Here is a 56,689-nt window from a genome sequence, read left to right as displayed (position 1 = left end):
TGCGCTGCTGCTTGACCTGGAGTTGGTCCCGCGGCACCAGAGTCGGGTTGACGTGCTCGAGCACGGCCTCCCGGGTGATCACTACTCGGGCCACGTCCTGCCGCGACGGTACCTCGTACATCACCGAGAGGAGGACCTCCTCCAAGATGGCACGCAGGCCTCGGGCGCCGGTGCCCCGGAGGATGGCCTGGTCGGCGATCGCCTCCAAGGCGTCGTCGGAGAACTCCAGCTCGACGTTGTCCAGCTCGAACAGCCGCCGGTACTGCTTCACGAGGGCGTTCCGCGGCTCGGTCAGGATCTGGATCAGCGCTTCCCGGTCGAGGTTGTGCACCGACGTGATCACGGGGAGCCGGCCGACGAACTCCGGGATCATGCCGAACTTCAGCAGGTCCTCAGGCATGACGTCGGAGAAGATGTCCGAGGTGTCGAGCTCTTCCTTGGAGTGGATGATGGCGTTGAAGCCGATCCCCTTCTTGCCGATCCTCGACTCGATGATCTTCTCGAGGCCCGCGAACGCGCCACCACAGATGAACAGCACGTTGGTGGTGTCGATCTGGATGAACTCCTGGTGCGGGTGCTTGCGGCCGCCCTGCGGGGGCACACTCGCCGTCGTCCCCTCGAGGATCTTCAACAGTGCCTGCTGCACACCCTCGCCGGAGACATCCCGGGTGATCGACGGGTTCTCGCTCTTGCGGGCGATCTTGTCGACCTCGTCGATGTAGATGATCCCGGTCTCGGCCTTCTTGACGTCGTAGTCGGCGGCCTGGATCAGCTTGAGCAGGATGTTCTCGACGTCCTCGCCGACGTATCCCGCCTCGGTGAGGGCCGTGGCGTCGGCGATCGCGAACGGAACGTTCAGCATCTTCGCCAGCGTCTGTGCCAGGAGGGTCTTGCCGGAGCCGGTGGGGCCGAGCAGGAGGATGTTGGACTTGGCCAACTCCAGACCGTCGTCGCGGCCGCGCTCACCGGACTGTACGCGCTTGTAGTGGTTGTACACCGCCACCGAGAGCGCCTTCTTCGCCTGGTCCTGACCGATGACGTAGGCGTCGAGGAACTCGTAGATCTCCCGGGGCTTGGGGAGGTTGTCCCACTTGAGCTCGGAGGACTCGGAGAGCTCCTCTTCGATGATCTCGTTGCAGAGATCGATGCACTCATCGCAGATGTAGACGCCTGGTCCGGCGATGAGCTTCTTGACCTGCTTCTGGCTCTTGCCACAGAACGAGCACTTCAGCAGGTCTCCCCCGTCGCCGATGCGTGCCACCCCAGATACTCCTTTGCGTGGGACCGCCCTGCCGCCGCGGTCGCTACCGTCCGCGCCTCGACTCGTGCTCCGGCGCGAAAACGTCTGCCCGCTCAGGTTTCGACGTTACCGTCTTCTGAGCCCTCAGTGAGCCCCCTAGCGGTGAGTCGCACCGGAAGGTGCCGAATTGGGCACCATCCGGTGCGTCAACCTTCTCAGGAAGCGATCGCCGCCGCGCGCTTCTTCCGCGACGGGATGATGTCGTCCACCAGCCCGTACGCCTTCGCCTCAGCGGCGCTGAGAATCTTGTCGCGCTCGATGTCCTTGCGCACCTCCTCGGGCGCCTTGCCCGAGTGCTTGGCCACGATCTCCTCGAGCAGGGATCGCATACGCAGGATCTCACGAGCCTGGATCTCGATGTCGCTTCCCTGGCCGCCGCCCTCGGTGGAGGGCTGGTGGATCAGGACGCGAGCGTTCGGCAGCGCGAACCGCTTGCCCGGGGTTCCGCCGGCCAGCAGGACCGCGGCGGCGGACGCCGCCTGGCCCAGGCAGACCGTCTGGATCTCCGGACGGACGAACTGCATCGTGTCGTAGATCGCCGTCATGGCGGTGAACGACCCGCCGGGCGAGTTGATGTAGATGTTGATGTCGCGATCGGGGTCGAGCGACTCCAGCGTCAGGAGCTGGGCCATGACGTCGTTCGCGGAGGCGTCGTCGATCTGCACGCCGAGGAAGATGATGCGGTCCTCGAACAGCTTGTTGTACGGGTTCATCTCCTTCACGCCGTACGAGGTGCGCTCGACGAACGAAGGGAGAACGTAGCGGCCGTTGATGTCTCCCGGCCTGATCAGCTCACTCACTTGGGAAGCTCCACTCATGAGACGGCGCCCTCAGAGGGCACCTGCCGGGCGCTGCGCACGACGTGATCGATGAAGCCGTAGTCCTTGGCCTCTTCGGCCGTGAACCAGCGGTCGCGGTCAGAGTCGCGCTCGATCTGGTCGAGCGGCTGGCCCGTGTGGAACGCGATCCGCTCCGCAAGGGTCTTCTTCACGTAGAGCATCTGCTCGGCCTGGATCGCGATGTCAGCCGCGGTACCCCCGATGCCGCCCGACGGCTGGTGCATCATGATCCGAGCGTTCGGCAGCGCGTAGCGCTTGCCCGGAGCACCGGCGCAGAGCAGGAACTGCCCCATCGACGCGGCCAGGCCCATAGCGACCGTGCACACGTCGTTCGGTACGTACTCCATCATGTCGTAAATCGCCATGCCGGACGTCACCGAGCCGCCCGGGGAGTTGATGTAGAGCCAGATGTCCCGGTTGGGGTCATCGGCGGCCAGAAGGAGCAACTCGGCACAGAGGCGGTTGGCCACCTCGTCGGAAACCTGGGTACCGAGGACCACGATGCGCTCTCGCAGCAGCCGCTGGTAGAGCTGGTCCTCAAGGCGGAACGAGCCGTCCTCACGGCCACGCGCCTCGAAGCCGGAGGTGGCGTGCGGGAAGAAGGTCGGCGGGCTGGTCACAGCGTCACCTTCCGATGCGTCGTAATCGATTGGCTTTGCTTGTGACCTTAACGCGCGCCGCAGACAGGTCATGCCTCCTCGTCCGGCTGTTCGCTGACGGCGCATGCTCACCGCGTGGATCACCGCCCGGCCGCCCCGCCCGGGACAGCCCCGGGATCGGGCGGAACCGGGGCATCGGGGACGACCGTCCCGAGGTTCGTACGGCAAAGCCGCGGCCTGCCGTACCCCGAGGAATTTGCGCGGATTTTGACCCGGCAAGGGAAAACCCCCGGGGCACCGAGGTGCGCCGGGGGTCGTGACCCGTTCGTGGATCGGACGTCCTGCGGAGGCCGGTGATCAGGCCTCCGCCGGCTCCTCCTGCTCCGCGGCCTGGTTCTTGGCCTGGTCCGCGTCGAGCTCGGCGTAGATGGCCTTGAGGTCGATCTCGTTGCCCTCGCCGTCGGTCACCTTGGCGGCGTCCCCGACCACGGTCTTGGCCTTGTCCCTGACGATCTCCATCATGGCCAGCGTGAGCTGGTCGTTGTCGGCCAGGTGCTGGGCCAGCGTGTTCGGGGCGACGCCCATCTGCATGGCGCGGCGGACGACGAAGTCGGTGAGCTCCTGCTCGTTGACGTTGATGTCCTCGGCCTTCACGATCTTGTCGAGGACGAACCCGGTCTTCAGCGCCCTCGCGGACGTCTCCTCGAACTCCGCGAACTGGTCGTCCTCGGTGGTCTGGTAGAGCCGGAAGTACGCCTCGCGGCTGAGCCCGCTGTCGGCGATCTGGTGCTCGAGGTTGTGCTTGCGAGCGTCGATCTCCGCCTTGAGCGCGCTGTCGGGCAGCGGGATGTCGATCTGGCCGAGCAGATTCTCGAGGGCCTTGTCGCGGGCCTGCATGACCTGCTCGATGAGCTTGTTGCGGCGCGCCTGCTCGCTGATGCTGGCCTTCAGCTCGTCCAGGGTGTCGAACTCGCTGGCCAGCTGGGCGAACTCGTCGTCGAGCTCGGGCAGGACCTTCTCCTTGACCGACTTGACGTTGATGATCACGTCGGCCTCCTCGCCGGCGTTCTCACCGCCGACCAGGGTGGTGCGGAAGGTCTTCTCGTCGTCGGCGGCCATGCCCTCGAGGGCGTCGTCGAGGCCCTGGAGCACCGAGCCGGCGCCCACCTCGTAGGACACGTCGGCGGCCTGCTGCTCGTCGAGGTTCCGGCCGTCGATCTCGGCGCGCAGGTCCATCACGACGTAGTCGCCGCTGCCTGCGGGCCGCTCGACGCCCGTCAGCGTGGCGAAGCGCTGGCGCAGCGCGTCGATCTGCGTGTCGATGTCCTCGTCGGTCACCTCGACGGCGTCGACGACGACCTCCAGGCCGTCGTAGTCAGGCACGTCGAAGTTCGGGCGGACGTCGACCTCGGCCGTGAACTCGACCTGCTCGCCGTCCTCGATCTTGGTGACTTCGATCTCGGGCTGCGCCACGGGAAAGACGTCGCTCTCGTCGACGGCCTGGCCGTACAGCTTGGGCAGGGCGTCGTTCAGGGTCTCCTCGAGAACCACCGCGCGGCCGAAGCGCTGCTCGATGATCCGGGCCGGCACCTTGCCGGGGCGGAAGCCGGGGACGCGGACCTGCTGCGCGACCTTCTTGTATGCAGCCTGCAGGCTCGGCTCGAGCTCCTTGAACGGCACCTCGACGGTGAGCCTGACCCGAGTAGGGCTGAGCTCCTCGACAGCGGTCTTCACGGGGTGGTCTCCTTGATCCAGCATCTGGTGATCGCGGGCGCGTCGTGCACGGCAACCGCGGCACTTAACGCGCGCCGCGCCCACGTGAGCGGCACAGGAAGCACCGTCGCCATCGCGCACGCCTTGGGCATGCTGCAGTGTGGCGGCTGTCCAGCGCCAAGGGCAGTCTAGAACAGACAGATGCCCTGGAGCGACTGATCAGAGATCCGTCATGATCTGCTCGAGCAGGTCCACCGTCTCCACGGGGGTCGTGCTGACCGCGCACAGCCGCTCCATGACCTCGCTGTAGCGATCCACCTCATCGCGTTTGTCGAGATAGAGGGCGCTCGCGAGCTGCTCCACGTAGACGATGTCGGGGAGTTCCGGGTCGCCGAATCTCAGGATGCTGAAGGCGCCGCCCTCCGCGGCGTGTCCTCCGTAGCTGAACGGCATGACCTGGATCGTGATGTTGGGCTGGTTCATCAGGTCGATGAGGTGCTGGATCTGACCGCGCATGACCTCGACGCCGCCGATCGGCCGGCGCAGGGCCGCCTCGTCGATCACCGCCCAGAACCTCGGGCTGCTGTCCCCGTCGAGGACGCGCTGGCGCTCAAGCCGCAGGTCGACCCGCCGGGAGATCTCCTCGGGCGCGGCGCCCACGGCACCCGCCGTGATGACCGCCCGGGCGTACTCCTTGGTCTGCAGCAGGCCCGGGACGAACTGGACCTCATAGGTGCGGATGCGCTGGGCCGCCTCCTCCAGGCCGACGTAGGCCTGGAACCAGGAGGGCAGCAGGTCGCTGAACCGGTACCACCAGCCGGGCTCGTTGGCCTTCTCCACGAGGTCCATGACGACCGTCCGAGTCTCCTCGTCCTCGACTCCGTAGAGGCTGAGCAGGTCGGACACGTCGCGCCCCTTGAAGCCGACCCGGCCGAGCTCCATCCGGCTGATCTTGGATTCGGAACAGCGGATCGTCTGACCCGCCTCGTCTCGGGTGATGCCCTTGTTCTCGCGGAGCCGGCGAAGTTGCGATCCCAGGAGGATGCGGAGCGCCGTCGGGCCCGATCCAGGCTGGATCTGCATCACGGCGCCTCCCTCTCGACTCGGCCCTCTGCGTCCAAAGGGAAGTCCCGCACGACACCCCCAGCCCACACAGTGTCACCACTTCTGGCCATGATGACAAGGTCTGATCTCCGTGTCCTATTTACTCGCCAGTACGCCTGCACGCACTTGCACGCGCCAGCTGCACGTGCATTTGGGTCTTGCAGCGAGGCTCGTCAGTGATCCATGATGACTTGGTGCATATTGGGCCAAACATGCACCATCCTCGGAACTGACCAGCGGGAGGTACGGGCAGCATGCCGGATAAGCCCGAATCCGCCGGACAGTTGACCCGCGAAGTGGGCTTCGGTCGATTCATCCAGTCCGCAGCGGACTCCGAGACCACAACCTGCTTACTCCGGCCCCAGGCCGACTCCGTGAAGACCGCCCGGGACGTCACCAGGTCGACACTCGCGCAGTGGGGCTTCGCGGAGTTGAGCGACGACGCGGCCCTGGTCGTCTCCGAGCTCGTGACCAACGCGGTTCGTTACTCTCTGTATCCGGCGCTCAGGCCGGACGAGCACCCGATAACCCTGATACTGGTGCACATCTCCCCCCACGTACTGCTCGCGGTGTCGGACCCGAGCGACGAGGTCCCCTGCCCCAAGGAGCCCGACTTCATCTCGGAGAACGGCCGCGGGCTCTACATCGTCGAGACCTACAGCCAGGCGTGGGGCTGGGACGCGCTCGACCACGGCGGCAAGGCCGTCTGGGCTCTCTTCCGCGCCACCGGCTGATCCTCCCTTTCCCGCGCGTACGCGACGACTCCTCTTACTTGATGAAGTATCTTTACATCAAGATATAAAGAGGGGTGTCCGGGTGCTGCACCACGTTCAGTTGGCCTGTCCCGCCGGAAGCGAACCCGCCCTCAGGGCCTTCTACGGAGGCGTCCTCGGTCTGGCCGAGATTCCCAAGCCTCCTGTGCTCGCCGCGCGTGGCGGTTGCTGGTTCCGCGGCCACGGCATCGAGCTCCATCTGGGCGTCGAAGCCGACTTCCGTCCCGCCCGGAAGGCGCATCCCGGTCTCCTGGTCCGCGACATCGACCGCTGGGCCGGGCGGCTGCGCGATGCCGGGTACGCCGTCGTCTTCGACGACGACTTTCCGGGAATGCGCCGTTTCTACAGCGCGGACCCTCACGGCAACCGTCTGGAGTTCCTCGAACCGCTCGACTGACGGTCGCCTGCTCATCGAGCTGGGATGACGCCCGGCCGCCCTTTCGCGGCCGTCCGGGCCGGCGCCGGGCGGCGCTCACGCAGAGTGCGACAGCGATCCTCACACCGTGGTCGCCCTTTACCTCGTTGGCCTCGACATGGGCCGATCGGGAAGCCTCGGCATGTTCCATGGCGTGCACGCGACACCGTCGTGATCAGCGGCTGATGACTCGCGGGGTAAACAGAAGTGAAGTCGATGTTCCGACCATCGGAGGGTCGTGGTCATGTCTAGTCCCTGGGGCGTCAAGCACCAGTTGGCCGATGCGATCAACGCTCACGACGTGAATCGGGCGCTCGAGTACTTCAGCCCGGACGCCGTCGTCGTCTCGCCGTCGGGCGTGGCTGAGGGGCGTGAGCAGATCGCCTGGCTGTACGAGCAGCTGTTCAAGGGGTTCCCGGACTTCACCCTGACGACGTGGAACGAGGTATCCGACACCGACGCTCCCATGGTCGCGGAGTGGGTGGCCACCGGCACCCATACGGGACCCTTCCTGCTGCCGGACGGGAGCGAACTGGAAGGAACCGGTCGCCGCATCACCATCCGCGGAGCCTGCGCCTCGTTCGTCGAGAACGGCAGGATCACCACACACCGGGAATACTTCGATCAGCTGGAGATGTACACCCAGCTCGGCTTGGGCCTGGCCCGCGTCGAACAGGCGCCGTCGTCGTACCGGGAAGAGTTGGCGCCGCACACCGTCTCCTGACCTTCCGTCCCCCGCCCGCCGGTTGTTGCGTTTTGCGCGCTCTTGACTTGACTTTTCCTACTATGCGCGACATGAGAAGTCGTCTGGGTCAGTTTCTGCGCGCTCGACGCCAACTCACGACCATCGATCAGGTGGGGCTCGCGTACACGGGTGATCGCCGTAAGACGCCCGGCCTCCGCCGCGAGGAGGTGGCGATGCTGGCCGGTGTCAGTTGCGACTACTACACGCGACTCGAGCAGGGCCGGGAGCTCAGTCCGTCGGACCAGGTGCTGGACGCCCTCGCACGGGCTCTTCAACTTAATCCCGAGGCCGCCCACCACCTTCACGCTCTCGCACACTCGACATGCGATCGCCGGCGTCCCGAGAGTACGGACCGGGTTCATCCGGACGTGTTGCGACTCCTCGACAGCTGGAGCGACAAACCGGCGCTCGTGGTCAATCAACTGCTGGACGTGCTGGCCCAGAACTCGTTGATCGGCGCCTTCCACGACGGCCTGGCGCACGCCGACAACATCATGCGCCTGACCTTTCTGGAGCCCAGGATTCGCGAGTTGTGGGTGAACTGGGAGGAGCAGGCCAGATCCAGGGTGGCTCATCTGCGCTCCGAGACGGGGAAGGACCCGGGCTCGGCCCTCGTCGAACTGGTCGAGGAGCTCTCACGCGAAAGCGAGGACTTTCGTCGCATATGGGCTAAATGCGAAGTATGGACTGATACTGGCTACCCCATATACGTGCACCACTCGGGGGTCGGCGACCTGACCATTCGCTATCAGTCGTTCACCGTCGAGAGCGCTCCGAGCCAGAGACTCGTCGTCTTCCAGACCGAGCCGGGCAGCCCGTCCGAGCAGGCCCTCTCGCGGCTGAGAGCGATCCATGCACGGCCCGACCGGGCGGCTCATGGGAGCACGCCGAAGAAACATGACGAAGTACGGACGATCCGCAACTTCCGGTGAACATCACGAAGGCCAGGCTTCCCGTACGGGATGGCCTGGCCTTTCACGCTGAGAGCGGACGACGGGAATCGAACCCGCGTAGCCAGTTTGGAAGACTTCGGGCCGCACTCGCGTGACCTGCTGATGCGCAGGTCAGTAGGCCTATGACACTGACCCCGAGTCAGGACACGACTTCGGCGTCCTGCGGCAGGCCGAAAGTTCTGCGCGCCTCCGCATAGATTTCCTTTTCCAGGTCCGACCCGGCGCCCTCAAGCCCTATTGCCCGGGGCGCGCCTTCCGGCGAGAACAAAGCGCGCGTCGAAGACTCGTACCCGGCACCGTCTGTCGGCTCGTCGACGTGCTGCACGATGAAGCGTCCGTTCACCGACTGCATCGTCAAGAGCAGCGGTCCGCCATAGCCGGTACCGACGACGAGCGTGTGTCCCGAGCGGGCCAGTTCTTCGCACCAGGCAATGAGTCCGACCAGAAGCTGAGGATCTTTCCGGCGAACCTCTATGAGGTCCTCGTGGCAGAACATCCGGGGATGCAAGGCCGGCTTTTCATTGACCAGATAGCCGTATTCGCTGCGAGCGGGGTCTGTCTCCAGAAAGTGGTCAGCCGCGTCCATGAGTGCCGTACGCGTCGAAGAGTCGACCGAGATGACCTGTTCTTGGGCTGTGCCCGCCAAATCCGATCCGGACAACCGCGGGACCAGCAAAACTCCTCCGGCGACCGCGAGAGCCAGGACGACGGTCGCCCACGCCAGGGGTCGTCTGTTCAGGCGCCTCACTGGTCTCCCTCAGGAATCATGGAAGCTGTCCGCCGTAATGCTAGCTTTCGACCGGTCCGTCAACCCATGTCGCCGAACAGCGCACGTCCGTCTAGGGCGGGTCACTCGTCCCCTCGGGCGGCGCTGATCCACCTGCACGCCTCCCAGGATCGCGATCAGGCCATCACCAAGGCAGTCGGTCAAGCATTCACGGAGGCTGACAAGCTCAAGATCAAAAAACTTAATGTGGCACGTGCGTGGCACGGAAGATCTTAAAGAGCGGGCGGAGATCACGAAGGCCAGGCTTCCTGTACGGGATGACCTGGCCTTTCACGTTGAGAGCGGACGACGGGAATCGAACCCGCGTAGCCAGTTTGGAAGGTTTCGGTACGCGATCGTCTAGCCTGCTGCGACGCTGGTCACGCGCCTAATCGTTTCGCTCATGGCTTTCCGTGGCTTGCCGTGAGTCACCGTGCTGACGGGCACGCGACGGGCACGGGCAAGAGGCGCCGGTGCGGGTAGTTGTCGAGGTGGAAATCGATAAGGTGAGGTCCATGGATTCCCGAGCCGATCCGGACGGCGGCGATGGTCACAGTAGCCCGCGTGACGTGTTTCTCCGCCTGGTGAATGGGGTCTGTGAAGGGCCGTACGAAAATTTGGCCGACCTCTATGCCGAACAGACCCATGTCACCCACCCGTTTCACCCGCTCAACCCGCCGCCGCTGCTGAGCCGTAGCGAACTGCACGAGCACTTCACCGCGCCGCCGCCGTTTGCCCGGACGCTGAACCGTAAGCCGGTCAACATCATCATCCACGACACCGCTGATCCGGAGGTGATCGTCGCCGAGTTCGCTTACCAGGGGCACGTGGACGAGACAGGAGAGGCGTTCACCGTGCCCTGTGTCTTCGTTCTCCGTATTCGCGACGGGCTCATCGTCGAGTCTCGCGATTACATCGATCACATTGCCAGCGCACGGGCATGGGGCCAGCTCGAAAGCCTCCTGACCGCGCTGCGCCCATCGAGCGACGTCGACCGCTGAAAGGCAGTTGCTGGTGATCGCGGGATCGCGCGCTTGGTCTCCGGCCGAACCAGACGCTGGCCGAGGTCGTGCCTCGCTCGGCGCAGCCGTTCACCGCAACCTTGGTCCGCACCATCTTCGACCAGCCCGACGCCGCCTCCGAGATTCTGTTGGTGTTGACGTCTTTGCCCGCGAGTTAAAGACCCCGGCTCGCTGGTACGAACCGGGGTCTCCAGGGTGCCTAGTGCTGGGGCCGGCCTAGCGGGCCGATTTGGTTGTGGTTCACCTCGTTCATATACGAGGCGGGCCACCCGCGATTACGTTGTGGTTCACCACGTTGTGGTTCACCTCGTTCATGGTCGAGGCGCTGGAGGGCGAAGCGGGTCCGAATACCGCTACGAGTAAGGCGAACGGTAGAGCCAGACGAAGCGCGGTCGAGACGAGTCGGCGCATGAGCATTCCCCCATCTGCTTGTCGTGGGTAGCCCCAATAGACGGCCATTAGAGATCGTCAGGGGGACCGGTAGGATCATCCGTCGCATGTTTCCGGCGGTCAAGGTCGCGTATGACCGAATTTGCCCTCTCTGCGAACCTGGCCGAGTCGTCTCGCGGCTGCTCTACAACTACACCTGGCGGGGAAATCTGGATGCCTTCAACGACATTCTCCGAGGGGGGTTCGGGACGCCCGAGAACGGGTGGGGTGCTGCGGTGGCTCAACTCTGGCTCATCTCAGGCCGCGCTCGGCTACGAAGCGACAACCCTATGGCTGGAGGGGCTTCTCCTCACCTGCCATCCGTCGAAGCGTTCGAATATCGAGGCCAGGATCAGCAGCGCGCGGCGCAGCGAGGGTCCGACCCTGTTCGACGATGTCGTCGAAATCATCCGCGACCACGGCCCAGGCGGTAACGAGTCCGAAGACGGCGTCCTCTTGGAGTTGGTCTAGTTACTGGGCGGCGCGGATCCCACGGCTGACGGACCGTACCTTGTCGAGGCGCAGCGACACCCGCTCATCGGCCATGAGCGGACGTATGCCGCTCCCGCTGCCAAGAGCTTCAGCCCGAGCCGTCAGGGCGCACCTGATCTTGACGTCTTGGCCGTTAGCAGTGGCAGAGGTTCTCAACTCCAGGCGCGATTGCGGCTGGGCAGCCATGGCCCAAACAGCGACCCATACTCCTCACCAGTTTCGACGGTGAGGAGAAAGTCAGGTGTAGTGCCGGCCACCGCGTCACGCAGGCGCGCCAGCAGCAGCGGGACAGTCGCCAGGTCCAACGACAGTGCTATCGCGAGTTGGACGCGCTGAGCACCAAGCTCCGGTTGGTCTCTCAGCTCGTCGTGCTCCAGGTGCTCCGCAGCGGCGTGCATAGTCACCAGATCTCCGCCGTCGGAAAACTTAAGGCAGTCCCGCCAGGACGGTAGCCCGATCATGACCTCCAGCGCTTCGGCAAGGCTATGGCCGATAAGTCCGGCCTCCCCTTCGGAGCTGGCATACAAGACCGGACGGATCGAGCGGCGTTCACCGCAGAGGAAGAACGTGCCGCCAGTGAAGTCTCCTGCTACGGCCTCCAGGGCATGCCCAGACGAGAGCCGAACAGGTTCGCCATGATCACCACGCGAGAGGTCAAACTCGCAGACCTCCCACAGCAGTTCGGCGAGACCTTGATCTTGGCGAACCATCTCCAGGATCTCGTCATCGCTCTTCATATGGCGGAACGCTAGCAGTCAGCCTGGTCCGCTATCCCGTCGCACTGCGCCCTCGACATCCGCTCATCGGTAGAAGAGGAAGTGTCGCCAGTCTCGCCGTGATCATGTAAAGCATCAGCCGAGGTAAGACAGGGCTGGACGGGGTTCGTTCACTTCGTCAGACGACCTTGATCCCGTTGTGTTGACGCACAGCGGGTTTGCCGTCATGCAGGGCGTCAAGCACGCGGACAGCTTTCATGATCTCCGGCATGTGGGCAACACCCTCGCAGCAGCCAACGGAGCAAGCCTCAAGAGCTGATGACCCGGATGGGACACGCCTCCACACGGGCGGCGCTGATCTATCAGCACGCGACCCAGGACCGGGACAGGGCCATCGCTCAGGCATTCGGGGAAGCTTTCAAGGTTGCGCTGGACGGGAACAAAGACGAGCCATCGGGCACGCAACGGGCACGGAAGATTTATTAGATCGTGCGGAGACCACAAAGGCCAGGCTCCCCGGGTGGGGTGACCTGGCCTTTCGTTGTGAGAGCGGACGACGGGAATCGAACCCGCGTAGCCAGTTTGGAAGACTGGGGCTCTACCATTGAGCTACGTCCGCGCACGCCGGTCTTCATCTGGTTTAGACTTCATCCGGTCGTCAGGGCGTAAGCGTACCGGAGTATCCGAGCGCTCGCGTAACCGACGAGACGGGGCGTGGCGCAGCTTGGTAGCGCGCTTGCTTTGGGAGCAAGAAGTCGCAGGTTCAAATCCTGTCGCCCCGACTCTCTGAACAGCAGGAAGGCCACTCTCCAAGATCGGGAGTGGCCTTCTGCGTGACTAACTGGGTGACCACGGCTCAGGGTCATCCCCGAAGATGCGGTCCACGGCCATTACTCCCCCTTGCAGGACCGGCCGGATCTGCTTCCGGTACACCGCTTCCGTGACGGCTGTAAAGCGCGCATGCCCGTGCCCTCCGCAGCCTTGAGCAGGGCAGCGGCCTGGACGAGGGTCAGCGCCTTCGACGGCCGGCCATGTCTCCCCGCTGGTACCGCGCACAGCTGAACCACATTCCGCTTGACCTTGTCGCGCGCCATCGCCCGCTTGACCGCTCGATCCAGACAGGATCGAAGGACCTGCAAGGTACGGGTGCTGAGCGTCTTGGCCTTTTCCGCCAGCCACTTGTCCACGTCGTCTGCAGTCAAATCGCGCAGATTCCGAGCACCCAGGGCGGGAATCACATGAGCTCGGTCCGCGCCCAGGAAACCGAGCGGGTAACCGGGCGGTTCCCTGGGCGGTGAGAACCGTCATCCCTGCCGGTGCCGCCGGAGAGCCTGTCCTTGCCGGGCCCGCCATACAGCTTGTCGTTGCCGCTGCCAAGATCGGCGAAGCTCTCTGGGCCACCCGCCAATCCTCATGGGGAGCGGTTCTCGGGCGAGGAGAGACACGACCCGCAACCTGCTCACCGAACCGGTCGGAGGGGGCCTCAGTTCCGTTCTGGTTCCGTCCGAGGCCGTAAAGCGCCGGAAGTCGACAAGGGACGTTGAGGGCTGTATTGCCTGGTCAAAGAGATGATCATCTCTGAAAGGGCGGCGCTGCAAGCGGATTCGCGGCGGAGCGGTTCCCTCGCCGACCCTTTCGCCCTGGTTCTCCATCCACCCAAAGGCGGATGGTGTCTTTGCGTGCCAGCCGAGGTGTCTAAACTGAAGATCAACTTTTAGGCACGAACGGGGGAACCACAGTGATCGATCGTCTGCCGCGTGCCGCGACAACATTCTTGGCGTTACTGGCCCTTGGCGCCTGCTCCACGCCAGCGCCACCCGCAAACCCGCTGCTGAAGGACCCGGCCCAGTGGCCGCTGATCAAGCTGAAGGGTCTAACCGACAACCCGGGGCTACCCGACGAGGCGGAGCGAGCCCTGGCACAGATCAAGGTCGGTTCCTACGACATGCTTGCGTGGATTAACTCCTCCGGCCTGTGCGGGCTGTCCAGCGCCGAGTGGAGTGTCCACACCGATGTGAGCATGTACGTCGACCTGACCAAGTCCGAGGGGCACTTGGAGCGGCCAGAGGGATTCTCGGGACCGGTGGAGCCGGCGGCGAGCAGTGCCTACAGCACCAAGGTGTACCTGTTCTGCACCCCCACCAGGATGCTGATCAGGATATCTGGAGAGACGTCGCAGCCTCATGTCTCCGGTGACGCGGTCGCGCAGCTTGTCAATGATGGGCTCAACGCCGTCGTCGGCTCAATGGAAGCTCAGATTGAGTCGCTGTCCCATCCGACCGTGACCCGGGGCGGATAGGGGTGGCGATGGCCGCTCTCACCGGGGAGGAGAGGTGCAACCCCGCTCCGTCTCCATGTCTGCGCAGCGCGAGAAGATCTCCGAAACTGTTGGCGGCTTAGAACATAAAATCCCAGCTCAGGTTGTCGTGGACGGGGACAACGGCCTCGCCTCCAGGTCGTGCTCGGCAAACAGATCCAGAAGAACGCCAATGGGCAGATCCGCTTCAGTTGGATAGCGGAAGCGCTGGTCAGGATTGATCTCGTAGCGGTTGCGGCGCCCCACCTTGGAGCGAGTCAGATAACCGGCCTCCCGTAGGTCGGTCACGATGCCCTGCACCGCCCGCTCGGTGATGCCGATGGCATCCGCGATGTCTCGGAGTCGCGCTTCCGGGTCGCGAGCGATCTCCAGCAGGACCCGGGCGTGATGGGTCAGGAAGGTCCACGAGGACGAACGGGCATCGGGGCTATCCGCGGCCATGTCACACCTCTCGGCCAACAGCATGAGTCGCTACCTGTGGAACGTCCACGATATCCGATCAACGATTCCCGAAGAAAGATACCGGAAGCATCTTTCGGATATGTTTGTTCTGGTGTTAGAGTGAGGCCGCCAAAGTCAGCCAGGGCGTGGCCGTGGAAGCGCCAGCGGGTCACGTGCCGGTCGTGCAGCGTCTACCCGTCCAGGACAGTTCACAGAGTCGTGGCGACGTGCGGAACCCAACCGTCAGCGACATGGGCTCGGGGGCATCGGTGACTACGAACCGTGAAGACTCCATACCAAACGGCCGGGGTGCCTCCGACCGAGTCGACGCCGTGCTCTACCTCGATCGTTACCTCCGCGTCACCTACAGCCCACGCACGGGCCTCATCCGGCTGGTCGGCGAACTGGACGCTAGCAACGCCCCAGCCGTCGCCGAGACTCTGGCGCACGCCAAACGAAGCGAGAACGTCCTAGTCATCGACACCGCCCAGCTCGACTTCATCGATCTCGCCGGCCTGCGCATGCTGATCCGCCTATGCTCCGACGGCTCGGCTCGACTGAGCGCCATGCCGCCCCGCATGCTTCGCCTGATCCACCTTCTGGACCAGGCGCATACGCTGCGCGCCGCCGAGTGAGTGCCTAACTGAGTGAGACCACGGCTCCGGGTTCCGATCAAAGAGCTGATCCATCACGGGAGCCCTCGTTCGCACGGTCATGGGCGCCGCCATGGCCCTGTCCGACGCCCCTCAGGCAGAGGCGCTGTCGTCGCTCGCCACCCTTGGCGCTGTCGCTGATACGCGATTGATACACGGTCAAGCGTGCGCGGAGACACGGTCACGGCCAGACGAACACGTCGATGACGCAACGTGTGCCGCATGCGACGTTCCTTGATGTTCCTCCTGTTGGCGGGTGCCTTGTCCGGCTGCGCCGGCGCGCCGTACGTCACCGGAGCCGCTGTGCCCGACGTGCCCCTGTCCTGGCCGAGCGAAGGGCAGGCGGCGGTCGAGGTGGAGGGTGTGGGCAGCCTGGGCGTCAGCGGGGAGCAGACCCCGGTGCCCATCGCCAGCGTGACCAAGGTCATGACCGCCTACGTCATCCTGAGCCGCCACCCGCTGCGATCCGGCGACGACGGCCCGCTGATCAAGGTGGACCATATCGCCGCCAACGAGTCCTACCTGCCGCAGGAGTCCACCGTTCCGCTCCAGGAGGACCGGCGAATACCCCTGCGTCGCATGCTGGAACTGATGCTGGTGCCCTCGGGCAACAACGTGGCCCGCCTCCTGGCCCGCTGGGACGCCGGTTCCCAGGAGCGCTTCGTCGAGCGGATGAACGCCGCCGCCGACCGCCTGGGCATGACGCACACCAGGTACACAGGCGCCAGCGGCAATGAGGACAGCACCGTCAGCACTGCGGCCGACCAGCTCAAACTGGCCAAGCAGGCGATCCGCGACCCGGTCTTCGCCGAGGTGGTCGCCCAGGCCGACACCGCCGTCCCCGGCGAGGTGAGAAGGTTTCCCAACACCAACACGCTGCTGAACCGGCACGGCGTCATCGGCATCAAGACCGGTTCCGGCACCGCCGCGGGCGGCAACCTGATGTGGGCCTCCCGTGTGGGGCGCCACCTGGTGCTCGGGGTGATCCTCGGCCAGGCGGCGGGCACGAACCCGACCGCCGGCCTGGCGGCGGTGCTCGAGACGGGCGAGAAGTTGAGCGCCTCGGTCGAGCAGTGGCTGTCCACGGAGGAAGCGGCCGGTCAGGCCGGTCAATAGGCGGCAGTGCCCTTCATCCCAGGACCGTCACGGCTCACCCAGGGCGAGTCATCTGCCCTTGAGGTGGATGCCGCGCAGCTCGGCCAGAGCGCGCTCGGACCTGGTGCCCGGCTCGGCCTCGAACATGAGGATCTGCTGGCTGGGGGCGCTCGCGATGGTGAAGATGTGATAGCCGAACAGGAGATCACCGACGTCGCGGTGGCGAAAGCGGATGGTCGCGCTGGTCACGGGGCGTACGTCGTGACGAGCCCACATCCGGCGGAACTCCTCACTTTCGAGCGAGAGCTCCTCGATCAGCTCGACGAGCGCAGGATCGTGGAGGTCCGACCCGGCTGCGGCGCGCAGATGAGCCACCTTGACCAATGAATGCTCTTCCCAATCCGGGTAGAAGTCGGGCGCGGCGGGATTGAGGAAGGACAGCCGGAGCAGGTTGTCGGCGTGCTCCATCCCTTGGTAGATGGCCTCAGCCAGCGAATTCCTGGCCAGCACGTCGAATCGGCCGTTCATGACGAGCGCTGATACGTGTTCGCAGCCCTTCACGAACCGCAGCACGCCCGGGTTGACCACGTCCACCTGGTCGACGGGCACCCGCGTGCGTGGCCGGCCGCGCGCGAGTTCGTAGAGGTGCTCGGTGGCCTCGGCGTCGAGCATGAGGGCTTCCGCCACAGACAAGAGCACCTGATCGGACGGATGGCGTTCTCTGCCCTGTTCCAGCCGGGTGTAGTAGTCGACGCTCACTCCGGCCAGCAGCGCCACCTCGGTGCGGCGCAACCCCGACGTCCGACGGCGGCCCACCTGTGGCAGTCCGACCTGGTCGGGGGTTGTGATCGAACGCCTGGCGCGGAGGAATTCGCCCAGTAGATTCCCGCCATTCATATGGACAAGTTACAAACACCCTCATCAAGGATCAGGGGTGTGATACACCCACGAAATTCTTGCGCTCTTGCCTGCGCCCGATCATCCAGGTGCGCCGTGTCCGGCGGTCTCCGGCATGCTCCGGCGTGAGTGCCCCGCAATTTTCCGGGATCGGGGCGGCCTTCCGCGTGGCTACCGTGCGCCGAGGAACGCGAGCACCCGCTTGATCAGGAGTGTCGTGGCGTCCGCGTCGTAGTCCGCCAGCGAGTTGTCACTGAAGAGGTGCCGGCCGCCGGCATAGAGGTACAACTCCCCGGCGTCGGCCTCGTCGACGAGCGCCCGGGCTGCGTCGATGTCGCCCTCATCGACGAAGGACGGGTCGGCGTCCATCGCGTGCACCTGGACCGGTACGCCGGCCGGCCAGGCGGAACTGAACTCCGACACGGGGACGCAGCCGTGGAAGAGCAGCGCACCGCGCGCACCGGCCGTGGTCTGCGCGAGCTTCTGGGCCGGGAGCACACCAAGGGAGAAGCCGCCGTAGACCAGGTCGCCGGGCAGTCCCTCGACGGCCCGGAGACCGCGCTCGAGCACCTCGCCGAAGCCGATCTCCCGGGCATGGGCGACCCCCTCGTCGACGGTGGCGAAGGTGCGGCCGTCGTACATGTCGGGCGTGTGCACGGTGTGCCCGGCCTGGCGCAACGCGTCGGCGAACGCGACGACGCCCGGGGTCAGCCCCAGCGCGTGGTGGAAGAGCACTACTTCAGCCATGCCTGCACTCCTGCTTCTCTGTGCACCTGCCGGATGATCCGGATTTCCGCGAACGGTCCGACGATGCCGAGCGATCGGCCGGGATGACAAATCCCCCGGGCGGGAAGCGATCGTGTCAGGTCGGCCCTCGTAGATCCTCCATCGCGGCTGGCCTCGGCGCATGGAGAACGGGGGAAACGCCGAGCCCGACTTACGCCCTCATTCGTCGTCGTGACCCCAGATCTCGACCGCGCCGCCACGGCCATGCACCGGGCGGCGCGCCGCTTCTTCCTCATCACCGAGCACGGCCGCGCGCTCAGGGACTGGGAGTGGAACGTCTCCGACGCCTACACGCCCAACCACGTCTCTCCCATCCGCCTCACCGAGGCCGGCCCGGCCCGTCGAAGGCGGCGGGGCGGGCGGCGAGGTGACGGCGCTGCGGTTCGACGTCCTCCGCCCCTGACGGGAGTCAGCCGTCCAGGACGTGGGTGCGGGTGAGGAACTCGATGGCGTGCCCGTCGGGGTCGTCGACGTAGACGCCTCGCCCCTGGTCCCGATGGTTGATCTCACCCGGGCCGCGGTGCGCGTGTTCCGCCCAGTGGGGCATGCCCCGATCGACGATCCGGCCGAAGATCTCGTCGAACTCCTCCTCGGAGACGAGGAGGGCGAGGTGCTGCATGATGATCCGGTCTCCGGGGACGAGCGAGTCGGCGTAGTCCACCGTCACCCCGTTGGCGAGCGGGACCGCGGCGAACGGCCCGACCTCCCTCGGTTCCGCGGCGCCGATCAGTTCCGTCAGGAACCGCGCGGAGGCGAAACGGTCTCTGCTGTGCACGATCGTGTGGTCGAGTTGTGCTGGCACGGGGACCTCCACTGGTCCGAACTGGCCTTTCATCTGACTGTACAAAGGGCCGCGGCGACTCCGGGCGGCGCGGTCGGGTGGAAGAAAGTACGGTGGACCAATGATCGAAAAAGACGTCTCGCGCGTGTTCGGTCTCCTCGGGCAGGACGACACGTTGCGGGTCTTCGCCGGTCTCGTGTTACGCCCCGGGGACCCGTCCGACAAGGTGACCGGGCTCGCTCCCGAGGCGGCCGAGCGGGCGCTGACCCGGCTGGCCCGCGGGGGCCTCGCCGTACAGGACGAGGACGGCTGGCGAGCCGACCCGGAGGTGTTCCGGAACCTGCTCCGCGCGACTCCCAAGGAGCCGGCGAGCCCGCTCGACACCTTCCTCGTCGACGGGCGGTTGGTCTCCCTTCCGGTCAAGCGCGCGAAGAGGCTGATCGTGCTGGACTACGTTGCACGCGTCTTCGAGCCGGGCGTCCGCTACTCCGAGAAAGAGGTCAACGTCGCGCTCCGCGCGTTCCACGACGACTACGCCGCACTGCGGCGGTACCTCGTCGACGAGGCCTTCCTCAGCCGCGAGAACAACGTCTACTGGCGCAGCGGCGGCACCGTCTGAGGCCTTCGCCAGGCACGGGGCGGCGATCCGGCATCGCAATATCTGGCATATTGCTCATTAATGGCGAATGCAGGAAATCGCCGCACATGTAAGGCAATCTCCGTCCGACTTCCGAGATTGCTGAAATGTCACGTATCACCTCCATACGATTCGGGATACCGACTGTTTCCCGCCGGAGTAACGATTGAACCGGAACTGCGTCATCAAGGCGCCCGCCCCGGAAGACCGGGTCGAGTGGCGCCGCAGCAGCGCCGCGTCCGCGCACGAGCGACTCGCCTTCCTCAACGAGGCCAGCCGCAGGATCGGCAGCACGCTCGACCTCGCGGAGACCAGCCGCGAACTCGTGGACGTGGCCGTCCCGCGATTCGCCGACACGGCGGCGCTCATGGTGCAGGAACGGCTGATGATCGACGGCGAGCTGCCCTCCCGTCCGATCGATAGCACCACGCTCTTCCGCCGGGTCGCGCTCGGAGTGGCCAGTGACGATCCGGAGGCGTGGCTGCGCGCCTTCCCGATCGACGAGATCACGTCGTATCCCCCGGCGCTGCCCCACGCCCAGTGCATGACGTCCGGCCGACCCCTGATGTATCCCGTCCTCGACAGGTACAGCGCCCGGCTGATCGGCTCCAGCATCGAGCGGGAGGAGTCGGTCGCCGGCCTGCTCACCGAGTCCTCATTCCTCGCCGTGCCGCTCAAGGCCCGGGGCCGGGTGCTCGGGTGCGTAGTGTTCAGCCGGAGGCCGGGCAGCCGTCCGTTCGAGGAGCAGGACGTCGCGGTGGCGGAGGAGCTCGCCGCCAGGACGGCCGTGTGCGTCGACAACGCGCGGCTCTACACCCGCGAGCGGCGTACGGCGCTGACCCTGCAGAGCAGCCTGCTGCCCGCCGACCTCGCCCAGCCGCTCGGCATGGACGTCGCCTCGCGTTACCTGCCGGCCAGCGACCTGATGGGGGTGGGCGGCGACTGGTACGACGTGATCCCGTTGCCGGGCTGCCGCTCCGCGCTGGTCGTCGGCGACGTCATGGGGCACGGCACGCGGGCGGCGGCCACCATGGGCCAGCTGCGCACGGCCGCCCGTACGCTGGCGAGCCTCGACCTGCCGCCCGACGAGGTGCTCTTCCGGCTCAACCTGATGAGCCAGGACCTCGACCCCACACAAATCGCCACCTGCGTGTACGCCGTCTACGACCCGGTCACGCGCACGTGCGCCTTCTCCCGGGCCGGTCACGTCCCGCCGGTGCTCATCCATCCCGACCGGTCGACCGAGATCATCGAGCTGCCTTCGGGGCTCCCACTCGGCATCGGGAGCGACCCCCTGGAGATGCGCGAACTCGTCCTGCCCGCCGGCAGCATCCTCGCCCTCTACACCGACGGCCTGGTGGAGAGCAGGGACCGCGACATCGACGCGGGGATCATGGCCCTGCGCCGCCTCCTGGCGGGACCCGCCGAGGATCTCGAGGACATGTGCGATGTGACGATCAGCAGCCAGCGCCCCGGCCACGAACGGGACGACATCGCTCTGCTGCTGGCCCGGGTGCGTGAGCTCGACCCCGACGAGGTGGCGACCTGCCCGTTGCCGGCCGACCCCCGGTTCGTCGCGCACGCGCGCCGTTTCGTCCGGGCCACGTTGTCCTCCTGGGGCCTGACCGGCCTGATCGACACCAGCGAGCTCATCGTCAGCGAGCTGGTGACCAACGCGCTCAAACACGGCTGGCCGCCGATCGAGCTGCGCCTGCTGCGCGGCAGGACGCTGGTGTGCGAGGTCGCCGACGGATCGCCGACCAACCCCGCCCCGCGCGCGTCCACCCCCGACGACGACACCGGTCGCGGGCTCCAGCTGGTCAAACGGTTCGCCTGGCGCTGGGGCACACGTCCCACGTTGTACGGAAAGATCGTCTGGGTGGAGCAGCGCATCCACTGACGCGGCGGTTCGTCCTTAGAAGACCGTGTACGACCTGATCGTCCGGAAGAGTTACGGTCGTAGGAGAGCTCCTGGGCGAGGAGGGGACATCATGATCGACATCCGGGACGCGTACCGCCGTGCGCTGGACGGCTTCGGGAACCGGCTCCAACTCGTCCGGGACGAGCAGTGGGAGCTCTCCACCCCCTGCGTGGACTGGGATGTCCGGGCACTGGTCAACCACATGGTGAACGAGAACCTCTGGGCGCCCGACCTGCTCGCCGGCCGCACGATCGCCGAAGTGAGCGACACCTACGAACGCGACGTCCTCGGCGACGACGCGATCAAGGCGTTCGAGGTGTCGGCGCAGGGCGCCGTCCAGGCGGTGTACACCGAAGGCGCCCTGACCGCGGTGACCCACCTGTCGTTCGGCGACGTGCCCGGTGAGGAGTACATCACCGAGCTGTTCGCGGACGCGTTGATCCACACCTGGGACCTGGCCCGCGCGATCGGCGCGCGGGAGCGACTCGATCCCGAGCTCGTCGCCACCTGCTCCGAATGGTTCGCCCGGGCGAATGAGGGTTACCGCCAGACGGGAGTCATCGGGGACCACCGGGACGTGCCGGAGGACGCGGATCCGCAGACCCGGCTGCTGGCCGCGTGGGGCAGAACAGGCTGAACCGGCACGCCCGGGTGCTCAACGCCCCGTGGGGCGCTTCCCGTGGTTGGCCTTCTTCTTCTTGCGTGCCTTGGACTTGCGCTGCCGCTTTCCCATGACGCGTCGCCTTCCTGCCGGGACGGCTTCCGCCCTCCACCATCCTCCGGGCGGGCGCGCAGGACAAGCGTGCGATTCTCCTCGTCTCACCATGACTCAACATGCAAGCCGTGCATATATGCCATAATTTGTTGGAATCTGTTGATTGGAGAGGTGATGCTGGCCCAGCAGCGGCAACAGGCCATCCTGGAGCGGATCCGCAGGACGGGCGGCGCGCGCGTCGCGGAGCTGGTGCTGGATCTCGGCGTCTCCGACATGACGATCCGGCGCGACCTCGAGGTGCTCGCGGATCGCGGGCTCATCGAGAAGGTCCACGGCGGCGCCACGGCGACCGGCGCGGGGTCCACCGAGGAGCCCGGCTTCGCGGCCAAGTCCGTACGGCAACGCTCCGAGAAGGAGGCCATCGCCCGGCGGGCGGCGCAGTTCGTCCGGCCCGGCAGCGCGGTGGCGCTCTCGGCGGGCACGACGACCTGGACGCTGGCCCACCACCTGGTCGATGTGCCGGATCTGACCGTCATCACCAATTCAGTACGGATCGCGGACGTCTTCCACCGGGCGGCCCGGGGCGACCAGACCGTCGTGCTGACCGGCGGCGTCCGCACGCCGTCGGACGCCCTGGTCGGGCCGGTGGCCGTCGCGGCCGTCCGGTCCCTGAACGTCGACACCCTCATGCTGGGCGTCCACGGGATGGGCGCCAGGGCGGGGTTCACCACCCCCAACCTGCTCGAGGCGGAGACCGACCGGGCGCTGGTCGAGGCCGCGCATCAGCTCATCGTGCTGGCCGACCACACCAAATGGGGCACCGTCGGCATCAGCACGATCGCCGAGCTCTCCCGCGCCCATGTGGTGATCAGTGACAACGGTCTGTCTGAGGACGCCATCGAGCAGCTGTCGGAGCACGCCGGCGAGCTGATCATGGTGGACCCGGCGGCCGACGACGATATGGGAGCAGTTCTGTGAAGCGCACCATCACCCACCTCGCGGACGGCCGGGAGCTGATCTACTTCGATCGCCGCGACGACGCCGACCACAGCGCGATCGACCAGCGCGATCTTCCTCCGCGGCCGCTGGCGTCCGAACTTCGCTACGACCCGCTGATGGACGAGTGGGTGGCGGTCGCGAGGCACCGGCAGACCCGGACCCACCTGCCGTCCGCCGACGAGTGCCCGCTGTGCCCGGCCAAGCCGTGGTCGGAGATCCCCTCCCAGTACGACGTGGCGGTGTTCGAGAACCGCTTCCCCTCGTTCAGCTTCGATCTCGGCGAATACGAGCAGGTGGGCGGGCTCAGCCAGGTGCGGCCGGGGGTCGGCCGCTGCGAGGTGGTCTGCTTCACCTCCGACCACAACGCGTCCTTCGGCTCTCTCAGCGACGACCAGGTCGGGCTGGTCATGGAGGCCTGGACGGACCGCACGGCCGAACTGTCCTCGCTCCCGGGCGTCGAGCAGGTCTTCTGCTTCGAGAACCGGGGCCCCGAGATCGGCATCACGCTCCCGCATCCCCACGGGCAGATCTACGCCTACCCGTACGTGACCCCCCGGACGAAGCAGATGCTCGGCGCCGCCGCCCGGCACACGGGCGGCAACCTGTTCGCCGACGTGCTGAGCGCCGAGCGCGGCGGTCCCCGGGTGGTCGCGGCCAACGAGCACTGGACGGCCTTCGTCCCGGCCGCCGCGCGGTATCCCTTCGAGGTCCACCTCTATCCGCACCGGCAGGTGCCGGACATCCCCGCCCTGAGCTCCGAGGAGCGCGCGGCGTTCGCACCGCTGTACACCAGCGTGCTGCGCCGCCTGGACGGCCTGTTCGGCGTGGCCATGCCGTACATCTCGGCCTGGCACCAGGCGCCGGTCTCCTTCGGGCGCGACCTGGCCTACCTGCATCTCCAGCTGTTCAGCATCCGGCGGGCCCCGAACAAGCTGAAGTACCTCGCGGGCTCGGAGTCGGCGATGGGCGGCTTCGTCAACGACATCCTTCCTGAGGAAGCAGCCCGGATGCTGCGAGATGCCCAGATAACGAGTTGATCTCCGAATTATTCCAACTTTAGCTAGCTAAGAGGCTTTCTTTACCACTACTATCCATCGCACCGGCTGACTCAGCCGGTGCGCCTAATCCCGGGCGCCTCGCCCGGGAACCGGGGACCCATCTCGCACATGGGGTGAAGGCACTCACATGCCCGGGCCGCTCCAGCCCGAACCCGTCAGCTAACCCGGTCGGCAGATGGAGAGGAGTGGGCGCTGCCCCGCGTATTCCCCCTGGTCACCGGGATCCTCGTTTCAGGCGTGCTCGTGTTCGCCACATCGACCGCGAGCCAGGCCGCACCCAAACCCAGCGAGGGACAGCTCAAGAAGCAGCTGTCCGCACTGGAGAAGCAGGTCAACGGCCTGATCGCCGACTACAACGCCACTCGGGTCGAGCTGGCCAAGGCCAAGAAGACCGAGAAGACCGCACGCGACCGGCTCGCGGCCACCCAGGGCGACTTCGAGACCGCGAGCAGAGAGGTCGGCCAGCTCGCCGGGGTCCGCTACCAGACCAGCGGCGCGATCATGGTTCCCGACCCGTCGGGCTCCGCGGTGCTGGCTCAGCTGCAGGCGGAGCAGGTCGCCGTGATCAACCGCTTCTCGCAGACCGAGGTGGATCGCCGGCAGGCCGCCGACGCGGCGAAGGCGCTCACGGCGCAACTCACGGCCCAGTCGGCCAAGGTGACCGCGCAGCGCAAGGACGCCGAGAAACTCATCGGCCAGATCAAGGACAAGCTCGACGCGCTGATCCCCCTCGCCCCCGGGAGGCTCGCCAACGGCTCCTGGGCCCCGGAGCTGCCGAGCGGCGCCGACAACATCACTCCCCGGATGCGGCTGATGAAGAGCGAGGTCGAAAAGCACTTCGACCTGCGTTACCCGGTCGGCTGCTACCGCAGCGAGAGCAGCGGCGAGCATCCGCTCGGCCGCGCCTGCGACTTCATGATGAGCTCGGGCGGCTCGATGCCGACCGCCGACATGAAGGCCCTCGGCGACAGCCTCGCCGCGTGGGCCATCAAGAACGGCCCCAGGCTGGGCGTCATGTACGTGATCTGGCGGCAGCGCATCTACAACCTCGGCAGCCCCGGCTGGCGGAGCATGGCCGACCGCGGCGGGACCACCGCCAACCACTACGACCACGTTCACATCTCGATGCACTGAACGTCCCACCGACCATCTGTCCCACCCCCACGATCACGCGGGTGTGCGAGCCCAGCCCCCGCGGCCCGCACGCCCGCGTGATCACCCCCTCGTTCACGTCTTGTGATCTTCCAGAGGCCGTTTCCGGGCCACCGGCCCGATACCCTCGCTGCGCCCGCCACGCCCCCAGGCCCCGCACGAGGTGAGAACGCACATGGAAGACCAGGTTTCGGCACCCGAGCAGGCCGAGGCCCCCGCCTGCTACCGGCATCCCAAGAAGGAGACCTACGTCCGGTGCACCAGGTGTGACCGGCGCATCTGCCCCGACTGCATGCGGGACGCGGCCGTGGGCTTCCAGTGCGTCGAGTGCGTGCGTGAGGGCAACAAGTCCGTACGGCAGGCCCGCACGGTGTTCGGCGGCAAGGTGTCCGCCGTTCCCGCCGTGACCTACGCCCTGATCACGGTGAACGTGCTGGCCTACCTCGCCGAGCTGGCCTTCCCCTGGATCGTCGGCCGGCTCGACAACCTGGGCGTCGGCCTCCTGGGCCCGGACGGCCGGTACTACCTCTACGAGCAGGAGTTCGTCCGCCTCCACGGGAACGGCTCCGGCCTCCAGCCCGTCGGCATCGCCTTCGGGGAGTGGTACCGCCTCCTCACCTCGGCGTTCCTGCACCTGCCGCCGACCCAGGGAACCTTCGCGATCCTCCATGTCGTGTTCAACATGTACTGGCTCTGGACCCTGGGCCGGGTGGTCGAGGAGGTGCTCGGCAGGCTGCGGTTCATCGCGCTCTACCTGGTGTCGGGGCTGGGCGGCTCGGCGCTCGCCTACCTGATCTCGCCGGACCAGGCCGCGCTCGGCGCCTCCGGCGCGGTCTTCGGGCTCGCCGTTGCGTACTTCGTCTTCAGCAGGCGGCTCAACCACGACCCGGCCGGCGCGACCCGGCTCATCGTGACGTTCCTCATCTGGATGGTCCTCTCCGCCGGGATCTCCTCCTGGGAGGGACACCTGGGCGGCTTGCTCGCCGGCGGCGCGGTCGCGCTCTGCCTGGCCCACCTGCCGCGCAACCGGCATCTCGTCGGCGTCGGCGCCGTGCCGGCTCTGCTGGCCGTCCTGGTGGTGCTGAAGACGTCGCAGCTCACCGGCGTCGTGTGACGACTCGTCGGCGGGAAATCGACATGACATCCGCCGTGCCGTCACGGCAGGATCCAGGCATGACGGAAACCCGAATCGATCCCCCCGCGGTCGCGAACGAGCGCGAGATGCTGACCTCCTGGCTCGACTGGCACCGCGAGACCCTCGCGGTCAAGTGCGCAGGACTGACCGAGGACCAGTTGCGCCTGCGCGCGGTGGCCCCGTCGACGTTGTCGCTGCTCGGGCTGGTCCGCCACATGGCCGACGTCGAGCGGACCTGGTTCCGCAGGAGGCTGAACGGCGAGGACATCGAGTCCCTCTTCTCCAGCCTCGAGGACCCCGACGGGGACTTCGACAACGTCGACACCGCCTCCGCCGACGAGGCGTTCGCCGCCTGGCGGGCCGAGGTGCGGGCCGCGCGGGAGGTCACCGCGGCCTACCCCGATCTCGACACGCTCGCCAAGCGCGAGGCGCGCGGCGTCACGGTCTCCCACCGCTGGATCCTCGTCCACCTGATCGAGGAGTACGCGCGGCACAACGGCCACGCGGACATCCTCCGCGAGCAGATCGACGGCGTCACCGGGGAGTAACCCCCGCCGAAAGGCGATGAACCAGGCCGGCGCGGGTCAGCCCGAGATGCGAATCGGGTTGACCAGGTCGGCGTAGATGAGCAGGCCGCCCATGACGAGCAGCACCGCCGCCATCGCGTAGGTCAGCGGCAGGGCCTTGGCCACGTCGACGTACCCCGGGCTGGGCCGACGCCGTACCCGGGCGATGCCCCGCTTGAGGCCCTCCCAGAGCCCGCCGAGGATGTGCCCTCCGTCGAGCGGCAGCAACGGGATGAGGTTGAACATCCCGACGGCGAGGTTGAGCCCCGCGAGCAGGTTGATGAAGATAATGATCTTGTTTTCGGCGGACAGGTCCGACGTGGCGATCTCCCCGCCGATGCGCCCCGCGCCGACGATGCCGATGGGCCCGTTGGGATCGCGCTTCTCACCCGAGAAGGCCGCCTGCCAGACGCCCACCATCTTCTTCGGGATGTTGACCATCGCCGCCGCGGTGGTCTCGGTGAGGTCCCACATCCGGCCGACCACATAGCCGGGACCCGGCCTCTCGAGAACGCTGACCGGCGACACACCGAGGAAGCCCACGTTCTTCTGGATCTTGGAGGGGTCGTCCGGCGTCGGCATGTCCTGCGCGATGAGGTTCACGCCGACAGCCAGCGTCTTGCCGGCCCGCTCGATGCCCAGCGTGGTCGCTCCGGCGCCGAGGTCGCGGATGCGCTGCGTCGTCTCGTCCCAGGACTTCACCGCGGCTCCGCCGACCGACACGATGCGGTCGCCGGGACGCAGCCCCGCCTGGGCCGCGGGAGTGGCCGGGTCGCCCGGCCGGCAGTCCCGCTTGTCCACCTCCGTCGTCGGCATGACGCATCTCGACACCGTCGCCACGACGGGCTGGGGCATCTGCACGCCGAACCCGATGAACACGACCGCGAACAGCAGGAACGCGAGGACGAAGTTCATCGCCGGGCCGCCGAACATGATGATCGTCTTCTGCCACCACGGCTTGCGGTAGAAGACCCGGTCCTCGTCGCCGGGGCGGATCTCCTCCGACGCCACGGCCCGCGCGTTCTCGATGAGGCCCTGCCACGGGCCGGTCGAGACACTGCGCAGCTTGGTCGGATCGTCGTTCGGGCGGGGCGGCAACATGCCGACCATCCGGATGTAGCCCCCGATGGGGAGCCACTTCACGCCGTATTCGGTCTCGCCGCGCCTGCGCGACCACATCGTCGGCCCGAAGCCGACCATGTACTGCGTGACCCGCACCTTGAAGATCTTGGCGGGGACGAGATGGCCGATCTCATGCAGCCCGATCGAGAGCAGCAGACCGACGAAGACGATCACGAACCCGGCCAAGGAGAGCAGGATCATCGGCGCGTCCCCTCGAGTCGGAGATGGTGCCCTGCCAGACGTCGCACCATTCGAGGGTAGCCCACGACATCGCCTGCCGAGCCGAGCCGGCCACGGTTCCGGTTGCGGGAGGCTGACCGGAACGGGACACTTCGTTGACAGTATGCATCCATTCGATCACCCTGTGAGAGACCGCGCAGAGGGGAGCGTCTTGATCCGGATCCTGGTTGCCGAACACCTTCCATTGGTACGGCGAGGCCTGGTGGCGTCGCTCGACGGCGAAAGTGATCTCGAGGTGGTGGCGGACGTCGGCTCCGCCGAGGACGTCGTCCCGGCGGCCCTCGACCTCCAGCCCGACGCCGCGGTCATCGATGTCGATCTGCCGGGGGTCGACGGGCTCAGCGCGGCCGCGCGGCTGGGTGAGAAGGTCCCCCGCTGCCGGGTCATGATCCTGTCCGGCCAGCCCAATCCCGGCCACGTGAAGAGGGCCTTCGCCGCGGGCGTCCTCGGTTACATGAGCATCCAGGTGGCGCCGGAACAGCTCGCCCACGGGATCCGCCGGATCAGCTCGGGGCACCGGGTGGTCGACCCCGACCTGGCCGTCGCCGCGATCGAGGCCGCGGACAACCCGCTGACCCCGCGCGAACTCGACGTCCTGCGCCTGGCCGCGGGCGGGGCCCGGTCGAAGGAGATGGCCGACCAGCTCGGGCTGTCGGTGGGGACGGTCCGCAACCACCTGTCCCGGGTCATCTGCAAGACCGGGGCACGCAACCGCGTCGACGCCGTCCGGATCGCCGCCGACGCGGGCTGGTTGTAGGCCCCGGCTCTCGAGTTTCACCCGCGTTCGGCCCGCGACGTCTCCCTTGCGGCGGCGTCCGGCCGGCTCGCGGGGATCGCCCCGCTCAGGAACGGCAGCCCTACAGGCTCGCCGTGGAGTGCGCCGCCGACCGCCAGCAACACGCCCGCCGTCCCGGTGGCGAGGTCCATGGACAGCCGCAGCAGGCGTTCGCCGGGGAAGGCGAGGTGCCCCTGATAGGTCATGGAGTGCCACGACAGCGCGGCGAGCTGGCGGCCCGCCTCGGGGTCCTCGAGGCCCCAGCCGCCCGCGCGGTCCCTGCAGAGATAGGCGAGGGCCCCGGCACGCCCGGTGAACAGGCCCGGGTGGCGGTGGAAGAGCGACCGCGCCGCCCGGTCGAGCCGCTGCCGCGCGGCCGACAGCTCAGGGTCGGCTCGATAGCGCAGGAACTCGCCCAGCACCCACGAGATGCCCACGCTGCCCCGGTCGAGGCCGGTCAGGACCCGCCGGCCCTCGGTCACCCGCAGCGACCCGTCGGCCTGGATCGCGCAGCGGCCCAGATCGAGCCGGAGCGCCGTCTCGGCCTGGTCGAGCCACTGCACGTCGCCCGTCTTCTCGTACAGCCGCAGGAACAGCAGAGCCGGACCCGACGCCCCGTACATCAGCCCGGTGCCGCCGGGCGGCCCGCCGGCGAGGCGGTCGGCCACCACGCCCGCCGTCCCCAGCGCCTTGTCCGGCTCACCGAGGTAGATCTGGTTGAGGCCGATGCCGGCGAGCCCGCCGTACAGATCGATCCCCGGCGCCGCCGTACGGTCGCGCCCGGAGGCCTCGACGAGCTCCAGGGCGGCCTGGTGGTGGCCGAGGTTCGCGAGGGTGTGCGCGATGCCGTGCGCGCCGTCGTAGAAGCCGGGCCTGCCGCCGCGCGCGCCGTTCAGCGCCCGGCTGAGCAGCCACTCCTCGTGGTCGGGGTAGCGGCCGGCGCCCGTCACGTGCAGGGCGTACAGCACGCCCGCCGCGCCGTGGGCGAATCCGAGACCGCCGGACTCGAACTGGGCGATGTCACCGGGGAAGAGCCTGTCGGTGCGTTCGGGGGTTGCGGACGCCAGGATCGCCCGCGCCATCGACGACCGCATCTGACGCCAGTCGTCCAGCGGCGGCACGTCCCTGGTCTCACCGCCGCCCACGATGCGCACCGCGGGCCGCAGGAAGCCCTCCTTGAGGGGGAAGCTCCGGCGGATCGCCTCGGCCAGCTCGGCGGCCTTGCCCCTGTCGAGGAGGAACATCTCGGTGAGCGGGAGGAAGAGCGCGAACCGCAGGCAGGCCAGGGCGAACCGGTCGACGTCGAAGCCGACCGATCCCGCCGGGGCCCCGAAGCCGGAGCCCGCGAGACCGGTTCCCGCCGCCTCCAGCACCGGCCGGGCCGCGTCGAGGCCGACCAGGGTGACGCCGCCGTCCGGCCGGACCATGAAGGCCGACATGTCGAGGTCGCCCAGCACGAGCCCGTTCATGTGGACCTTCATGACGGCGTCCTCGACCACGGCGCAGATCTCGGTCGCCCACTCCACGTAGCCCTCGAGATCGACCTCGCCCGCGCCGCCGAGGGGGTGGCGTCCGGCGAACACCTCGCTCAACGGCTCGCCGGGAATCAGGTCCATCGCCAGATAGTGGCGATCGTCCAGCGTGAAGTACGCCCTGAGCTCGGGGGCCACTCCGAGGCCGGCGAGCCGTTCGAGCACCTGCCGCTCGTGGGACAGCCGGGCGACCGCGTCGGCTCCGGTACCGTCCAGACCGGCGTGGGGGTGCGCCTCCTTGAGCAGCACCGGCTCGCCCGTGCGGGCGTCGCTCGCGAGATGGACCACGCAGCCGTTGGTCCGGCGCAGCACCTTTACCAGCCGGTACGGCAGGTCGGCGGAGGCGGAGTGGTCGCGGGCGGCCGTGAACGGAAGGAGGAAGGCGGGCGGCGTCACGTGGGACGGCGGCGCGAAGACGTGCTCGGGCGGTTTCGGTGGCCCCGCCGCGTCGTGCCGCGTGAGGACGGCGCGGCCGCCCTCGCCGTCCAGGTCGTACCGAACGTACAGCGGGCCGCCGCCGCATCTCAGCCCGCCGGGGACCGCGGGGCCGCGATGACCCTCGAGCAGGTCGCCGAGCTCCGCCAGGGCCGTCTCCAGCTCGGCCTCGTCGGCCGGATGGACGACGAGGAACGTCCCGCTCGACCCGGGGGCGGCGTGTTCGGCGTTGTTCAGGTGCAGGATCGACCGCGTCCGGGCGAAGTGGAAGGCGAGCTCCCGCTCCAGGCAGTACTCCCCCACCTTCGCCAGGACCTGCGGCGCCTCGTCGACGCGTGCCGAGACATGGATCTTCCAGCCTTCGCCGGGCGGCGCCGACGCCACCGGCCGGTAGGCCACCGTGCCGGGTTGCCGCGTCCGCGCCCATCCCCCCGGAACCGTGCGGTGGGCGAGGTCGAAGTCGGGGTCGTCGGGACCGGCGACCGGCGAGTCGTAGAAGGTCGGATCGGCGAGACAGTAAAGCTCGTAACGCTTCTCCACGATCCGCCTCATTTCAGGCCGTACGGCCGGCCGCATCGAGACTCCGGGCCGCGCGCGCGGCCTATGACGTGGCACACGATACGCGCATGGCGGATTACATGGAGTGATGATTGTCGCCCTGTCGCGGTCCTCCGCGACCGGCGGTCAGGGCCGCCAGATGAGGATGAGGGCGCAGTCGTCGTTGTGCCCGGACGTCATCGACTGGACGAGCTGGCGTGCCCGGTCGCGGAACCCCGAAGGCAGGAGCCGCTCGGCCTCCCCCAGGAGCCGGTCGAGCCCGGCGTCGATGTCGCGCCCCGGCTGCTCGATGAGCCCGTCGGTGAAGAGCATGAGCGCGTCGCCCTTGCGCAGCACCCCGCTGTCGGCCTCGCAGTGCAGGTCGGGAACCACCCCGAGGACGACGCCCTTGGCCGTGGAGACCCGCCACGTGCCCGTGCCGGCGTCGAACTTCACCACGGGCGGATGACCGGCGGAGGTGATCTTGTACTCCCCCGTCGACAGGTCGAGGGTCACGTGGACCGCGGTGACGAACCCCTCGTCGCCGAGTTGCCGGTGGAGATAGGTGTTGCAGGCGGCCAGGAAGTCGCGGACCGACCCGAGCAGGCCGCCGAACGTCCCGGACAGCATGAGCGCCCGTGTTCCCGCGTCCACTCCCTTGCCTGAGACGTCCACGACCGCGATCTCGACGTGGTCCCCCTCGCGCATGGACACCACGAAGTCGCCGCCGAAGGACGACCCGCCCGCCTGCTTGAGCACCACCTTGCTGCCCCACTCCTTGGGGAGCGGCGGCAGCTCGCTCTGCCGCTTGAGCCGGTCGCGCAACTCCAGGAGCATCGCGTCGCCGCGGAGGCCCTGCACGCCAAGCTTGCCCCGGGTGCGGGCCATCAGCCATGCGAGCACCGCCGTGAAGCCCATCGTGATCAGCAGGCCGGGCCCGACGGCCTCGACCCCTCTGATCGCCCCCGTGTACGACAGGGACAACGCGACGGCGCAGAGCAGGATCGCCAGGCTGCGCAGCCGCAACTGGAGGCCGCCCATGAGGGTGACCAGAATGAGAAGCGAGGGCGAGAACCAGTAGGCGGAGACCTGCGCGTCGAGGATTCCGATGAGCAGGGTGACGACGACCAGCGCGATGAGCAGGTTGCGGTCGTTGGACGAGAGTTTCCGCACAAAACGGACAGTCGGCACCAGCAGCGGTACGCGTCCCAGGAACGCGCGCAGCCGTGGAGGAATCAGCGGCGCCGGACGGGAACTCATGATGAGCTCGACTGTATCCGCCCAACCCGCATGAAGGCACCCACTTGACCAAGACCTTGATCATCAGGCACGTATATTGGGTGGCCGTCGATCACGGGCCGCTCCTACTGTGAGCGGGTGACTGTCGAGGTTCGCCCCATCACCGAGTCCGAGTGGCCGGCCTTCGCCGCCGTCGACTACGAAGCGTTCAACTCCTCACATCCGCAGGCGGCGACCGACCGCTGGCGGGAACTGGCCGAGATCGACCGGTCGCTGGCCGCCTTCGACGGCGACCTGATGGTCGGCTGCGCCGCCGCGATCACCTTCACGATGACGGTTCCCGGGGGGCCGATCCCGGTGGCGGGCGTCACCGCCGTCGGCGTGCTGGCCTCCCATCGCCGCCGCGGCGTGCTCACGGCCCTGATGGCCCGTCAACTCCGCGACCTGCACGACAACGGCGAGGCCGTCGCCGCGCTCTACGCCGCGGAGGCGGCGATCTACGGCCGGTTCGGGTACGGCAGGGCAGCCGACACCCTCTTCCTCCGCATTCCGAAGCGTGGGTCGGAGTTCGTCAAGAACGCTCCCACCGACCCGGCGCTGCGCCTTCGCGTGGCCAGGCCGGCGGACGAACTTCCCCAACTCCGGAAGGTCTTCGAGTCCGTGCGGACCCTCCGTCCCGGCCTGTACGCGAGGTCGGACGCCCGGTGGCGCATCGAGGTCCTGTCCGACGAGGAACACGACCGCGCAGGCAGGGGCCCGCTCCGCTGCATGATCGCGGAGGACGACGAGGGGCCCCGCGGCTACGCGCTCTTCCGGGTGAAGAGCGGCTACACCGACCACGACGTGCCGGACGGCGAGGTCCGGCTGAAGGAGCTGTTCGCCTCCGACCCCGCGGCGTACGCCATGCTCTGGCGCAGCGTGCTGGACCGGGATCTGTGTTCCCGGGTCTTCGCCTGGAGCCGGCCCGTCGACGACCCGATCGTCCATCTGCTCGCCGAGCCCCGCAATCTCAACGCGGGCTGGCTGGACGACCTGTGGGTCCGCATCGTGGACGTCGACCGGGCCCTGGCCTCGCGCTCCTACGCCGCGCCGGCCGACCTGGTCATCGAGGTCGAGGACGACGTGTGTCCCTGGAACGCCGGCCGATGGCGGCTGACCACGGCCAAGGGCTCCTGCGAGCGGACCGACGACCCCGCCGACCTCACGCTGCCCGTGACCGTGCTCGGCGCGGCCTACCTCGGCGGCCGCCCGCTCACGGCCCTCGGCGGAGCGGGGGTCGTACGGGAGCATCGCGAGGGGGCGCTGCGCGAGTTGTCCACCGCGATGTCGTGGGACCCGAAGCCATGGGCGGGTCTCGTCTTCTAGGCTCGGCGTCATGGCACTGCAGAGCTTGCAGATCACGGCGATGACGGCGATGAGGGCGCGGGACGTGTCACGCCCCACCGAGGAGCAGCAGGAGGCCGCCGACCGGCAGCCCCTCCGCGACGAGATGCCCCGGCGGGACAACCGCAGGAACAGGGAGACGAACGGCGCCGCCGGTTCGGGCCGCGGAACGGCCTGAACCGGCGGGGCCGGACCTGGGACCTACGGCAGGGGCGGCAGCACGCCTGTCGCCTCGAACCGGGCGAGCTCGTCGATGCGGCGGGCGTGCCTCTCCTGCCCCGAGAACGGCGTCGCGAGGAAGATCTCGACGAATCGCACGGCGTCCTCGAGGGGATGCATCCGCGCGCCCACGCTGATCACGTTGGCGTCGTTGTGCTCCCGGCCGAGCCGCGCGGTGTCGTCGTTCCACGCCAGGGCCGCCCGGATGCCGGGCACCTTGTTGGCGGCGATCTGCTCGCCGTTGCCCGAGCCGCCGATCACGATGCCCAGGCTGCCGGGCTCGTCCGCGACCCCGCGCGCCGCGCGCAGGATGAAGGGCGGGTAGTCGTCCTCAGGGTCGAAGACGAAGGGCCCGCAGTCCTCGACCTCGTGACCCCGCTCCTTGAGCCAGGCGACCAGGTGATTCTTGAGTTCGAAGCCGGCATGGTCGGAGCCGATGTAGACACGCACAGGCCAAGTTTCGCAGGTTCGCCCGGGCGACACGACCGGGGGGCTGCATTACAGTAAGAGACGTGACCCTATCGAGGTCCTTACATAAACCCCCGGCACGCGACGGCGGGGCGGCGGAGCAGGCAGGAGCGTCATGCGCGAGATCCGTTACGTGGGCGATCCGGTCCTGCGCACTCCCGCGGAGCCGGTGACGGACTTCGACCGGGAACTGCGTCGTCTGATCGACGAGATGTTCTCGGTGATGTACGCGGCCGACGGTGTGGGACTGGCCGGCCCCCAGATCGGCGTGCCGAAGCGGCTGTTCGTCTACGACATCAGCAACCGCAAGGGCCACGTGATCAACCCGGAGCTGACCATCGACGATCCCGAGGAGGTCGTCGAGGAGGAGGGCTGCCTGTCGGTCCCCGGCAAGCAGACCGGCAAGCCGCTCTACGCGCCGACCGCCCGGGCCGCCGGGGCGACGATCCGCGGTCTCGACAAGCTCGGCCGCCCGGTCCAGGTGAAGGCCCGCGGGATGCTGGCGCGCTGTTTCCAGCACGAGTTCGACCACCTCGACGGCACCCTGTACGTCGACAGGCTGGCCAAGGACGAGCGCAGGAAGATCCTCCTGCAGGCCCCCTAGCGAGACACGGCCCAAGGCCCGCGGTCACATGTGGAGGGCCTTGACCTCCAGGTATTCCTCCAGGCCGAACTCGCCGAGCTCCCGGCCGACGCCTGACTGCTTGTAACCGCCGAAGGGCGCCAGCGGGTTGAACCGGCCGCCGTTGACGTGCACCTGGCCGGTCCGCAGGCGCCGCGCCACGGACACCGCCCTGTCCTCGCTGCCCGCCCACACCGCGCCCGCCAGGCCGTACGGCGTGCCGTTGGCGATCGAGACGGCCTCGTCCTCCGTGGCGAAGGGCACGACGGCGAGCACCGGCCCGAAGATCTCCTCCTGCTCGATCGACATGCCGGGCGAGACACCGGCGAAGATCGTCGGTTCGACGTAGTACCCCCGGTCGAGGGGGTTGTCCGTGCCGCCGAGCACGAGCCGGGCGCCTTCCTCCTGGCCCAGGTTGATGTAGCGGATCACCCGGTCGCGCTGCATGGCGGACACGAGCGGCCCCATGCGCGTGCCCTCGGCCAGGGGGTCACCCGGCGCGTACCCGCGGGCGATCTCGACGGCGAGCCGTACGGCGTCGTCGTACTGGTCCCAGTGGACGAGCATTCGGCTCCACGCGGAACACGTCTGCCCGGCGTTGATGAAGGCGTTGGCGACGCCCGCCTTGACGGCGGTCTCCATGTCGGCGTCGGGCAGGATCACGTTCGCCGACTTGCCGCCGAGTTCGAGCGCGACCCGCTTGACCGTCTGCGCCGCGAGCGCGGCCACGCGCCTGCCCGCGCGGGTCGAGCCGGTGAACGAGACCATGTCGACGCCGGGGTGGGAGGCGATGGCCTCGCCGACCACCTGCCCGTGACCGCTCACCATGTTGAAGACGCCCGGCGGCAGGCCTACCTCGTGGAAGATGTCGGCCAGGGCGTAGGCGGCGAGGGGGGCCACCTCGCTCGGCTTGAGCACCACCGTGCAGCCGGCCGCGAGGGCCGGGGCGACCTTGCAGATCACCTGGTGGAGCGGGTAGTTCCACGGGGTGATCGCGCCGACCACGCCCACGGGCTCCCTGACGACCCGCGAGTTGCCCACCTGCCCGGCGTCGAAGGCGTAGCTCTCCGCGAGGTCGGCGTAGGAGGCCAGCACCCCGGCGGGCATCAGCGTCTGCACCTTCAGCGCGAAGCCGAACGGCGAGCCCATGTCCGCCGCGATCGTCGCGGCGACGTCCTTGGCCCGTTCCTCCAGCAGCGCAGCGGCGGCGGACAGGAACTTGGCGCGCTCGGCGGGAGCCGTGCCGGACCAGGCGGGGAAGGCCGCGCGGGCCGCATTCACCGCCCCGTCGACGTCACCCGGCCAGCCGGCGGGGACCGTGTCGACGACCTCTTCGGTCGCCGGATTTACCACGTCGACGCCCTCGCCCGAAGCCGATGGAATCCAGGCTCCATTCACATAAAGGTGACGCATGAACCTCATCCTTGCGCGGCGGCTGTCATATCGCGAGGGGTCGGGACGCGCATGCCGGTCACGTTCAGCGCAGGCGCGGACCCTTGTGCAAAGTGTTACTCCACAAGGTCCACTTCCGCCAGTCAGCCGAACACGGGATTTCTCGTCCGAGACCGCTTCAGTTCGAAGAAGCCGTCGGTTCCGGAGACGAGCAGGACGCCGTCCCACAGCCGACCGGCCGCGTCGCCGCGCGGGATGGGCGAGACCACCGGCCCGAAGAACGCCGCGCCGTTCACCGCGATCACCGGGGTCCCGACGTCCTGGCCGACCAGCCCGATTCCCTCCGCGTGCGAGGCCCGGATCGCCTCGTCGTGCTCGTCGGAGTCGAGGGCGTCGGCGAGGCTCCGGTCGAGCCCGGCCGCGGCGAGCGCGTCCTCGATCGTCTCGCGGTCACGCGGCCTGCCCTCGTCGTGGAAGCGGGTGCCGAGTGCGGTGTAGAGATCGCCGAGCACCCGGTCACCGTGCTTGTGCGCCGCGGCCGCGAGCACACGCACCGGGCCGAGGGTCCTCTTCGAGCGCTCGCGGTACTCCGGGGAGACGGCCTTGTCCTCGTCCTCGTTGAGAACGGCCAGGCTCATGATGTGCCAGTGGACCTCGACGGGGCGGACCTTCTCCACCTCGAGGATCCACCGTGAGGTGATCCACGCCCAGGGGCACGAGGGGTCGAACCAGAAATCGGCGCGCGTTCGCTCGGACACTGTGCCACCCTCTCATCAACCAGAATGACGTTCCACTGACTCTGTCAACCGGGCTACGGCCTCCTGATATTCCAGGTAGGGGACGTCTTGAATCCCGGGTTGTCAGCGTGGCATGGCAGGATTCAGGCAACCCTCTCGCGACGGGGCGTAGGGGATCGGGGCGATGTGGTTCACAAGGAGCAGGTGTGGCAGGCAATCTGACGCGTGAAGAGGCCCGGGAGCGAGCCCGGCTGCTGACGGTCCAGTCATATGAGGTCGAGCTCGACCTCACCGAGGGGGAGGACCGGTTCGAGAGCATCACGACCGTCCACTTCACCTCCAGCAGGCCGGGGGCCGACACCTTCATCGACCTGCACGGGGCGCATGTTCGCAAGGTCGTGTTGAACGGCGTGGCCCTCGACCCGGCGAGCTACGACGAGGACAAGGGGCGGATCCCGCTGCCCGGCCTCGCCGAGCACAACGAGCTGCGGATCGACGCCGACGCGTCCTACATGCGTACCGGCGAGGGACTCCACCGTTTCGTCGACCCGGTCGACCAGCAGGTCTACCTGCACAGCCAGTTCGAGACGGCGGACGCCCACCGGATGTACGCCTGTTTCGACCAGCCCGACCTCAAGGCCACCTTCGAGCTGACCGTGCTCGCCCCGGCCGAGTGGGAGGTCGTGTCCAACGCCGCGCCCGACTCGGTCGACGCGCTCGAGGAGCACCACGGCCGGCACGGCACCCTCCAGGCCTCGCGCCGCTGGCACTTCCCGGCGACGCCGGTCATGTCGACCTACATCACCGCCCTGATCGCGGGACCGTATTCCGTGGTCCGCGACGAGCACGACGGCATCCCGCTCGGGGTGTACGTGCGGCGCTCGCTCGCCGAGCACCTCGACGCGGACAACATCTTCGAGGTCACCAAGCAGGGCTTCGACTTCTTCCACCGGGTGTTCGGGCTGCGCTACCCGTTCGGGAAGTACGACCAGCTCTTCGTGCCGGAGTTCAACGCGGGCGCCATGGAGAACGCGGGCGCCGTGACGTTCCTCGAGGACTACGTCTTCCGGTCGCGCGTGACCGACGCCGTCGTGGAGCGCCGTGCCGAGACGATCCTGCACGAGATGGCCCACATGTGGTTCGGCGACCTGGTCACCATGCGCTGGTGGGACGACCTGTGGCTGAACGAGTCGTTCGCCACCTACATGTCGGTGCTCTGCCAGGCCGAGGCCACGCGCTGGGGCCAGGGCGCGTGGACCACGTTCGCGAACGTCGAGAAGGCGTGGGCGTACCGGCAGGACCAGCTGCCCTCCACGCACCCGATCGCGGCGGACATCCCCGACATGCACGCCGTCGAGGTCAACTTCGACGGCATCACCTACGCCAAGGGCGCCTCCGTCCTCAAGCAGCTCGTGGCGTACGTGGGGCTGGAGAACTTCCTCGCCGGCGTCCGCGACTACTTCAACGAGCACGCCTGGGGCAACACCACCCTGCAGGACCTGCTCTCCGCGCTCGAGCGGACGTCGGGCCGCGACCTGTCGTCCTGGTCGAAGGAGTGGCTGGAGACCTCCTGGGTCAACACGCTGCGCCCGTCGTTCACCACCGACGACGAGGGCCGCTTCCTGACCTTCGATGTGCTCCAGGAGGCTCCGCAGGAGCACCCGACGCTGCGCTCGCACCGGATCGCGGTCGGCCTCTACTCGCTGGACAGCGGCGTCCTGACCCGCACCCGCCGGGTCGAGCTCGACATCGTCGGCGCCCGGACGGCGGTCACCGAGCTCGTCGGCGAGGTCCAGCCCGACCTCGTGCTCGTCAACGACGACGACCTGACCTACGCGAAGGTCCGGCTCGACCCCCGGTCGCTGGCCACGCTGGTGAACGGCGGCATCGCGGCGTTCACCGAGTCGCTGCCCCGCGCCCTGTGCTGGTCGGCGGCCTGGGACATGACCCGCGACGCCGAGATGGCCACGCGTGACTACGTCGCGCTGGTGATCTCGGGCATCGACTCCGTGCGGGACATCACGGTCGTGCAGGCCGTGCTCCGCCAGGCGCGTCTCGCGGTCCAGCAGTACGCCGACCCCGCGTGGCGGGCCACCGGCCTCGCCCAGCTGGCCGCCGCGCTGCGGAACCTGATCGCCGCCGCGGAGCCGGGGTCGGACCACCAGCTCGCCTACGTCAACGCCTTCACCGCGATCGCGACGTCGGCGGACGACCTGGCCTTCGTGGGCGCGATCCTCGACGGCACCGGGGTGCCCGAGGGGCTGGCCGTCGACACCGACCTGCGCTGGACGCTGACCCACGCGCTGGTCTCCGGCGGAGTGCTCGGCGCGGCCGACATCGACGCCGAGCTCGCCCGGGACGCCACGGCCACCGGCGAGCGCTCCGCGGCGCTCAGCCGGGCCGCGATCCCCACGCCCGAGGCCAAGGCCGAAACGTGGGCCGCCATCACCGGAGGCCGGCTGAGCGGCGCCGTGCTCCGCTCGACGATCCTCGGGTTCATGGACCCCAGCCACGTCGAGCTGCTCGAGCCGTACGGTGACAGGTTCCTGGACGACGTGGAGCGCATCTGGGCGGAGTGGACCTTCGACTCGGCGCAGAACTTCGTCGTCGGCTGCTACCCGGCGCTGCTGATCAGCCCGGACACGGTGACCAAGACCCGGGACCACATCGACTCCGCGCAGTCTCCGAACGCCTTGCGCAGGCTGTTGCTGGAGGGCGCGGACGGCGTGAACCGGGCCCTGCGGGCCAGGGAGAGGGACGCCGCCGCCGGGTGACGCACCCGCTCAAACTCCGCAGCGACGTCGAAGGCCACGGTTTCGCACCGTGGCCTTCGGCGTGAAAGCCCCGCGCAAGCCGGATGCAAGCTCCACACGATGACATAGCGATCGTTTACAGCACAGAAGTTCTCGGTCTACCGTCCCTCCAGGAGGCCTCCCATGATCACCTTGATCGTCGTCGTCGCCATCGTGGCCGTGCTGGCCGTGATGATCGTTTCTCATTACAACCGCCTCGTCCGCAGCCGCAACGCCGTGGACAACGCCTGGGCGCAGATCGAAGTGCAGCTCAAGCGCCGCTACGACCTGATCCCCAACCTGGTCGAGACCGTGAAGGGCTACGCGGCCCATGAGCGGCAGACCATCGAGGCCGTGACCGCCGCGCGGGCGATGGCCGTCAACGCGCAGGGCCCGGCCGAGCGGGCCGTGGCCGAAAACGCGCTCTCCGGCGCGCTGAAGAGCCTGTTCGCGGTCGCGGAGGCCTATCCCGACCTCAAGGCCAGCCACAACTTCGCCGAACTCCAGGAAGAGCTGGCGACCACGGAGAACCGGATCGCCTACTCGCGGCAGTACTACAACGACGCGGTCCTGAGCTACAACAACGCCATCCAGACCGTCCCCGCCAACATCGTCGCGGGCATGACCGGGTTCTCCGAGAGGGTCTACTTCCAGGTTCCCGACGAGGAGCTCGGCTCGGTCCAGGTGCGGTTCTAACCATGACCATGTGGATCGCCGCAGCCGCGGCCGTCGGACTGTGGCTGCTGCTTCTGCTCGCGTTCGCCACGGCGACGCGGACCCCGGAGGTCAAGGCCGCGCCGGCCACCGGAGCTCTGGGCGAGGAATCCCCCGCCATCGTCGACCTGCTCACCGGAGACTGGCGGCTGACCAACGAGGCCGCCTCCGCCACCGTGCTCGACCTCGCCGCGAAGGGCGCGCTCGCCATCGAGGAGATCGGCCCGGAGCTCTCGCTCGTACGGCTCCGCCGCGACCCCGGCGACCTCAACGCCTACGAGCGGCTCGTCTACGAACACGTCCGCTCGCTCGCCGTCGACGGCGTCGTCGCGACCGGCGCCCTCGCCGAGGGCTCGCGCGACATCTCCCGCTGGTGGAAGAGCTTCCGCAAGAAGGTGATCGTCGAGGCCCGCGCCCAGGGCCTGTCCCGTCCCCGCTGGAGCAGGGCGCAGGCCGCGCTCCTCACCACGACGGCGGTCGCCGTCGCCGTGCTGGCCGGGATCGCGGCAGAGGTCTCCGGCTTCGGGTCCAACGTCTCCGACGAGGAGGGCAGTCCCGGCGTCGCGGTGGGGTTCTTCTGCTTCCTCGTGCTCGCCGGCCTGATGAGCAAGCTCAACGGCGAGCGCGGCACCAAGCGCGGCGCCGAGCTCGCGGGCCGATGGCTCGGCGTGCGGGATCACCTCGCCGCCACTGGGCGCTTCGGCGAGCAGCCCGCCGCGTCCGTCACGATCTGGGGCCGGCACCTCGCCTACGCCGCGGCTCTCGGCCTCGCGCCCCGCGCCGTGACGAGCCTGCCGATCACCACGCCCGCCGACGACAGCCGTGCCTGGTCCGACTACGGCGGCATGTGGCACCCCGTCCACGTGCGCTATCGCTCGCGCAGGTTCTGGGGCCGCAAGCCGCTGACGATGATCGGCCAAGGCCTGCTCGCGGGCATGATGATCGGCGTCTGGGTGTTCATCATCCTGCTCGTCGCCACGAGTTTCGATTACTGGCCGCAGGCGCTCCTCACGCCCACGCCGATACTGGTCGGCGGGATCATCGCCGCGCTGCCGATCATCTACACGATCATCGATTACTCCGGGAACACCGTCATCCAGGGTCAGATCGTCCGGCTGCGGACGTTCGGGGAGTCGAGCGGCGACAGCCCCTCGAACCTCACGTACTACTGCGCCATCGACGAGGGCCGGGCCCGGGAGGTCCTCGCCTACGGCCTCCCCTCCGAGCTGTACGGACCTCTCAACGAGGGGGACCTCGTGAGAGCCGTCGCCGGCAAGCGGATGGGCTGGATCAGGAAGGTCGAGGTCCTCGAACCCGCCCGCGCCCGCGGCACCGCCTACAACGACACCGGCGAGCACCTGGTCAACGCGCCCGAGCATCTCGGCCAGGTCAAGCTCTTCGAGCGGTCCGACACCTCCTCCCGGTCCGGGGCCCCCGTCCGCGAGGGCGACGTCCGGCCGGCCGATCTCGTGACGCCCGCCGACCTCAAGAGCGCGCTGGGCATCGACGTCGGCTCGGCAGGGCCGTACGACGGCACCCCTCTCGCCCCCGCCTGGTTCCACGTCAGTTCGTGCCGGTACACGGGGTCGGGCTGGACGGTCGACGTCCACGCCGCGTCCGGCAAGCGCTCCCGTTACCTGATGGTCCTCGGGCACATGCTGACGCGGGCCGAGGGCAAGCCCGTCCCCGGAGTGGGCAGGCAGGCGATGCTCTACCCGGGCGTCGTGTCGGCCACGAACGACAACGGCACCTTCACCATCGCCGTGTCGACGCCCGACGGGCCGCCGCCTCCGGACCCGATGATCGCCCTGGCTCGCGCGGCGGTCACCCGGCTCGGCCCGGCCTGAGGGGCCGCCGGTGGACTCGGCACGGGACCTGCTGGTCGCCCTGGCTCGGCGGTACTCCTTCGGCGACGTCGGAGCCCTCGCCCCGGCGGTGCTGAAGGACCCGGAGACGGCATCCCTGGTGAACTCGGTCTGCGAATTCGGCAGGCTGCTGCTGACCCTGGACGCCGAGGACTTCACCGCCGACGTCGACCCACGGGCTGTGCCGGCCGATCTGCGCCGGCGCGCGAGCGACTGCCACATGCCGCAGACGCCGAAGGAGCAGCCGCGCGGGGCGCTGGAATCCATGCGCCCCGCGTACGCGCTGCTCCTCGAGGTGATCGAGATCCGCTGGGCCCGCCGCGAGCTCAGCGCCATGATCGCGGCCGTCCACATCGCCAGCGAATATCTGCCGCTGCTGGCGTTCGAGCCCGCCCTCGGCCACGGGGGCGACCCGGCCCGCTGGCCGGAGGCCTTGAACGGACCGGAGAGCCGGTTCGGGGCGATCGGCGACCGAACCTGCCGGCACACCAAGGCCGAGCAGTCGGCGGCGGAGCGGACGCTCCGCGTGGCGGCCGAGCCGGGGACCGGCTGGCGGGCGTATCTCGACCGGCAGCACAGCCAGGTGGCCGGCGCCCTCGCGACGTGCGCGGCCCGGTGCGGCAACCCCTGCTCCGCCCTGTCCTGGGTGCCGGACCCCGATGACCTGACGCTCCGCTGCCGTGTGGCGCTCGCCTTTGCCCAGAGCCCGCTCGTACGGCTCCGCCACGCCGCGCCCGTCGGCCACGGGTTCGGCGTCCCCTCCGCCGAGGAGGTCCTCGACGCGTGGGGGCGCAGCCGTACGGCCCTGGACAAGAATCCCGTCGGGCACCAGGCAGTGACGGACGACGGCTTCCCGCTGCCCGGGCTGCCCAGCCTCATCTCGGCCGTCGCCGGCTCCCCCGTGGTCCCGGGCGTCCTGCTGGCCGACCTGTCGGACCACCTCGTGAGCCTGGTCCGGCGATGACGGCGCGTACGGCCCCCGTCCCCAGACGGAGGCCGCCCGCCGCCTCCGTCACCAGACCGGAGGCCTCCGGTCGCCCCAGAAGCCTCCGACGGACGCCTCGACCTGGGCGGACAGCGAGATGAGTGTGCCTTCGTCGCCGAAGCGCCCCCCGAGCATCACGCCGACGGGCAGGCCGTCCGGCGTCCAATAGAGCGGGAGGTTGACGGCCGGCTGGCCGCTGACGTTGTACATCGCTGCGAAGGGCGCGAAGCCCTTCATCCGCTCGAAGGTCTCCTCCGGGGAGTCGACGTCCTCGAACCAGCCCACCGGCACGGGCAGCCGGGTGACCGTCGGAGTCAGCACGGCGTCGTACAGGTCGGTGACCAGCGACGCGAACCGGGTGGCCGTCTGCAGCGCCGACTGCGCCTGGAGGAAGACCGGCGCGGGGACGGCGTTGCCGCGCTCGCGCAGCCACGCGGTCAGCGGGCGCAGCTTCGGCTCCATCTCCTTGGAGACCGGGTGCATGCAGGCGAAGGCGAACCACAACTTCTCGAACTCCGGCACCATCTCCTCGCCGAAGGGCGGCGTGATCTCCTCGACCTCGTGGCCGAGCGACTCGAGCACGGCCGAGGCGCTCTCGTAGGCCGCGAGCACGTCGGGGTCGACCCGCGCGCCCGGAACCGCGGGGATGGCGTAGCGGGCGATCCGAAGGCGGCCCGGGTCCCTGCCCACGTAGGCCGAGAACGACCCCAGCGCCGGCGGCGGCGCCCAATAGAGGTCCCCGGGGTTGTTGTGCGCCATCGCGTCGAGCAGGGCCGCGGCGTCGGCCACGTTCCTCGTGATCGGCCCGTTGGTGGACAACCCCGCGAGGTCGGGGACGATCGGCGCGTACGAGATCCGGCCCCGCGTCGGCTTGATGCCGTAAAGGCCGCACAGTGACGCGGGGATGCGGATCGAGCCCGCGCCGTCGCTGCCCTGGGCGGCGGGGGCGAGCCCGGACGCGACGGCCGCCGCCGCTCCCCCGCTGGATCCGCCCGCGGATCTCGACAGATCCCAGGGCGTGCGCGCGGGCTCGCTCACGTAGGTCTCCGTGTAGCAGGGCAGCCCGAACTCCGGCGTGCTGGTCTTGCCCAGCATGATCGTGCCCGCGTCCCGAAGGCGCTCGACCACGCTGTCGTCGACCGGCGCGACGAACCCGTCGTACGTCGCCGAGCCGAAGTGGATCGGCACGTCCTTCACGAAGTTGAGGTCCTTGATGGGCACCGGGACCCCGAGCAGGGGCGGCAGGCCGGCGGCGTCCTCGCCCGCGATCCGCGCCTCCTGTTCGCGCGCCTGGTCGAGTGCCCGGTCGGCGGTCAGGGTGACGAATGCGCCCACGGCGCGGTCGAGCCGTCCGGCGCGCTCCAGATAGTGCTCGGTGATCTCTACGGGGGACAGTTCCCGCGTTCGTACGGCTGCCGCCTGCTCGAGGGCGGTAAGATCATGAATGTGCGCCACGCTACTGAACGGTAGGCCGAAGAGGCCAAGATATCTAGAGAAGATACCCGGCTTGGACAGCCGCGAATCAGCTCAAGCAGGCCACAAAAGTATGAACCAACCAACACTAGGCACCCGCCGACGCCTCAACTACGGTGAGTGATGTGGATACCGGTCTAGCGCCAGAAGACGGTCACGATACGTCACCCATCTGGGTCAGTGACCACACGTCGGAGCGAGCCCCGACAGCACCTGACGCTCCAGCGTCTACCTACGCGCCCGTTGAGCGCGCGTCCGTCAAGAGCCTGCTTCAGCATCCCCGTTACCGTCACCTGCGCCTGCGTGTGCTGATCGCGGCCGGTGCCGGAATCGTCACGGGTGTTCTGCTGACGAGCTGGCGGATCGGCGTCACCGTCGCGATCCTCGCGGCCATCGCCGACACCGTCTACCGGGCCAGGACCGTCTCCTCGATCCCCGCATGGAGGCGTGCCTCCGCGGCGGAGCGGCGCACGGAGGGCCAGCTCAAGAAGCTGGAGCGGAGCGGTTACCGGACCCTGCACGCGCGCGCCATCCCGGGCAGCGAGGCCCAGATCGACCATCTGGTCGTCGGCCCGACGGGCGTGTACGCGGTGGACTCCGAGAAATGGGACCGGAGGCTACCGGTCCGGGTGCAGTCGCATCGCAAGCTCTTCCACGGGCCGTTCAACCGCAAGCCCAGGCTCGACGAGGCCCGGTGGGAGGCCTCCCAGGCCAGCGACCTGATCAGCAAGGCCCTCGGCCGGGAGGTCACGGTCGTCCCGTCGCTCGCGATCTACGGCCCGGCGATCCCGTGGCGGATCCTCAACATCCGCGAGGTCGACGTCTTCTCCGGCAGCCTGGTCCGCAAGTGGATCACCAAGCGGGAGCGGTCGCTCACGACGGCGGAGGTCGAGTCGATCTACCGGGCCGCCGACCGGGTGCTTCCCCCGCGCTATCCCGAGTAGTGGACGCGAGGTCTCAGCAGTCGGGCGAGAGCCGTACCATTTGAAGACTCATAGTCTTCTGATGGGAGTCAGGCCATGCCCGCCCTCAGGTCTCGTACGGTCACACACGGCAGGAACATGGCCGGTGCCCGGGCGCTGCTCCGGGCGACGGGCGTAGCGGGCGGCGACTTCGGCAAACCGATCATCGCGGTGGCCAACAGCTTCACCCAGTTCGTCCCCGGCCACGTGCACCTGCGCGAGGTGGGCGACGTGGTGGCCGCGGCGGTCCGCGAGGCCGGGGCGATCCCGCGCGAGTTCAACACGATCGCGGTCGACGACGGCATCGCGATGGGCCACGGCGGCATGCTCTACTCGCTGCCGTCCCGCGAGCTGATCGCGGACGCGGTCGAGTACATGGTCAACGCGCACTGCGCGGACGCCCTGATCTGCATCTCGAACTGCGACAAGATCACGCCCGGCATGTTGCTCGCCGCCTTCCGGCTGAACATCCCGACGGTCTTCGTCTCCGGCGGTCCCATGGAGGCCGGCAAGACCCCCGGCCGCAAGCTCGACCTGATCGACCCGATGATCGCCGCGGCCGACGACAGCGTGTCCGACGCCGAACTGCTGGAGATGGAGGAGAACGCCTGCCCGACCTGCGGGTCCTGCAGCGGGATGTTCACCGCCAACTCGATGAACTGCCTCACCGAGGCGATCGGCCTGGCCCTGCCCGGCAACGGGACCACCCTGGCCACCCACACCGCCCGCAAGGCGCTCTTCGAAGAGGCCGGCCGCACGGTGGTCGAGATCACCAAGCGCTACTACGAGCAGGACGACGAGTCGGTCCTGCCGAAGAACATCGCCACCCGCGACGCCTTCGAGAACGCCATGGCCCTCGACGTCGCGATGGGCGGCTCGACCAACACGATCCTCCACCTGCTCGCGGCCGCCAGGGAGGCGGGGGTCGACTTCGGCCTCAAGGAGATCAACGAGGTCTCGCTGCGCGTGCCGTGCCTGTGCAAGGTCGCGCCGGCGACCGCGAAGTACCACGTCGAGGACGTGCACCGCGCGGGCGGCATCCCCGCGATCCTGGGCGAGCTCGACCGGGCGGGGCTCCTGCAGCGCGACGTGCACAACATCCACTCCGACTCTCTCGGCGACTACCTGTCCGCGTGGGATCCCAAGTCGCCCGAGGTCACCGACGAGGCGATGGAGCTGTGGCACGCGGCCCCCGGCAACGTCCGCACGGTGAAGGCCTACTCACAGGACGCCCGGTGGGACTCGCTCGACCTCGACCGGGCCGACGGCTGCATCCGCGACGCCGAGCACGCCTACACCCGTGACGGCGGCCTGGCCGTGCTGTACGGCAACATCGCCCCCGACGGCGCGATCGTGAAGACGGCCGGCGTCGACGAGTCGATCTGGCGCTTCTCGGGTCCCGCCGTCGTGTTCGAGTCCCAGGAGGACGCCGTCGACGGCATCCTCGGCGGCAGGGTCAAGGCCGGCGACGTGGTCGTCATCCGCTACGAGGGGCCCAAGGGCGGCCCCGGCATGCAGGAGATGCTCTACCCGACGAGCTTCCTCAAGGGCAAGGGCCTCGGCAAGGCGTGCGCCCTGGTCACGGATGGCCGGTTCTCCGGCGGGACGTCCGGCCTGTCCATCGGCCACGCCTCCCCCGAGGCGGCCGAGGGCGGCCTGATCGCCCTGGTGGAGGACGGCGACACCATCGAGATCGACATCCCGGCCCGCTCCATGGAGCTGAAGGTGGCCGACGACGTGCTCGCCGCACGCAGGGAGAAGCTGCTGGCCGACCTCGGCGGCTACCGCCCGCGCGACCGGAACCGTCCGGTGTCGGTGGCGTTGCAGGCGTACGCGGCCATGACGACCTCGGCCTCCACCGGAGCCTCCCGCGACATTTCACAGCTGTCTCGATAGCCGGATTGCGATAATCCGTTCGGAAAAATGTCGGTCCTGGACGTTATCGTCAAGGTATGGCCAACGTCACAAGGCACCCGGCACCGCTGACGACCGCTGAGCTCGCCGCACTGGCCCTGTCCCTCGCTCATCTGGGGGCAGGGCCGCAGTCCGTGACCGCCCGTCGCGGGCTCCGTCACGCGTTCGAGCACCTCGACCTGGACGACGACGTCATCGCGACCACCCTGTCGACCCTCACCACGCCGCTGCCGCCCGACGTCGCCCGGCGCGCCAGGGCCGTGGCGAACGCGATCACCGCACGGCTGGTGATCCGCCTGCAGTACCTCGACGCCGCAGGCCGGCTCACCGTCCGCGATGTCGAGCCGGTGACCTGCCTGGTCCACCGTGATCACTGGTATCTGGTGGGCTGGTGCCGGATGCGCCGGGGAATCCGGGCCTTCCGTTTCGACCGGATCGTCTCGGTCGAGCCGACGGACGTGCCGGCCCGGCCGCATCTGGCCGAGCGCTATCTGCCGTTCCAGCGCCGCGCGGCGGCCTGAGGGCGCGCGAGGCCGGCCGCAGCCCGCGAGTGATCGCACCGAGAGGCCGGCCTCAGCGCGTGGCTGATCGCAGCCCGCGAGTGATCGCAGCGCGGGGCTGATCGCAGCCCGCGAGTGATCGCAGCGCGGGGCTGATCGCAGCCCGCGGATGATCGCAGCGCGGGGTTAGCCGCAGCAGCCGCCGCCGCAACAACCGCCGCCCGACGCGGCGCGGGGAGCGGCGGCGGCCGTCCCGGTGACCGCGACCGTGGACAGCAGTTTCACGGTGTCGTCGTGTCCCGACGGGCAGGCCGCCGGGGCGTTGGCCTCGGCCATCGGCCGGTTGAGCTCGAACGTCGATCCGCAGGCGCGGCAGCGGTAGTCGTAGCGCGGCATGCCCTCAGGGTACGGCTCGCCCGCTTCTAGTCGAAACGGATCGAGGCGTAGTCCTCAACCGGCCGGTAGCCGAGGCTCTGATAGATCGAGTTGGACGTGAGATTGTCCAGGTCGGTGAACAGCAGGACCTCTTCGGCGCCGTCGTCGAGCGCCTTGGCGGTGACCGCGTGCGTCACCGCCGAGCCGTATCCCCGCCGCCGCAACTCCGGCGGCGTGTAGACGGGCCCGACCCGGCACATCCCGGCGATGGGCGAGGAAACGCCGGCGAGCGCGACCGGGCGGTCGCCGTCCTCCCACCAGATCAGCTCCTGCCGATTGATCCGGGCCGAGACCACCGGCGTGGGGTCGGCCTCGACGTCGACATCGGCCTCCTCCTGGAAGGCCACGAACCACCGCACCGCCTCGTCGAGGTCGGCCGCGACAGCCGTACGGGGCTTGCCAGGCACGGCGCAGGGCACGAGGGAGCCGAGCCGGTAGAGGCGCTCGGAACGGCGGCCGGTCTCGGGCCGCCACCATGCCCGCGCGAAGGCCTCCACCTGGGCGAGCGGCCCGCTGACCCCGGCGATCGACCGGTCGAGCTCGATGAGATCCGCAACCAGGGACGGCAGGCCTTCGAGCGGGACGACGCCGAGGAGCAGGGGGTAGGGCGGAGTGTGGATCATCGCCCCGGTGACGGAGTCGTCGTCGGCCAGCCGGCCCATCAGCGGATCCTCCGCGAACTGGCCGCTCCGCAACCCCCGCAGCACGGTCAGCGGGACCGTGTTGCGCACCGGGTCGCGAAGCAGCCAGGGCTCGGCCGCCGCCGCGAACTCTTCAGCCTCGGCGGTGAAGATCCAATTCATCCGGCCATCATGCCGCGGACTCCGTCAGGTAGGGCGCCCACTGGGGATCTCCATCGAACTGCGCACCGATGAGCCGCCAGTGGACGCCGTGTGGCACCACCGGGGCGACGCGTAGAGTCCACCCCAGCTCCTCCAGCAGTCTGTCGGCCTTGCTGTGATTGCACGGCATGCAGGATGCGACGCAGTTCTCCCAGGTGTGCGGGCCTCCCTTGGAACGCGGAATGACATGGTCGATGGTCTCGGCCCGCTGCCCGCAGTAGGCGCAGCGGAAATCGTCACGGCGCATCAGTGCGGCGCGCGTGAGCGGAATCCGGGACCGGTAGGGGATTCGAACATATCGGCGAAGCCGGATCACCGAGGGCACGTCGAGCGTGCGGGTGGCCGAGCGGAGCACCGCGCCCCGCCCGTCACGATGCACGACCTCCGCCTTCTCCCTCAGCACCAGGATGACGGCCCGGTGGAGGGCGAGCGTGGTGAGCGGCTCGTAGGTGGCGTTGAGTAGTAGGACTTGGCGCATCAGCCGGCCTCCACAGCTATCTCAGAAGTCGGCGTGGAACAGCCTGGCGTGACCGTCTCCCACGTCGGCACCGGATAGCCGGGGACTCCAGTCACCGGCACGGCTGCGCGCCCTGGTTGTGGGCCCACCTGTTGGGACCCGGATGCATCCGTCACAAGGACCTCCGCCGGACGGTCCAGCGGATGGTCACCACGGCACCGCCCTTACCAAAGTGTGGCCTTTGGAGCGGCCACTCCGCCACCCCATAACCTGGCAGGGAGCTGACGACTGGGACGCCTGATGTCTGTTATGCCCAGACTGTCGTCCCTTTACTCCCGTCATGGCCGGGTGAGGACGGGTGTACGCTCCTGGCCCCCCACTGCTTTAAAGTGCGAGCATGACCCGACAGCCCTATCCGCTCGCGCACCGTGACGACATCGTCGACGACCTGCACGGGACCCCGGTCCCGGATCCGTACCGGTGGCTCGAGGACCCGGACGACCCCGCGGTCAAGGAGTGGCTGGACGCGCAGGACACGCTGTTCAAGAGCACCGACCTGCCCGGCCGCGACCACCTGCGCGACCGCGTCGCCGCGCTACTGAAGTCCGGTTCGATCGGGACGCCGGTGTGGCGCGGCGAGCGGCGCTTCTTCACCCGCCGGACTCCCGATCAGGAGCATCCGGTCCTCTACGTCGGCGACGCCCGGGGTGAGCGGGTGCTGCTCGACCCCACCGCCCTCGACCCGGCGGGTCTCACCACGCTGGACGCCTACCAGCCGGACAAGGAGGGCCGCCGGCTGGCCTACCAGATCTCGGTGGGCGGCGACGAGGAGTCGATGCTCTACGTGGTCGACGTCGCCGACGGAACCGTGATCGAGGGCCCGATCGACCGGTGCCGCTACTCCCCCATCGCGTGGCTGCCCGGCGGCGAGGCGTTCTACTACGTCCGCAGGCTGGCGCCCTCCGCCGTACCCGAGGGCGAGGAGCAGTTCCACCGCCGCGTCTACCTGCACAAGGTCGGGCAGTCCCCCGACGACGACGTGATGATCTTCGGCGACGGCCTGGAGAAGACCAACTACTACGGCGTCTCGGTGTCGCGTGACGGCCGGTGGCTGTCGGTCTCCGCGTCGCGTGGCACGGCCCCGCGCAACGACCTGTGGGTCGCCGACCTCGCGGCGTCGCCGGCCGAGGCCCCGGAGCTGGTCACCGTCCAGCAGGACGTGGACGCCCAGACCGGGCTGCTGTTCGGCCGGGACGGCAGGCTCTACGTCTTCACCGACCTCGACGCCCCGCGCGGCAGGGTCTGCGTGACCTCCCCCGAGACGCCCACGCGTGAGCACTGGCGGGACCTGGTCCCCGAGGACGACGAGGCGGTGCTGTCCGACTTCGCCATCCTCGACGAGACCGACGAGCCCGTCATGCTCGTCGGCTGGACCAGGCACGCGATCTCCGAGATCTCCATCCACGCGCTGGAGAGCGGCGAGCGGGTCGGGCAGGTCCCGGTGCCCGGGCTGGGCTCCATCGGCGGCATCGTCGAGCGTCCCGAGGGCGGCCACGAGGCCTGGTTCAGCTACACGGACAACGTCACCCCCACCGCCGTCTACCGGTTCGACGTGCTGACCGGCGAGACCACCCTCTGGGAGGCTCCCCCCGGCGCCGTGGAGGTGCCGCGGGTGCGCACGGAGCAGGTGGTCTACCGCTCCAAGGACGGCACCGAGGTCCACATGCTCGTCGTCTCCCGCGAGGGCTCGGGGCCCCGGCCCACCATCCTGTACGGCTACGGCGGCTTCGGCATCTCGCTGACCCCGGGATTCTCCGCCTCCACGCTCGCCTGGGTCGAGGCCGGCGGCGTGTACGCCATCGCGCAGCTACGCGGCGGCGGTGAGGAGGGCGAGCGCTGGCACCGCGCCGGCATGCTCGGCAACAAGCAGAACGTCTTCGACGACCTGCACGCGGCCGCCGAGCATCTGATCGCGACGGGTGTGACCAGCTCCGACCGGCTCGCGATCTCCGGCGGCTCCAACGGCGGCCTCCTCGTCGGCGCGGCCCTGACCCAGCGGCCCGACCTGTACGCGGCCGTGGTGTGCTCCGCCCCGCTGCTCGACATGATCCGGTACGAGAAGTTCGGCCTCGGCGCGACCTGGAACGTCGAGTACGGCTCGGCCGACGTGCCCGAGGAGTTCGGCTGGCTGTGGGGGTACTCCCCCTACCACCGGGTCCGCGAGGGGGTGTCCTACCCGGCCACGTTGTTCACGGTCTTCGCCTCGGACACGCGGGTACATCCGCTGCACGCCTGGAAGACGGCGGCGGCCCTCCAGCACGCCCAGGCCGGGGACCGCCCGATCCTCCTGCGCAACGAGACCGAGGTCGGCCACGGCGCCCGCGCGGTGAGCAAGTCCGTCGAGCTCGCGGCCGACCAGCTTGCCTTCCTGGCCCTCCACACGGGCCTGGAGGTCAGCGCGGGAAGATGACCGTCTTGTGGCCGTCGAGCAGCACGCGGTGCTCCGCGTGCCAGCCGACGGCCCTGGCCAGGGCCCGGCTCTCGACGTCACGGCCCATCGCCACGAGGTCGTCCGGGGAGTGCGTGTGGTTCACCCGGGCGACCTCCTGCTCGATGATCGGCCCCTCGTCGAGGTCCGAGGTCACGTAGTGGGCGGTCGCGCCGATCAGCTTGACGCCTCGCGCGTGCGCCTGGTGGTACGGCTTGGCGCCCTTGAACGACGGCAGGAACGAGTGGTGGATGTTGATCATCCGCCCGGCGAGCTTCGCGCACACGTCGTCGGACAGCACCTGCATGTAACGGGCGAGCACCACCACGTCGGCCTGGTAGTGGTCGACCAGGGTGAGGATCTCGGCCTCCTGCTTCGCCCGGGTGTCGGGCGTGACCGGCAGGTGGTGGTAGTCGACGCCGTACGACTGGGTCAGCGGCCGCAGGTCCGGGTGGTTGGAGGCCACCCCGACGATGTCGACGGCCAGCAGACCTGAGCGCACCCGGTAGAGAAGATCGTTGAGGCAGTGGTCGAACTTGCTGACCAGCACCAGCGCCCGCGTCTTCACGGCCCGGGCGAACAGCTGGATCTCCATGCCGAACTCCGGAGCGAGCGCGGCGAAGGCCGTACGGAGCTCGTCGAGCCCCAGCCCGCTGACGAACTGCACGCGCATGAAGAAACGCTGCGCGATCGGGTCCCCGAACTGCTGGCTCTCGGTGATATTGCAGTCGTGTCCCGCCAGGATCCCGGAGACGGCGGCGACCACTCCGGGGCGATCCGGGCAGGACAGGGTCAGCACATACTCAGCACTCATGCGTTCGTCCTCGGCGAGGGGTGCGTTTCGACGCGACCCAGCCTAGGGGTAGCTCTCGCGAAGACCGGGAGCGACCTTGGTCATCCGGCCGTGTGGCGTTCGAGCGCCTCCCGGATGTCGGGGTCGCCGGGTGCGAGATCGCGGGCCCGCCGCAGGTCGAGCACGGCCTCCTCCGCGCGCCCCAGGGCGTCGAGGGCGGTGGCCCGGTTGAAGTAGAGCGCGGGGTCGTCCCCCAGCTCGATCGCCCGGGTGAGGTCGTCGACGGCGCCGGCGGGGTCGCCCGTCTCGTACCTCAGGATCGCCCGGTTGGCCCAGGCCGACGCCAGTCCGGGATCGGCCTGCAACGCGGCGTCGAACGCCTTCCCCGCGTCCGCGAACCGGCCGGCCGCCGTCTCCAGCTGGCCCAGGACGCCGTGCAGGTGGGCGTTCCCGGGATCGAGGGCCAGGCCCGCCGCCACGTCCTCGCGGGCCGCGTCATGCTCGCCCAGCATCTCCAGGATCCCCGCGCGGTTCACGTACGCGTTGAGGTAACCCGGGTCCAGATCCAGAACATGATCGAGGTCGGCTCTGGCCGCCTCCAGGTCTCCGGCCGCCAGACGCAGCTCGGCCCGGTTGTAGTACGCCTCGGGCAGCGGCGGGCTCACCAGCATGGCGGTCTCGTAGTCGGCCAGCGCGTCGTCCGGACGGCCCAGCTCCAGCAGGAGATTGCCCCGGTCGAGGTAGTGGTCCGGGAAGGAGGGATCGATGGCGATGGCCCGGTCGAGATCGCGCAGCGCCTCCTCGGCCCGGCCGGTGCGCGCGAGCAACTGGGCACGGTTGGCGAACAGGACCATGCGGTGGACCGGGTGCGCGTCCTCAGGCAGATCGCGATCCGCGAGGTCGATCGCCGACTCCACGAGCTGGAGCGCCGACTCGATCCGGCCCTGCCGTAGCTCGATCAGCGCACGGCCGTTCTGGTCGAACCCGAGCTTGAAGGCCCGCTCCCGCCGGTCGTGCAGCAGCGTCGAGATCGCCACGGCCTCGTTGATCCAGCCGGTGGCCCGGCCCAGGTCCCGCTTGGCCGGGTCGGGATGGCGTGCGTCCAGCATCGCCGTGCCGTACGCGGAGGCCGCGTGGACGACGGGGTCCATGCTCTCGCGCCGGGCCTGTTCGTAGAGGTCCAGGGCCCGGTCGCGGCGGCCCAGCCCGCCCAGCGCGGTCGCCGTACGCTGCGTGAACCGCCACCACAGGTCGGAACCGCTCTCCGCGAGGCGCAGGCCGCGCGTGCCCAGCTCGGCGACGGCGTGCAGGAAGCCCTCGGTGACGCAGTGGTCCACCGCCTCCCACAACGCCCGCACCGCGGCGTCGGGGTCGCTGCCGTGCTCCAGGTGGTACGGCACGGCGCCCAGCGCGAACTCGCCGGTCAGCTCGGCCGCCCGCCGATCGTGCAGGCGAGCCCGCTCATCCGGAGGAAGGTCGAGATACGCCTGGTAGGCCGGAGAGTCGTCGGAGGTGCCGTCCGAGGCCACATAGTCCTCGGGCGAGCCGCCGGAGGTGCCCTCCTGAGGGACGGCGTCGACCACGACCGGCTCACCCGGCTCGTCCAGGGGCTGCTCCGGGGACCCCATCGCGAGCGTGAGCCGTCCCACCCGGCGGGCGAGCACGGCCAGCAACTCACGGTCGGTGGGATCCGCCTGATGCAGGTTGTCCACGATCAGGGAGCGTGGTCCGGGCAGGCAGTCGCGGATGAACTCGGCGAGCCCGTTGGCGATCCGCAACGTCCGGCGCGGAGCCGGCACGAGAATCCGTTCGTTCTCGGAGAGGCGGGCCTCGATCGGTTCGCGTCGCGGGGGCACCAGGTGCCGAAGGTCCGGTGCGGCGGCGCGGATCTCGATGTCGTGCCGCGCCACCAGGTCAGGGGAACGCTCCAATGCGATCGGCACGAGCTCGCGCAGGATGACACTGCCGATCGAATACGGACCGCGCAACCGTCGATGCCCGTTGATCACAGGCGTCAGGGGGGCAGGTAACTCCAGGGAGCGGAGCGCCACCACGCGATCGCGGGAGAGGTTCCCCCGAACCCAGATGTGGCGGAGGTTCACCCCTTGTGGATGACGCTCGAAGTTCCCGTGAGCTTCATCGTGCCGGGCTTGCGGACAATGATCTTCTTCATTATGCCTCTTTCCCCGTTTAACGGATAAGGCACAAGTATTAGTACAAATCAGCCATCCGCCAAGAGCCCAGAGGCATTATCTATCGGTTGAAAAGTCGCGGAACCTCCGCATTCAGTCGTTTCTCGCCGTAGAGCACCACAGTGTTCCCACGAACCTCGCGGCGGAGCTCACGCCAGCCCGACTTGCGGTAGAGCTCCACGGCGGCGACCTGCTGGAGAGTCGTGTCACCGCGCAGCAGCGAGTAGCCGAGCTGCCCGGCCCGCTGCTCCAGCGCCGCCATGATCTGGCCGCCGTAGCCCCGGCGCTGATGGCCCGGATGCACCCGGAGCCTGCACATCTCGGCCGTCTCCTCGTCGACCCGGCGCAGGCCGCCCATCGCGACGATCCCGAAGCCGGCCACCTCGCCGATGAGGAAATCGCCGCGGTCGGCCAGGTAGACCTCGCTGATCCTCGGGAAGTCGTCGTCGTAGTAGACGCCGTCGCCCGGCAACAGACCCACCTGGGCCAGGCCGATCTGATGCAGCGTCCACACCGCGTCGAGATCGGACCAGCGGTACTGCCGGATCTTCAGGACC

55 protein-coding genes, 2 tRNA genes and 1 riboswitch (2 of these 58 only partly in view) are annotated in these 56,689 nt (G+C 68.6%); of the genes, 30 read left to right on the top strand and 27 right to left on the bottom strand.

Going from position 1 to position 56,689, the window contains the following annotated elements; all coding sequences use genetic code 11:
* The 5 genes from clpX to Pph01_RS26985 form a co-directional block, all read right to left on the bottom strand.
* Positions 1-1,261, bottom strand: partial view of an ATP-dependent Clp protease ATP-binding subunit ClpX gene (gene clpX, locus Pph01_RS27005; RefSeq protein ID WP_204075969.1) — the 5' portion only. The gene continues 23 nt to the left of window position 1, outside the view; only the first 1,261 of its 1,284 coding nucleotides appear in the window; it begins with the start codon at positions 1,259-1,261; its stop codon lies beyond the left edge, outside the window.
* A 194-nt stretch (positions 1,262-1,455) separates the two neighbouring features.
* Positions 1,456-2,118: an ATP-dependent Clp protease proteolytic subunit gene (locus Pph01_RS27000; protein WP_204075968.1), complete on the bottom strand. Its 663-nt coding sequence runs from the start codon at positions 2,116-2,118 to the stop codon at positions 1,456-1,458.
* Positions 2,115-2,759, bottom strand: coding sequence for a ClpP family protease (locus Pph01_RS26995; RefSeq protein ID WP_275412872.1), 645 nt, complete (start codon positions 2,757-2,759; stop codon positions 2,115-2,117). Before Pph01_RS26995 ends, Pph01_RS27000 begins: the two co-directional genes overlap by 4 nt.
* A gap of 336 nt (positions 2,760-3,095) precedes the next feature.
* Positions 3,096-4,472 (bottom strand): trigger factor, encoded by a 1,377-nt coding sequence (tig, locus tag Pph01_RS26990; protein ID WP_204075967.1) that lies wholly within the window; start codon positions 4,470-4,472, stop codon positions 3,096-3,098.
* A 198-nt stretch (positions 4,473-4,670) separates the two neighbouring features.
* Entirely contained in the window at positions 4,671-5,537 is an 867-nt protein-coding gene (locus tag Pph01_RS26985) for a Sco1979 family transcriptional regulator (RefSeq protein ID WP_308441923.1), read from the bottom strand.
* A gap of 332 nt (positions 5,538-5,869) precedes the next feature.
* Here Pph01_RS26985 and Pph01_RS26980 point away from each other — a divergent pair, with 332 nt between their 5' ends.
* The 4 genes from Pph01_RS26980 to Pph01_RS26965 all read left to right on the top strand — a co-directional run bounded on the left by Pph01_RS26980 (position 5,870) and on the right by Pph01_RS26965 (position 8,420).
* A complete protein-coding gene (locus Pph01_RS26980; RefSeq protein WP_425570088.1) occupies positions 5,870-6,289 on the top strand; it encodes an ATP-binding protein in 420 nt (139 codons plus the stop codon).
* Positions 6,290-6,371: 82 nt separating this feature from the next.
* Positions 6,372-6,725 (top strand): VOC family protein, encoded by a 354-nt coding sequence (locus tag Pph01_RS26975; RefSeq protein ID WP_204075964.1) that lies wholly within the window; start codon positions 6,372-6,374, stop codon positions 6,723-6,725.
* 262 nt (positions 6,726-6,987) lie between these two features.
* Positions 6,988-7,467, top strand: coding sequence for an ester cyclase (locus Pph01_RS26970; protein WP_239117042.1), 480 nt, complete (start codon positions 6,988-6,990; stop codon positions 7,465-7,467).
* A 71-nt stretch (positions 7,468-7,538) separates the two neighbouring features.
* Positions 7,539-8,420, top strand: a complete 882-nt coding sequence (locus Pph01_RS26965) for a helix-turn-helix domain-containing protein (RefSeq protein ID WP_204075962.1) — start codon at positions 7,539-7,541, stop codon at positions 8,418-8,420.
* Between the two features lie 160 nt (positions 8,421-8,580).
* Here Pph01_RS26965 and Pph01_RS26960 read toward each other — a convergent pair whose 3' ends face one another.
* On the bottom strand, positions 8,581-9,189 hold the full coding sequence (locus Pph01_RS26960) for a hypothetical protein (protein ID WP_204075961.1): 609 nt from the start codon (positions 9,187-9,189) through the stop codon (positions 8,581-8,583).
* A 533-nt stretch (positions 9,190-9,722) separates the two neighbouring features.
* Between Pph01_RS26960 and Pph01_RS26955 the strand changes: the two genes are divergently transcribed.
* The gene (locus tag Pph01_RS26955; RefSeq protein WP_203942909.1) at positions 9,723-10,208 is read left to right on the top strand and encodes a nuclear transport factor 2 family protein; all 486 of its coding nucleotides are present in this window, start codon (positions 9,723-9,725) and stop codon (positions 10,206-10,208) included.
* A gap of 678 nt (positions 10,209-10,886) precedes the next feature.
* Positions 10,887-11,129 carry a hypothetical protein gene (locus tag Pph01_RS26950; RefSeq protein ID WP_204075960.1) on the top strand — a complete coding sequence of 81 codons (243 nt, stop codon included), beginning with the start codon at positions 10,887-10,889 and terminating at the stop codon, positions 11,127-11,129.
* A gap of 173 nt (positions 11,130-11,302) precedes the next feature.
* On the opposite strand, the gene Pph01_RS26945 is transcribed toward Pph01_RS26950, so the two are convergent.
* Positions 11,303-11,887, bottom strand: coding sequence for a hypothetical protein (locus Pph01_RS26945; protein ID WP_204075959.1), 585 nt, complete (start codon positions 11,885-11,887; stop codon positions 11,303-11,305).
* Positions 11,888-12,414: 527 nt separating this feature from the next.
* Positions 12,415-12,485, bottom strand: a tRNA-Gly gene (locus Pph01_RS26940).
* An 89-nt stretch (positions 12,486-12,574) separates the two neighbouring features.
* On the opposite strand from Pph01_RS26940, the gene Pph01_RS26935 reads away from it, so the two are divergent.
* A tRNA-Pro gene (locus Pph01_RS26935) sits at positions 12,575-12,648 on the top strand.
* Positions 12,649-13,100: 452 nt separating this feature from the next.
* On the opposite strand, the gene Pph01_RS43735 is transcribed toward Pph01_RS26935, so the two are convergent.
* Positions 13,101-13,274 (bottom strand): hypothetical protein, encoded by a 174-nt coding sequence (locus Pph01_RS43735; RefSeq protein WP_204075958.1) that lies wholly within the window; start codon positions 13,272-13,274, stop codon positions 13,101-13,103.
* 330 nt (positions 13,275-13,604) lie between these two features.
* Between Pph01_RS43735 and Pph01_RS26925 the strand changes: the two genes are divergently transcribed.
* Positions 13,605-14,165, top strand: a complete 561-nt coding sequence (locus Pph01_RS26925; RefSeq protein ID WP_204075957.1) for a hypothetical protein — start codon at positions 13,605-13,607, stop codon at positions 14,163-14,165.
* 117 nt (positions 14,166-14,282) lie between these two features.
* Here Pph01_RS26925 and Pph01_RS26920 read toward each other — a convergent pair whose 3' ends face one another.
* Positions 14,283-14,648 carry a helix-turn-helix transcriptional regulator gene (locus tag Pph01_RS26920; protein WP_239117041.1) on the bottom strand — a complete coding sequence of 122 codons (366 nt, stop codon included), beginning with the start codon at positions 14,646-14,648 and terminating at the stop codon, positions 14,283-14,285.
* Positions 14,649-14,956: 308 nt separating this feature from the next.
* Between Pph01_RS26920 and Pph01_RS26915 the strand changes: the two genes are divergently transcribed.
* On the top strand, positions 14,957-15,259 hold the full coding sequence (locus Pph01_RS26915) for an STAS domain-containing protein (protein ID WP_204075956.1): 303 nt from the start codon (positions 14,957-14,959) through the stop codon (positions 15,257-15,259).
* A gap of 240 nt (positions 15,260-15,499) precedes the next feature.
* On the top strand, positions 15,500-16,393 hold the full coding sequence (locus Pph01_RS26910; protein ID WP_204075955.1) for a D-alanyl-D-alanine carboxypeptidase family protein: 894 nt from the start codon (positions 15,500-15,502) through the stop codon (positions 16,391-16,393).
* Between the two features lie 48 nt (positions 16,394-16,441).
* On the opposite strand, the gene Pph01_RS26905 is transcribed toward Pph01_RS26910, so the two are convergent.
* The 3 genes from Pph01_RS26905 to Pph01_RS26895 all read right to left on the bottom strand — a co-directional run bounded on the left by Pph01_RS26905 (position 16,442) and on the right by Pph01_RS26895 (position 18,857).
* On the bottom strand, positions 16,442-17,269 hold the full coding sequence (locus Pph01_RS26905) for a helix-turn-helix transcriptional regulator (RefSeq protein ID WP_204075954.1): 828 nt from the start codon (positions 17,267-17,269) through the stop codon (positions 16,442-16,444).
* Positions 17,270-17,440: 171 nt separating this feature from the next.
* Positions 17,441-18,016 carry a dienelactone hydrolase family protein gene (locus Pph01_RS26900; protein WP_204075953.1) on the bottom strand — a complete coding sequence of 192 codons (576 nt, stop codon included), beginning with the start codon at positions 18,014-18,016 and terminating at the stop codon, positions 17,441-17,443.
* 448 nt (positions 18,017-18,464) lie between these two features.
* Positions 18,465-18,857: a VOC family protein gene (locus tag Pph01_RS26895; RefSeq protein ID WP_204075952.1), complete on the bottom strand. Its 393-nt coding sequence runs from the start codon at positions 18,855-18,857 to the stop codon at positions 18,465-18,467.
* A 100-nt stretch (positions 18,858-18,957) separates the two neighbouring features.
* Here Pph01_RS26895 and Pph01_RS26890 point away from each other — a divergent pair, with 100 nt between their 5' ends.
* The 3 genes from Pph01_RS26890 to Pph01_RS26880 all read left to right on the top strand — a co-directional run bounded on the left by Pph01_RS26890 (position 18,958) and on the right by Pph01_RS26880 (position 22,031).
* Positions 18,958-19,455: a DUF2087 domain-containing protein gene (locus tag Pph01_RS26890; protein WP_204075951.1), complete on the top strand. Its 498-nt coding sequence runs from the start codon at positions 18,958-18,960 to the stop codon at positions 19,453-19,455.
* Positions 19,456-19,639: 184 nt separating this feature from the next.
* Entirely contained in the window at positions 19,640-21,373 is a 1,734-nt protein-coding gene (locus Pph01_RS26885; protein WP_239117040.1) for an ATP-binding SpoIIE family protein phosphatase, read from the top strand.
* Between the two features lie 91 nt (positions 21,374-21,464).
* The gene (locus tag Pph01_RS26880) at positions 21,465-22,031 is read left to right on the top strand and encodes a TIGR03086 family metal-binding protein (RefSeq protein WP_239117039.1); all 567 of its coding nucleotides are present in this window, start codon (positions 21,465-21,467) and stop codon (positions 22,029-22,031) included.
* A gap of 18 nt (positions 22,032-22,049) precedes the next feature.
* Here Pph01_RS26880 and Pph01_RS43730 read toward each other — a convergent pair whose 3' ends face one another.
* Complete coding sequence (locus tag Pph01_RS43730) at positions 22,050-22,127, bottom strand: 50S ribosomal protein bL37 (RefSeq protein ID WP_373315687.1); 78 nt, start codon at positions 22,125-22,127, stop codon at positions 22,050-22,052.
* 156 nt (positions 22,128-22,283) lie between these two features.
* Here Pph01_RS43730 and Pph01_RS26875 point away from each other — a divergent pair, with 156 nt between their 5' ends.
* From Pph01_RS26875 to Pph01_RS26855, 5 genes are all read left to right on the top strand, one after another.
* Positions 22,284-23,087 (top strand): DeoR/GlpR family DNA-binding transcription regulator, encoded by an 804-nt coding sequence (locus Pph01_RS26875; protein ID WP_204075950.1) that lies wholly within the window; start codon positions 22,284-22,286, stop codon positions 23,085-23,087.
* The gene (gene galT, locus Pph01_RS26870; RefSeq protein WP_204075949.1) at positions 23,084-24,145 is read left to right on the top strand and encodes a galactose-1-phosphate uridylyltransferase; all 1,062 of its coding nucleotides are present in this window, start codon (positions 23,084-23,086) and stop codon (positions 24,143-24,145) included. The genes Pph01_RS26875 and galT overlap by 4 nt, the downstream gene beginning before the upstream one ends.
* Positions 24,146-24,216: 71 nt before the next feature.
* A riboswitch (cyclic di-AMP (ydaO/yuaA leader) is annotated at positions 24,217-24,354 on the top strand.
* Positions 24,355-24,409: 55 nt separating this feature from the next.
* The gene (locus Pph01_RS26865; RefSeq protein WP_239117038.1) at positions 24,410-25,300 is read left to right on the top strand and encodes a coiled-coil domain-containing protein; all 891 of its coding nucleotides are present in this window, start codon (positions 24,410-24,412) and stop codon (positions 25,298-25,300) included.
* 193 nt (positions 25,301-25,493) lie between these two features.
* Positions 25,494-26,432, top strand: a complete 939-nt coding sequence (locus Pph01_RS26860) for a rhomboid family intramembrane serine protease (RefSeq protein ID WP_204075948.1) — start codon at positions 25,494-25,496, stop codon at positions 26,430-26,432.
* Positions 26,433-26,491: 59 nt separating this feature from the next.
* Entirely contained in the window at positions 26,492-27,001 is a 510-nt protein-coding gene (locus Pph01_RS26855) for a DinB family protein (protein ID WP_204075947.1), read from the top strand.
* 36 nt (positions 27,002-27,037) lie between these two features.
* Here the strand turns inward: Pph01_RS26855 and Pph01_RS26850 are convergent, their stop codons facing one another.
* The gene (locus Pph01_RS26850; protein WP_204075946.1) at positions 27,038-28,342 is read right to left on the bottom strand and encodes a M50 family metallopeptidase; all 1,305 of its coding nucleotides are present in this window, start codon (positions 28,340-28,342) and stop codon (positions 27,038-27,040) included.
* Positions 28,343-28,532: 190 nt separating this feature from the next.
* On the opposite strand from Pph01_RS26850, the gene Pph01_RS26845 reads away from it, so the two are divergent.
* Positions 28,533-29,138: a response regulator transcription factor gene (locus Pph01_RS26845; RefSeq protein WP_204075945.1), complete on the top strand. Its 606-nt coding sequence runs from the start codon at positions 28,533-28,535 to the stop codon at positions 29,136-29,138.
* Between the two features lie 17 nt (positions 29,139-29,155).
* Here Pph01_RS26845 and lanKC read toward each other — a convergent pair whose 3' ends face one another.
* Complete coding sequence (gene lanKC / locus Pph01_RS26840; RefSeq protein WP_204075944.1) at positions 29,156-31,663, bottom strand: class III lanthionine synthetase LanKC; 2,508 nt, start codon at positions 31,661-31,663, stop codon at positions 29,156-29,158.
* A 144-nt stretch (positions 31,664-31,807) separates the two neighbouring features.
* Positions 31,808-32,920 (bottom strand): PP2C family protein-serine/threonine phosphatase, encoded by a 1,113-nt coding sequence (locus Pph01_RS26835; RefSeq protein ID WP_204075943.1) that lies wholly within the window; start codon positions 32,918-32,920, stop codon positions 31,808-31,810.
* Positions 32,921-33,037: 117 nt separating this feature from the next.
* Between Pph01_RS26835 and Pph01_RS26830 the strand changes: the two genes are divergently transcribed.
* On the top strand, positions 33,038-34,264 hold the full coding sequence (locus tag Pph01_RS26830) for a GNAT family N-acetyltransferase (protein ID WP_204075942.1): 1,227 nt from the start codon (positions 33,038-33,040) through the stop codon (positions 34,262-34,264).
* A gap of 10 nt (positions 34,265-34,274) precedes the next feature.
* Positions 34,275-34,460, top strand: a complete 186-nt coding sequence (locus tag Pph01_RS26825) for a hypothetical protein (protein WP_204075941.1) — start codon at positions 34,275-34,277, stop codon at positions 34,458-34,460.
* Between the two features lie 23 nt (positions 34,461-34,483).
* On the opposite strand, the gene Pph01_RS26820 is transcribed toward Pph01_RS26825, so the two are convergent.
* The gene (locus Pph01_RS26820) at positions 34,484-34,951 is read right to left on the bottom strand and encodes a ribose-5-phosphate isomerase (RefSeq protein ID WP_204075940.1); all 468 of its coding nucleotides are present in this window, start codon (positions 34,949-34,951) and stop codon (positions 34,484-34,486) included.
* Positions 34,952-35,084: 133 nt separating this feature from the next.
* On the opposite strand from Pph01_RS26820, the gene def reads away from it, so the two are divergent.
* Entirely contained in the window at positions 35,085-35,573 is a 489-nt protein-coding gene (gene def / locus Pph01_RS26815) for a peptide deformylase (RefSeq protein ID WP_204075939.1), read from the top strand.
* 24 nt (positions 35,574-35,597) lie between these two features.
* On the opposite strand, the gene Pph01_RS26810 is transcribed toward def, so the two are convergent.
* The gene (locus tag Pph01_RS26810) at positions 35,598-37,004 is read right to left on the bottom strand and encodes an aldehyde dehydrogenase family protein (protein WP_204075938.1); all 1,407 of its coding nucleotides are present in this window, start codon (positions 37,002-37,004) and stop codon (positions 35,598-35,600) included.
* Between the two features lie 122 nt (positions 37,005-37,126).
* On the bottom strand, positions 37,127-37,741 hold the full coding sequence (locus tag Pph01_RS26805) for a DsbA family oxidoreductase (protein ID WP_204075937.1): 615 nt from the start codon (positions 37,739-37,741) through the stop codon (positions 37,127-37,129).
* Positions 37,742-37,926: 185 nt separating this feature from the next.
* Between Pph01_RS26805 and pepN the strand changes: the two genes are divergently transcribed.
* From pepN to Pph01_RS26785, 4 genes are all read left to right on the top strand, one after another.
* The gene (pepN, locus tag Pph01_RS26800) at positions 37,927-40,494 is read left to right on the top strand and encodes an aminopeptidase N (RefSeq protein ID WP_204075936.1); all 2,568 of its coding nucleotides are present in this window, start codon (positions 37,927-37,929) and stop codon (positions 40,492-40,494) included.
* 162 nt (positions 40,495-40,656) lie between these two features.
* Positions 40,657-41,208, top strand: a complete 552-nt coding sequence (locus Pph01_RS26795; RefSeq protein WP_204075935.1) for a LemA family protein — start codon at positions 40,657-40,659, stop codon at positions 41,206-41,208.
* Positions 41,209-41,210: 2 nt separating this feature from the next.
* A complete protein-coding gene (locus Pph01_RS26790; RefSeq protein WP_204075934.1) occupies positions 41,211-43,073 on the top strand; it encodes a DUF2207 family protein in 1,863 nt (620 codons plus the stop codon).
* A gap of 10 nt (positions 43,074-43,083) precedes the next feature.
* Positions 43,084-44,055 carry a hypothetical protein gene (locus Pph01_RS26785; protein ID WP_204075933.1) on the top strand — a complete coding sequence of 324 codons (972 nt, stop codon included), beginning with the start codon at positions 43,084-43,086 and terminating at the stop codon, positions 44,053-44,055.
* Between the two features lie 48 nt (positions 44,056-44,103).
* Here Pph01_RS26785 and Pph01_RS26780 read toward each other — a convergent pair whose 3' ends face one another.
* Positions 44,104-45,531 (bottom strand): amidase, encoded by a 1,428-nt coding sequence (locus Pph01_RS26780; protein ID WP_204075932.1) that lies wholly within the window; start codon positions 45,529-45,531, stop codon positions 44,104-44,106.
* Positions 45,532-45,854: 323 nt separating this feature from the next.
* Between Pph01_RS26780 and Pph01_RS26775 the strand changes: the two genes are divergently transcribed.
* From Pph01_RS26775 to Pph01_RS26765, 3 genes are all read left to right on the top strand, one after another.
* Positions 45,855-46,493, top strand: coding sequence for a nuclease-related domain-containing protein (locus tag Pph01_RS26775; RefSeq protein WP_239117037.1), 639 nt, complete (start codon positions 45,855-45,857; stop codon positions 46,491-46,493).
* A 75-nt stretch (positions 46,494-46,568) separates the two neighbouring features.
* Positions 46,569-48,407 carry a dihydroxy-acid dehydratase gene (ilvD, locus tag Pph01_RS26770; protein ID WP_204075930.1) on the top strand — a complete coding sequence of 613 codons (1,839 nt, stop codon included), beginning with the start codon at positions 46,569-46,571 and terminating at the stop codon, positions 48,405-48,407.
* Positions 48,408-48,463: 56 nt separating this feature from the next.
* Positions 48,464-48,946 (top strand): helix-turn-helix transcriptional regulator, encoded by a 483-nt coding sequence (locus Pph01_RS26765; protein WP_204075929.1) that lies wholly within the window; start codon positions 48,464-48,466, stop codon positions 48,944-48,946.
* A gap of 165 nt (positions 48,947-49,111) precedes the next feature.
* On the opposite strand, the gene Pph01_RS26760 is transcribed toward Pph01_RS26765, so the two are convergent.
* The 3 genes from Pph01_RS26760 to Pph01_RS26750 are packed head-to-tail and all read right to left on the bottom strand — an operon-like array spanning position 49,112 to position 50,680.
* Positions 49,112-49,321 (bottom strand): FmdB family zinc ribbon protein, encoded by a 210-nt coding sequence (locus Pph01_RS26760; RefSeq protein ID WP_203885551.1) that lies wholly within the window; start codon positions 49,319-49,321, stop codon positions 49,112-49,114.
* Positions 49,322-49,347: 26 nt separating this feature from the next.
* Positions 49,348-50,163, bottom strand: coding sequence for a GNAT family N-acetyltransferase (locus Pph01_RS26755; protein ID WP_204075928.1), 816 nt, complete (start codon positions 50,161-50,163; stop codon positions 49,348-49,350).
* A 7-nt stretch (positions 50,164-50,170) separates the two neighbouring features.
* Positions 50,171-50,680 carry an HNH endonuclease gene (locus Pph01_RS26750; RefSeq protein WP_204075927.1) on the bottom strand — a complete coding sequence of 170 codons (510 nt, stop codon included), beginning with the start codon at positions 50,678-50,680 and terminating at the stop codon, positions 50,171-50,173.
* 376 nt (positions 50,681-51,056) lie between these two features.
* On the opposite strand from Pph01_RS26750, the gene Pph01_RS26745 reads away from it, so the two are divergent.
* Positions 51,057-53,129, top strand: a complete 2,073-nt coding sequence (locus Pph01_RS26745) for a prolyl oligopeptidase family serine peptidase (RefSeq protein WP_204075926.1) — start codon at positions 51,057-51,059, stop codon at positions 53,127-53,129.
* Here the strand turns inward: Pph01_RS26745 and purU are convergent.
* The 3 genes from purU to Pph01_RS26730 form a co-directional block, all read right to left on the bottom strand.
* A complete protein-coding gene (gene purU, locus Pph01_RS26740) occupies positions 53,113-53,961 on the bottom strand; it encodes a formyltetrahydrofolate deformylase (RefSeq protein WP_204075925.1) in 849 nt (282 codons plus the stop codon). The genes Pph01_RS26745 and purU overlap by 17 nt on opposite strands.
* Positions 53,962-54,041: 80 nt before the next feature.
* The gene (locus tag Pph01_RS26735; protein ID WP_239117036.1) at positions 54,042-55,883 is read right to left on the bottom strand and encodes a tetratricopeptide repeat protein; all 1,842 of its coding nucleotides are present in this window, start codon (positions 55,881-55,883) and stop codon (positions 54,042-54,044) included.
* Positions 55,884-56,193: 310 nt separating this feature from the next.
* Positions 56,194-56,689, bottom strand: partial view of a GNAT family N-acetyltransferase gene (locus Pph01_RS26730; RefSeq protein WP_204075924.1) — the 3' portion only. The gene runs 8 nt beyond the window's last position; only the last 496 of its 504 coding nucleotides appear in the window; its start codon lies beyond the right edge, outside the window; the stop codon is at positions 56,194-56,196.

This window comes from Planotetraspora phitsanulokensis (assembly GCF_016863295.1).
In the GTDB taxonomy this organism is placed as follows: Bacteria; Actinomycetota; Actinomycetes; order Streptosporangiales; family Streptosporangiaceae; genus Planotetraspora; species Planotetraspora phitsanulokensis.
Note: the sequence above shows the minus strand (reverse complement) of the source record. Positions and strands in the feature narration are given on the sequence as shown.

Coding starts and splice junctions, on each gene's coding strand:
- Pph01_RS27000 (WP_204075968.1), bottom strand. CDS start 2,118: ATGAGTGGAGCTTCCCAAGTGAGTGAGCTGATCAGGCCGGGAGACATC.
- Pph01_RS26970 (WP_239117042.1), top strand. CDS start 6,988: ATGTCTAGTCCCTGGGGCGTCAAGCACCAGTTGGCCGATGCGATCAAC.
- Pph01_RS26965 (WP_204075962.1), top strand. CDS start 7,539: ATGAGAAGTCGTCTGGGTCAGTTTCTGCGCGCTCGACGCCAACTCACG.
- Pph01_RS26955 (WP_203942909.1), top strand. CDS start 9,723: ATGGATTCCCGAGCCGATCCGGACGGCGGCGATGGTCACAGTAGCCCG.
- Pph01_RS26945 (WP_204075959.1), bottom strand. CDS start 11,887: ATGAAGAGCGATGACGAGATCCTGGAGATGGTTCGCCAAGATCAAGGT.
- Pph01_RS26920 (WP_239117041.1), bottom strand. CDS start 14,648: ATGCTGTTGGCCGAGAGGTGTGACATGGCCGCGGATAGCCCCGATGCC.
- Pph01_RS26910 (WP_204075955.1), top strand. CDS start 15,500: ATGCGACGTTCCTTGATGTTCCTCCTGTTGGCGGGTGCCTTGTCCGGC.
- Pph01_RS26905 (WP_204075954.1), bottom strand. CDS start 17,269: ATGAATGGCGGGAATCTACTGGGCGAATTCCTCCGCGCCAGGCGTTCG.
- Pph01_RS26900 (WP_204075953.1), bottom strand. CDS start 18,016: ATGGCTGAAGTAGTGCTCTTCCACCACGCGCTGGGGCTGACCCCGGGC.
- Pph01_RS26890 (WP_204075951.1), top strand. CDS start 18,958: ATGATCGAAAAAGACGTCTCGCGCGTGTTCGGTCTCCTCGGGCAGGAC.
- Pph01_RS26880 (WP_239117039.1), top strand. CDS start 21,465: ATGATCGACATCCGGGACGCGTACCGCCGTGCGCTGGACGGCTTCGGG.
- Pph01_RS43730 (WP_373315687.1), bottom strand. CDS start 22,127: ATGGGAAAGCGGCAGCGCAAGTCCAAGGCACGCAAGAAGAAGAAGGCC.
- Pph01_RS26875 (WP_204075950.1), top strand. CDS start 22,284: ATGCTGGCCCAGCAGCGGCAACAGGCCATCCTGGAGCGGATCCGCAGG.
- Pph01_RS26860 (WP_204075948.1), top strand. CDS start 25,494: ATGGAAGACCAGGTTTCGGCACCCGAGCAGGCCGAGGCCCCCGCCTGC.
- Pph01_RS26855 (WP_204075947.1), top strand. CDS start 26,492: ATGACGGAAACCCGAATCGATCCCCCCGCGGTCGCGAACGAGCGCGAG.
- Pph01_RS26850 (WP_204075946.1), bottom strand. CDS start 28,342: ATGATCCTGCTCTCCTTGGCCGGGTTCGTGATCGTCTTCGTCGGTCTG.
- Pph01_RS26835 (WP_204075943.1), bottom strand. CDS start 32,920: ATGAGTTCCCGTCCGGCGCCGCTGATTCCTCCACGGCTGCGCGCGTTC.
- Pph01_RS26825 (WP_204075941.1), top strand. CDS start 34,275: ATGGCACTGCAGAGCTTGCAGATCACGGCGATGACGGCGATGAGGGCG.
- def (WP_204075939.1), top strand. CDS start 35,085: ATGCGCGAGATCCGTTACGTGGGCGATCCGGTCCTGCGCACTCCCGCG.
- Pph01_RS26810 (WP_204075938.1), bottom strand. CDS start 37,004: ATGCGTCACCTTTATGTGAATGGAGCCTGGATTCCATCGGCTTCGGGC.
- Pph01_RS26795 (WP_204075935.1), top strand. CDS start 40,657: ATGATCACCTTGATCGTCGTCGTCGCCATCGTGGCCGTGCTGGCCGTG.
- Pph01_RS26790 (WP_204075934.1), top strand. CDS start 41,211: ATGACCATGTGGATCGCCGCAGCCGCGGCCGTCGGACTGTGGCTGCTG.
- ilvD (WP_204075930.1), top strand. CDS start 46,569: ATGCCCGCCCTCAGGTCTCGTACGGTCACACACGGCAGGAACATGGCC.
- Pph01_RS26765 (WP_204075929.1), top strand. CDS start 48,464: ATGGCCAACGTCACAAGGCACCCGGCACCGCTGACGACCGCTGAGCTC.
- Pph01_RS26760 (WP_203885551.1), bottom strand. CDS start 49,321: ATGCCGCGCTACGACTACCGCTGCCGCGCCTGCGGATCGACGTTCGAG.
- Pph01_RS26755 (WP_204075928.1), bottom strand. CDS start 50,163: ATGAATTGGATCTTCACCGCCGAGGCTGAAGAGTTCGCGGCGGCGGCC.
- Pph01_RS26750 (WP_204075927.1), bottom strand. CDS start 50,680: ATGCGCCAAGTCCTACTACTCAACGCCACCTACGAGCCGCTCACCACG.
- Pph01_RS26745 (WP_204075926.1), top strand. CDS start 51,057: ATGACCCGACAGCCCTATCCGCTCGCGCACCGTGACGACATCGTCGAC.
- purU (WP_204075925.1), bottom strand. CDS start 53,961: ATGAGTGCTGAGTATGTGCTGACCCTGTCCTGCCCGGATCGCCCCGGA.